This is a genomic window from Rhizobium sp. LC145, from assembly GCF_001005825.1.
Taxonomy (GTDB): domain Bacteria; phylum Pseudomonadota; class Alphaproteobacteria; order Rhizobiales; family Rhizobiaceae; genus Neorhizobium.
This window is the reverse complement of record NZ_LBHV01000008.1, coordinates 174338-229902: the sequence shown is the minus strand read 5'-3', so window position 1 is coordinate 229902 and position 55565 is coordinate 174338. Positions and strand designations below refer to the sequence as shown.

The 55565-nt window shown below is 60.9% G+C and carries 57 protein-coding genes (2 of these 57 running past the window's edge); 25 read left to right on the top strand and 32 right to left on the bottom strand.

Annotated elements, in window-relative coordinates; all coding sequences use genetic code 11:
* Positions 1-829: the 3' portion of a multidrug effflux MFS transporter gene (locus YH62_RS21210; protein ID WP_046796420.1), read on the top strand. The gene continues 344 nt to the left of window position 1, outside the view; only the last 829 of its 1173 coding nucleotides appear in the window; its start codon lies beyond the left edge, outside the window; its stop codon occupies positions 827-829.
* Between the two features lie 54 nt (positions 830-883).
* Here the strand turns inward: YH62_RS21210 and YH62_RS21205 are convergent, their stop codons facing one another.
* Positions 884-2107 carry an argininosuccinate synthase gene (locus YH62_RS21205; protein WP_046796267.1) on the bottom strand — a complete coding sequence of 408 codons (1224 nt, stop codon included), beginning with the start codon at positions 2105-2107 and terminating at the stop codon, positions 884-886.
* A gap of 193 nt (positions 2108-2300) precedes the next feature.
* On the opposite strand from YH62_RS21205, the gene YH62_RS21200 reads away from it, so the two are divergent.
* Together YH62_RS21200 and YH62_RS21195 are read left to right on the top strand one after the other, a co-directional pair.
* Positions 2301-3161, top strand: a complete 861-nt coding sequence (locus tag YH62_RS21200) for an SDR family NAD(P)-dependent oxidoreductase (RefSeq protein ID WP_046796266.1) — start codon at positions 2301-2303, stop codon at positions 3159-3161.
* Between the two features lie 62 nt (positions 3162-3223).
* On the top strand, positions 3224-3865 hold the full coding sequence (locus YH62_RS21195) for a LysE family translocator (protein ID WP_046796265.1): 642 nt from the start codon (positions 3224-3226) through the stop codon (positions 3863-3865).
* Between the two features lie 59 nt (positions 3866-3924).
* Here YH62_RS21195 and YH62_RS21190 read toward each other — a convergent pair whose 3' ends face one another.
* The 9 genes from YH62_RS21190 to YH62_RS21150 form a co-directional block, all read right to left on the bottom strand.
* Entirely contained in the window at positions 3925-4719 is a 795-nt protein-coding gene (locus tag YH62_RS21190) for an ABC transporter ATP-binding protein (protein WP_046796264.1), read from the bottom strand.
* On the bottom strand, positions 4716-5597 hold the full coding sequence (locus YH62_RS21185; RefSeq protein WP_046796263.1) for an ABC transporter permease: 882 nt from the start codon (positions 5595-5597) through the stop codon (positions 4716-4718). Before YH62_RS21185 ends, YH62_RS21190 begins: the two co-directional genes overlap by 4 nt.
* A gap of 129 nt (positions 5598-5726) precedes the next feature.
* A complete protein-coding gene (locus tag YH62_RS21180; RefSeq protein ID WP_046796262.1) occupies positions 5727-6680 on the bottom strand; it encodes an ABC transporter substrate-binding protein in 954 nt (317 codons plus the stop codon).
* Between the two features lie 99 nt (positions 6681-6779).
* Positions 6780-7955 (bottom strand): 23S rRNA (adenine(2503)-C(2))-methyltransferase RlmN, encoded by a 1176-nt coding sequence (gene rlmN / locus YH62_RS21175; RefSeq protein WP_137326862.1) that lies wholly within the window; start codon positions 7953-7955, stop codon positions 6780-6782.
* A gap of 315 nt (positions 7956-8270) precedes the next feature.
* On the bottom strand, positions 8271-8774 hold the full coding sequence (locus YH62_RS21170) for an invasion associated locus B family protein (RefSeq protein WP_046796260.1): 504 nt from the start codon (positions 8772-8774) through the stop codon (positions 8271-8273).
* 337 nt (positions 8775-9111) lie between these two features.
* The gene (locus YH62_RS21165) at positions 9112-9507 is read right to left on the bottom strand and encodes a YkvA family protein (protein ID WP_046796259.1); all 396 of its coding nucleotides are present in this window, start codon (positions 9505-9507) and stop codon (positions 9112-9114) included.
* 65 nt (positions 9508-9572) lie between these two features.
* Positions 9573-9875 (bottom strand): 4a-hydroxytetrahydrobiopterin dehydratase, encoded by a 303-nt coding sequence (locus tag YH62_RS21160; protein ID WP_046796258.1) that lies wholly within the window; start codon positions 9873-9875, stop codon positions 9573-9575.
* Positions 9876-9902: 27 nt separating this feature from the next.
* Positions 9903-10496 carry an RNA 2',3'-cyclic phosphodiesterase gene (gene thpR / locus YH62_RS21155; protein ID WP_046796257.1) on the bottom strand — a complete coding sequence of 198 codons (594 nt, stop codon included), beginning with the start codon at positions 10494-10496 and terminating at the stop codon, positions 9903-9905.
* Positions 10497-10561: 65 nt separating this feature from the next.
* On the bottom strand, positions 10562-11212 hold the full coding sequence (locus YH62_RS21150; protein ID WP_046796256.1) for an arylesterase: 651 nt from the start codon (positions 11210-11212) through the stop codon (positions 10562-10564).
* An 83-nt stretch (positions 11213-11295) separates the two neighbouring features.
* On the opposite strand from YH62_RS21150, the gene YH62_RS21145 reads away from it, so the two are divergent.
* From YH62_RS21145 to YH62_RS21135, 3 genes are all read left to right on the top strand, one after another.
* Positions 11296-12006, top strand: a complete 711-nt coding sequence (locus tag YH62_RS21145; protein ID WP_046796255.1) for an ABC transporter ATP-binding protein — start codon at positions 11296-11298, stop codon at positions 12004-12006.
* Positions 12003-14546, top strand: a complete 2544-nt coding sequence (locus tag YH62_RS21140; protein ID WP_046796254.1) for an ABC transporter permease — start codon at positions 12003-12005, stop codon at positions 14544-14546. Before YH62_RS21145 ends, YH62_RS21140 begins: the two co-directional genes overlap by 4 nt.
* A gap of 230 nt (positions 14547-14776) precedes the next feature.
* Positions 14777-15523, top strand: a complete 747-nt coding sequence (locus YH62_RS21135; RefSeq protein ID WP_046796253.1) for a Bax inhibitor-1/YccA family protein — start codon at positions 14777-14779, stop codon at positions 15521-15523.
* Between the two features lie 54 nt (positions 15524-15577).
* Here the strand turns inward: YH62_RS21135 and YH62_RS21130 are convergent, their stop codons facing one another.
* The 4 genes from YH62_RS21130 to acnA all read right to left on the bottom strand — a co-directional run bounded on the left by YH62_RS21130 (position 15578) and on the right by acnA (position 20722).
* The gene (locus YH62_RS21130; protein ID WP_046796252.1) at positions 15578-15967 is read right to left on the bottom strand and encodes a DUF2794 domain-containing protein; all 390 of its coding nucleotides are present in this window, start codon (positions 15965-15967) and stop codon (positions 15578-15580) included.
* 274 nt (positions 15968-16241) lie between these two features.
* Positions 16242-16991, bottom strand: coding sequence for a thioredoxin family protein (locus YH62_RS21125; protein WP_046796251.1), 750 nt, complete (start codon positions 16989-16991; stop codon positions 16242-16244).
* 196 nt (positions 16992-17187) lie between these two features.
* On the bottom strand, positions 17188-17925 hold the full coding sequence (locus YH62_RS21120) for a sulfite exporter TauE/SafE family protein (RefSeq protein ID WP_046796250.1): 738 nt from the start codon (positions 17923-17925) through the stop codon (positions 17188-17190).
* Between the two features lie 103 nt (positions 17926-18028).
* Positions 18029-20722: an aconitate hydratase AcnA gene (acnA, locus tag YH62_RS21115; RefSeq protein ID WP_046796249.1), complete on the bottom strand. Its 2694-nt coding sequence runs from the start codon at positions 20720-20722 to the stop codon at positions 18029-18031.
* A 261-nt stretch (positions 20723-20983) separates the two neighbouring features.
* Between acnA and ccmA the strand changes: the two genes are divergently transcribed.
* Genes ccmA through YH62_RS21090 form a run of 5 tightly spaced genes read left to right on the top strand, consistent with a single transcriptional unit; the run spans position 20984 to position 23862 of the window.
* Complete coding sequence (ccmA, locus tag YH62_RS21110; protein WP_046796248.1) at positions 20984-21628, top strand: heme ABC exporter ATP-binding protein CcmA; 645 nt, start codon at positions 20984-20986, stop codon at positions 21626-21628.
* Positions 21628-22287, top strand: coding sequence for a heme exporter protein CcmB (gene ccmB, locus YH62_RS21105; RefSeq protein ID WP_046796247.1), 660 nt, complete (start codon positions 21628-21630; stop codon positions 22285-22287). Before ccmA ends, ccmB begins: the two co-directional genes overlap by 1 nt.
* A 45-nt stretch (positions 22288-22332) precedes the next feature.
* Positions 22333-23091 (top strand): heme ABC transporter permease, encoded by a 759-nt coding sequence (locus YH62_RS21100; protein ID WP_046796419.1) that lies wholly within the window; start codon positions 22333-22335, stop codon positions 23089-23091.
* Positions 23092-23095: 4 nt separating this feature from the next.
* Complete coding sequence (gene ccmD, locus YH62_RS21095; protein WP_046796246.1) at positions 23096-23269, top strand: heme exporter protein CcmD; 174 nt, start codon at positions 23096-23098, stop codon at positions 23267-23269.
* On the top strand, positions 23266-23862 hold the full coding sequence (locus tag YH62_RS21090; RefSeq protein ID WP_046796245.1) for a DsbE family thiol:disulfide interchange protein: 597 nt from the start codon (positions 23266-23268) through the stop codon (positions 23860-23862). Before ccmD ends, YH62_RS21090 begins: the two co-directional genes overlap by 4 nt.
* On the opposite strand, the gene YH62_RS21085 is transcribed toward YH62_RS21090, so the two are convergent.
* From YH62_RS21085 to dapF, 5 genes are read right to left on the bottom strand one after another with little or no spacing between them, the layout of a single operon-like run.
* A complete protein-coding gene (locus YH62_RS21085) occupies positions 23863-24444 on the bottom strand; it encodes a DUF2585 domain-containing protein (protein ID WP_245282150.1) in 582 nt (193 codons plus the stop codon). It abuts the gene before it with no gap.
* Positions 24445-24446: 2 nt separating this feature from the next.
* Positions 24447-25097: a septation protein A gene (locus tag YH62_RS21080; protein ID WP_046796244.1), complete on the bottom strand. Its 651-nt coding sequence runs from the start codon at positions 25095-25097 to the stop codon at positions 24447-24449.
* 55 nt (positions 25098-25152) lie between these two features.
* A complete protein-coding gene (gene ftsY, locus YH62_RS21075; protein WP_046796243.1) occupies positions 25153-26724 on the bottom strand; it encodes a signal recognition particle-docking protein FtsY in 1572 nt (523 codons plus the stop codon).
* Between the two features lie 16 nt (positions 26725-26740).
* Positions 26741-28015: a tRNA (N(6)-L-threonylcarbamoyladenosine(37)-C(2))-methylthiotransferase MtaB gene (mtaB, locus tag YH62_RS21070; protein WP_046796242.1), complete on the bottom strand. Its 1275-nt coding sequence runs from the start codon at positions 28013-28015 to the stop codon at positions 26741-26743.
* A complete protein-coding gene (gene dapF, locus YH62_RS21065; RefSeq protein ID WP_046796241.1) occupies positions 28012-28929 on the bottom strand; it encodes a diaminopimelate epimerase in 918 nt (305 codons plus the stop codon). Before dapF ends, mtaB begins: the two co-directional genes overlap by 4 nt.
* Positions 28930-29132: 203 nt before the next feature.
* Here dapF and YH62_RS21060 point away from each other — a divergent pair, with 203 nt between their 5' ends.
* A complete protein-coding gene (locus YH62_RS21060) occupies positions 29133-31082 on the top strand; it encodes an elongation factor G (protein ID WP_046796240.1) in 1950 nt (649 codons plus the stop codon).
* On the opposite strand, the gene YH62_RS21055 is transcribed toward YH62_RS21060, so the two are convergent.
* On the bottom strand, positions 31074-32174 hold the full coding sequence (locus tag YH62_RS21055) for an MBL fold metallo-hydrolase (RefSeq protein WP_046796239.1): 1101 nt from the start codon (positions 32172-32174) through the stop codon (positions 31074-31076). The two genes, YH62_RS21060 and YH62_RS21055, sit on opposite strands and share 9 nt — an antisense overlap.
* Before the next feature lie 117 nt (positions 32175-32291).
* Between YH62_RS21055 and YH62_RS21050 the strand changes: the two genes are divergently transcribed.
* The 6 genes from YH62_RS21050 (at position 32292) to trmD (ending at position 36548) form a co-directional block, all read left to right on the top strand.
* Positions 32292-32621 carry a nuclear transport factor 2 family protein gene (locus YH62_RS21050; RefSeq protein ID WP_046796238.1) on the top strand — a complete coding sequence of 110 codons (330 nt, stop codon included), beginning with the start codon at positions 32292-32294 and terminating at the stop codon, positions 32619-32621.
* Positions 32622-32856: 235 nt separating this feature from the next.
* Positions 32857-34425, top strand: a complete 1569-nt coding sequence (ffh, locus tag YH62_RS21045) for a signal recognition particle protein (protein ID WP_046796237.1) — start codon at positions 32857-32859, stop codon at positions 34423-34425.
* Positions 34426-34437: 12 nt separating this feature from the next.
* A complete protein-coding gene (locus YH62_RS21040) occupies positions 34438-34758 on the top strand; it encodes a chorismate mutase (protein WP_046796236.1) in 321 nt (106 codons plus the stop codon).
* A gap of 35 nt (positions 34759-34793) precedes the next feature.
* Positions 34794-35168 (top strand): 30S ribosomal protein S16, encoded by a 375-nt coding sequence (gene rpsP, locus YH62_RS21035; protein WP_046796235.1) that lies wholly within the window; start codon positions 34794-34796, stop codon positions 35166-35168.
* Between the two features lie 112 nt (positions 35169-35280).
* Positions 35281-35847, top strand: a complete 567-nt coding sequence (gene rimM, locus YH62_RS21030) for a ribosome maturation factor RimM (protein ID WP_046796234.1) — start codon at positions 35281-35283, stop codon at positions 35845-35847.
* Between the two features lie 5 nt (positions 35848-35852).
* Positions 35853-36548, top strand: coding sequence for a tRNA (guanosine(37)-N1)-methyltransferase TrmD (gene trmD / locus YH62_RS21025; protein ID WP_046796233.1), 696 nt, complete (start codon positions 35853-35855; stop codon positions 36546-36548).
* Here trmD and YH62_RS21020 read toward each other — a convergent pair.
* Positions 36530-37276, bottom strand: a complete 747-nt coding sequence (locus YH62_RS21020) for a sulfite exporter TauE/SafE family protein (protein WP_046796232.1) — start codon at positions 37274-37276, stop codon at positions 36530-36532. The genes trmD and YH62_RS21020 overlap by 19 nt on opposite strands.
* Before the next feature lie 98 nt (positions 37277-37374).
* Entirely contained in the window at positions 37375-38823 is a 1449-nt protein-coding gene (locus tag YH62_RS21015; RefSeq protein WP_046796231.1) for an NCS1 family nucleobase:cation symporter-1, read from the bottom strand.
* 332 nt (positions 38824-39155) lie between these two features.
* On the opposite strand from YH62_RS21015, the gene rplS reads away from it, so the two are divergent.
* The 4 genes from rplS (at position 39156) to leuC (ending at position 43137) form a co-directional block, all read left to right on the top strand.
* Positions 39156-39701 (top strand): 50S ribosomal protein L19, encoded by a 546-nt coding sequence (rplS, locus tag YH62_RS21010; protein ID WP_046796230.1) that lies wholly within the window; start codon positions 39156-39158, stop codon positions 39699-39701.
* A 139-nt stretch (positions 39702-39840) separates the two neighbouring features.
* Positions 39841-40638: a basic amino acid ABC transporter substrate-binding protein gene (locus YH62_RS21005; RefSeq protein ID WP_046796229.1), complete on the top strand. Its 798-nt coding sequence runs from the start codon at positions 39841-39843 to the stop codon at positions 40636-40638.
* 5 nt (positions 40639-40643) lie between these two features.
* Positions 40644-41486: an amino acid ABC transporter permease gene (locus tag YH62_RS21000; protein ID WP_046796228.1), complete on the top strand. Its 843-nt coding sequence runs from the start codon at positions 40644-40646 to the stop codon at positions 41484-41486.
* 241 nt (positions 41487-41727) lie between these two features.
* The gene (gene leuC / locus YH62_RS20995; RefSeq protein WP_046796227.1) at positions 41728-43137 is read left to right on the top strand and encodes a 3-isopropylmalate dehydratase large subunit; all 1410 of its coding nucleotides are present in this window, start codon (positions 41728-41730) and stop codon (positions 43135-43137) included.
* A 48-nt stretch (positions 43138-43185) separates the two neighbouring features.
* Here leuC and YH62_RS20990 read toward each other — a convergent pair whose 3' ends face one another.
* Positions 43186-43734, bottom strand: a complete 549-nt coding sequence (locus YH62_RS20990) for a L,D-transpeptidase family protein (protein WP_046796226.1) — start codon at positions 43732-43734, stop codon at positions 43186-43188.
* A 143-nt stretch (positions 43735-43877) separates the two neighbouring features.
* On the opposite strand from YH62_RS20990, the gene YH62_RS20985 reads away from it, so the two are divergent.
* Positions 43878-44561, top strand: coding sequence for a response regulator transcription factor (locus YH62_RS20985; RefSeq protein ID WP_046796225.1), 684 nt, complete (start codon positions 43878-43880; stop codon positions 44559-44561).
* 11 nt (positions 44562-44572) lie between these two features.
* Positions 44573-45028 carry a cyclic nucleotide-binding domain-containing protein gene (locus YH62_RS20980; protein WP_046796224.1) on the top strand — a complete coding sequence of 152 codons (456 nt, stop codon included), beginning with the start codon at positions 44573-44575 and terminating at the stop codon, positions 45026-45028.
* A 9-nt stretch (positions 45029-45037) separates the two neighbouring features.
* Here the strand turns inward: YH62_RS20980 and YH62_RS20975 are convergent, their stop codons facing one another.
* The 6 genes from YH62_RS20975 to tesB form a co-directional block, all read right to left on the bottom strand.
* The gene (locus YH62_RS20975; protein ID WP_046796223.1) at positions 45038-45841 is read right to left on the bottom strand and encodes an exodeoxyribonuclease III; all 804 of its coding nucleotides are present in this window, start codon (positions 45839-45841) and stop codon (positions 45038-45040) included.
* 96 nt (positions 45842-45937) lie between these two features.
* Positions 45938-46597 (bottom strand): outer membrane lipoprotein carrier protein LolA, encoded by a 660-nt coding sequence (locus YH62_RS20970; protein ID WP_082118441.1) that lies wholly within the window; start codon positions 46595-46597, stop codon positions 45938-45940.
* Between the two features lie 74 nt (positions 46598-46671).
* Positions 46672-49362 (bottom strand): DNA translocase FtsK, encoded by a 2691-nt coding sequence (locus tag YH62_RS20965; RefSeq protein WP_046796222.1) that lies wholly within the window; start codon positions 49360-49362, stop codon positions 46672-46674.
* 235 nt (positions 49363-49597) lie between these two features.
* Positions 49598-50956: an ammonium transporter gene (locus tag YH62_RS20960; RefSeq protein ID WP_046796221.1), complete on the bottom strand. Its 1359-nt coding sequence runs from the start codon at positions 50954-50956 to the stop codon at positions 49598-49600.
* 27 nt (positions 50957-50983) lie between these two features.
* Positions 50984-51334: a P-II family nitrogen regulator gene (locus YH62_RS20955; protein ID WP_046796220.1), complete on the bottom strand. Its 351-nt coding sequence runs from the start codon at positions 51332-51334 to the stop codon at positions 50984-50986.
* A gap of 211 nt (positions 51335-51545) precedes the next feature.
* Complete coding sequence (tesB, locus tag YH62_RS20950) at positions 51546-52430, bottom strand: acyl-CoA thioesterase II (protein WP_046796219.1); 885 nt, start codon at positions 52428-52430, stop codon at positions 51546-51548.
* A 28-nt stretch (positions 52431-52458) separates the two neighbouring features.
* Between tesB and YH62_RS20945 the strand changes: the two genes are divergently transcribed.
* Positions 52459-53733: a ubiquinone biosynthesis hydroxylase gene (locus YH62_RS20945; RefSeq protein WP_280950072.1), complete on the top strand. Its 1275-nt coding sequence runs from the start codon at positions 52459-52461 to the stop codon at positions 53731-53733.
* Here the strand turns inward: YH62_RS20945 and YH62_RS20940 are convergent.
* From YH62_RS20940 to trxA, 3 genes are all read right to left on the bottom strand, one after another.
* Positions 53730-53918, bottom strand: coding sequence for a Trm112 family protein (locus tag YH62_RS20940; RefSeq protein WP_046796218.1), 189 nt, complete (start codon positions 53916-53918; stop codon positions 53730-53732). The two genes, YH62_RS20945 and YH62_RS20940, sit on opposite strands and share 4 nt — an antisense overlap.
* Before the next feature lie 8 nt (positions 53919-53926).
* A complete protein-coding gene (locus tag YH62_RS20935; protein WP_046796217.1) occupies positions 53927-54607 on the bottom strand; it encodes an LON peptidase substrate-binding domain-containing protein in 681 nt (226 codons plus the stop codon).
* Positions 54608-54702: 95 nt separating this feature from the next.
* Positions 54703-55565, bottom strand: the 3' portion of a protein-coding gene (gene trxA, locus YH62_RS20930; protein WP_046796216.1) for a thioredoxin. Its footprint extends 130 nt past the window's final position; only the last 863 of its 993 coding nucleotides appear in the window; its start codon lies beyond the right edge, outside the window — the gene reads right to left on this strand; the stop codon is at positions 54703-54705.

The following is a 55565-nucleotide window of genomic DNA, read 5'->3' as shown; positions in this document are numbered from 1 at the left end:
GGCGGTTGTACGCGACCTTTTCGTCGGCCCACAGGCAGCCCGCATCATGAACATGATCGGCATCATCCTGGCGATCGGCCCCGCTATCGGTCCGACGATCGGCGGATTGGCGGCCTCGAGCTTCGGCTGGCAATCGGTCTTCCTGCTGATGATCCTGTTCGGGCTCATCGCCCTGACGAGCTGCATGCTGTTCCTGCGCGAAACCGTGGTGCCGGACAGAGATCGGTTGAAGCCGCTGAAACTCTTCTCCGCCTATGCCGGGTTGATCGTCGACCTGCGCTTCCTCCTGCCCTCCCTCGTGTTGGGAGGGACGATCGGCGCGCTCTATGCACAGGGAACCATGCTGCCCTTCGTGCTGATCGATGCTGTCGGCCTCAGCCCCACGCAGTTCGGCCTCGGCATGCTGATGCAGACCGGCGCCTATCTGAGCGGCTCCGTCATCTTACGGCTGGTCTCCAAACATCTCGCCGGCCCACAGGCGGTGGTGATCGGGCTTTGCTTCAGCGGCGCGGGCGGCACGCTGATGCTTCTCTCGGTCTTTTTCCTGCCGCTCTCGTTTCTCTCGATCATGGGGCCGGTCGCCGTCGCTACCTTCGGCATGGCGTTCCTGACACCTCATATCATCACCATCGGCCTTGCGCCTTTCCCGCACATGGCGGGGTCTGCAGCCGCTTTGATGGGATTCATCCAGATGGGTGGGGGCTTCGCCGGCGGAGTGGCCGCCTCCGCGCTCGGCGAACCGCTGACCTCGCTCGGCATCATCATCCCCTGCATGCAATATCTCGCCGTCGGCAGCTACGTTTTCTACCGGCTGACCGGCCGCCAATAAAAAGCCCGCCTCCTCATTCAAGGAGACGGGCGCAGGATCGTTTTTTCGGTTCGCTTACTGGCCGAGATTGCGCTTGGCGAGCGTTCGCAGTCTGAGTGCGTTGAGCTTGATGAAGCCCGCCGCATCCTTCTGGTCATAGGCGCCCTGGTCGTCCTCGAAAGTGACCAGCTTGTCGAAGTAGAGCGATTTCTCGCTTTCCCGGCCGGTGACCATGACATTGCCCTTGTAGAGCTTCAGCGTCACTTCGCCTTCCACATGCTCCTGGCTCTTGTCGATCAGGGCCTGCAGCATTTCGCGTTCCGGCGAGAACCAGAAGCCGTAATAGATGAGCTCTGCATAGCGCGGCATCAGCTCGTCCTTCAGGTGCGCGGCACCCCGATCAAGCGTGATGGATTCGATCGCGCGATGTGCGGCGAGCAGGATGGTGCCGCCGGGCGTTTCATAGACGCCGCGGGACTTCATGCCGACGAAGCGGTTCTCGACAAGGTCGAGGCGGCCGATGCCGTTGTCGCGGCCATAGTTGTTGAGCGTCGCCAGCAGCGTTGCCGGAGACATGGCTACGCCATTGATGGAAACCGCGTCGCCTTTCTGGAAACCGATCTTGATGACGGTCGCCTTGTCGGGAGCGGCTTCCGGGGAAATCGTGCGCATATGCACATATTCCGGAGCTTCCTGAGCCGGGTCTTCCAGAACCTTGCCCTCGGACGAGGAGTGCAGCAGGTTCGCGTCGACCGAGAACGGCGCTTCGCCCTTCTTGTCCTTGGCGACCGGAATTTGGTGCTGTTCGGCAAAGTTCAGGAGATCCGTGCGGCTCTTGAAGGACCAGTCGCGCCAGGGGGCGATGATCTTGATGTCCGGGTTCAGCGCGTAAGCCGAAAGCTCGAAGCGAACCTGATCGTTGCCCTTGCCGGTCGCGCCGTGGGCGATCGCGTCGGCGCCGGTCTTTTTGGCGATCTCGATCAGGTGCTTGGAGATGAGTGGCCGGGCGATCGACGTACCCAGCAGGTAGACGCCTTCATAGACGGCGTTGGCGCGGAACATCGGGAAGACGAAATCGCGCACGAACTCCTCGCGCACGTCCTCGATGAAAATTTCCTTGATGCCCAGCATCTCGGCTTTCTTGCGGGCGGGTTCCAGTTCCTCGCCCTGGCCGAGATCGGCCGTGAAAGTCACCACTTCGGCGCCGAGTTCGGTTTGCAGCCATTTCAGGATGATCGAGGTGTCGAGGCCGCCGGAATAGGCGAGAACGACCTTCTTAACGTCTTTCGGGAGTGCCATTTGATTTCAAGTCCGTCTACGGTGAGGCGGCCCGGTCAAGCCGCGGTTTCCAGGGGATCGCGGCACTTTTAGCGAGTTTATCGGTAGGTGCAAGGGAAAGCGGCTCCTGTAACACCCCTGCCATGTTGACGGGCTCTATTCGGGAAACCATATCGCTAGTTACCGCACCGCAATATCAAACGGGAGATCGCAGATGGCAGTCACTCATCCTGCTCTGAAGAAAGACAATGTCGCGGTCGTTACCGGTGCTGCATCCGGTATCGGGCTTGCCGCCGCCAAGGAATTCGCTCGCCTCGGTCTCTCGGTAGTGCTTGCCGATCTGGAGGGCGATCGTCTTGCCGAAGCCTGCCGCGAGGTCGCCGCGCTTGCCGAGGACGGCGAGACGGATGTGGCCGCCATCGGCACGGACGTTTCGAAGCCGGGCGAGATCGAAGCGCTGGAAAGGGCGGTGCTGCAGCGTTTCGGACGCGTGCATGTGCTGATGAACAATGCCGGCATCCAGCCGGGCAGCAGCCTTTTCGGACCGCAGGCCAACTGGGACAATGTATTCGCGGTCAACCTCCTCGGCGTCATACAGGGTGCGCGCATCTTCGGGCCGGGCATGATCGCCCATGGCGAGCCATCGCTCATCATCAATACCGGCTCGAAGCAAGGCATTACCACACCGCCGGGCGACCCGGCCTATAATGTCGCCAAGGCCGGCGTGAAGGCTTTCACGGAAGCGCTTCAGCACGAATTGCGCAACACGCCCGATTGCAAGGTGACGGCGCATCTCCTCATCCCCGGCTTCGTCTATACCGGTTTGACGGCACATGGCCGCACCGAAAAGCCGGAGGGCGCCTGGACGCCGGAACAGACAGTGGAGTTCATGCTGACCAGCCTGGAGCGGGGAGACTTCTACATTCTCTGCCCCGACAACGACGTCGACCGCGCGACCGACGAGCGCCGCATGGCCTGGGCGATCGGCGACATCATCGAGAACCGCCCACCACTGTCCCGCTGGCATCCCGATTTTGCCGAAGCGGCGAGAGCGTTCATCGCAAGACGCGGATGATTGGCATTCGATGAAAAGCCGGATATTGAAGGTGCAGGCTTATCGGCTTTCGTGAGAGTGCCATGGATTTCTTGCCCAATTTGTCTACCCTCCTCGCCTTTACGGCGGCAAGCCTGCTGCTGGCGCTGACGCCCGGCCCCGACATGACGCTCTCGATCAGCCGGGCGCTGGGGCAAGGGCGGCGGGCAGCACTTTTCGTGGTGCTCGGTACCAGCCTCGGCGTGGTCTGCCACACGCTTCTGGTGGCCTTCGGCATTTCCGCGCTGATCACCGCCTCGCCGACGGCCTTCTTCATTCTCAAGACGGGTGGGGCCGCTTACCTGCTCTGGCTCGCCATCCAGGCGATCCGCTTCGGTTCCAGCTTTTCGGTCAAGAAGGTGGAGCAATCCAAGAGCAGCGCGCTCGCCAATATCTCCACCGGCTTCTGGGTCAATATCCTGAACCCGAAGGTCATCATCTTCTTCATGACCTTCCTGCCGCAATTCGTGACGGCACACGATCCGGCCGTCACGCAGAAGCTCATCTTCTTCGGCATCTTTTTCATCGTGCTCGGCATGCCCGTGAACGTGCTCGCAGCGCTCGCCGCCGACCGGCTGTCGAATTGGCTACAGGCAAATCCGAAGGTACTGCGCGGCATCGACTACACCTTTGCCGGTGTCTTTTCCGTCTTCGCCGCGAAGATCTTCCTCACCCAGGCAAGGTAAGCAATTCCAGCAAAAGTGTGCAGCGGTTTTGCGTCTGGAATTGCGTAAAACACAACTACTCAGCCGATCAGCAGCTCGTCGTCGTCGAGGGTCTGGCCGCGCATCTTGCGGAACATCTCGATCAGATCTTCGACCTGAAGGTTCTTGCGATTGTCTCCGGCGACGTCGAGCACGATCTCACCGCCGTGAAGCATGACCGTGCGATGGCCGTAGTCCAGCGCCTGGCGCATGGAATGGGTGACCATCAACGTCGTCAGCTTGCGCTCGGAGACGATCTTCCGGGTGAGGTTCATGATGAATTCCGCCATCCCTGGATCGAGCGCGGCGGTATGCTCGTCGAGAAGCAGCACTTCGGAACCCGCAAGCGTCGCCATCACGAGCGAGACCGCCTGGCGCTGGCCACCGGAAAGCAGATCCATCCGGTCGCTCATGCGGTTCTCGAGGCCGAGATTGAGGTCCGCGACCCGTTCGCGGAAAAGTTCGCGGCGCTTCGGACCGAGTGCCGCGACAAGACCGCGCTTTTCGCCACGCCGTGCGGCAAGGGCGAGATTTTCCTCGATCGAAAGTGACCCGCAGCTTCCCGCCAGCGGGTCTTGGAAGACCCGGGCGACGAGACCCGCGCGCGCCGCGGTCGCTTTTCGCGTGACGTCGGTTCCACCGATCACCACCTGTCCTTCGGTCGCGATGACATCGCCGGCGAGCACGCCGAGCAGCGTCGACTTTCCGGCCCCGTTGGAGCCGATCACGGTGACGAAGGAACCTTCCTCGATCGTCAGGCTGACGCCGTTCAGCGCCTGTTTCTGCAGCGGCGTGCCGCGCCCGAAGATAACCTTGATGTCCTTGAGCGAAATCACGATGCAGCCCCTCCGCGACGAAGGCGAGGCAGGACGAGCGCCACGGTGACGAGCAGGGCCGTTACGAAATTGAGATCGGAAGCCTGGAGGCCGAGCACATCAGTCGAGAGCGCCAGCTGGATGGCGATGCGATAGAGGATCGAACCCAGCACGCAGCCGATGAGCGCGATCAGTATGCCCCTGGTGCCGAGCAGCGTTTCTCCGATGATGACGGCTGCGAGACCGACGACGATCGTGCCCACGCCGGAAGTCACGTCCGCAAAGCCATTGGTCTGGGCGAAAAGCGCGCCTCCCAAGGCGACGAGCGCATTCGAGATCGCCATGCCGAGATAGATCTGCCGGCTCGTGTCGATGCCCTGAGCGCGGGCCATCCGGGGGTTCGCGCCCGTCGCGCGCATCGAAAGCCCCACGTCGCTTACAAGGAAGCGCCAGACGAACACGATGGCCACGATGACAAGTATGCCGACGAAAAGCGGCCGGACGTAGAACTCCCTCAGGCCCAGGCCGAAGAAGGGGCTCAACATCGTGTCGGCGTTGATCAGCGCGACGTTCGGTTTCCCCATCACGCGCAGGTTCACCGAGAACAGGGCGATCATCGTGAGGATCGACGCGAGCAGGTTGAGGATGCGGAAGCGGACGTTGAGAAGCGCCGTCACCATTCCCGCGAGAGCACCCGCGACCATGGCTACCGCAGCGGCCAGCCAGGGATTGACGCCTGCGATGATGAGAACCGCGGTTACAGCCGCGCCGAGGGGAAAAGACCCGTCGACGGTAAGGTCGGGAAAATCCAATACCCGGAAAGCGAGGAAAACGCCGATGGCAACGAAGGCATAAACCAGCCCCAGCTCGACAGCTCCCCAGAAAGCGATCTGACTCACCTTGTCAGCCCCTTGTCTCTTTTCTTTGCGCCCCCGCCACTTCTTTGGCGACGGCGAATGGTTTCAAATAACACGAAACCGCTCCCATCCAAGATGGGAGCGGCCGTGCCTGACTATTTCGGACGTTCTTTACTCGATCACGCGGCTTGCGCGGCTGAGAACGCCTTCTGGCAGCGTGACGCCCATTTTCGCGGCGGCGGCCTTGTTGACGACCAAATCGCTGCCAGCAGCGATCTTCACCGCGATATCGCCGGGATTTTCGCCCTTGAGAATGCGCACGACCACTTCGCCGGTCTGCTTGCCGACATCGTAATAGTTGAAACCGAGCGCCGCCAACGAACCGCGCGATACTGAATCCGTATCGGCGGTGAAGAGCGGAAGCTTGCCTTCCTCGGCAACCGCAACGGCGCCTTCCAGAGCGGAGATGATCGTGTTGTCGGTAGGAACGTAGATCGCATCTGCACGGCCGACGAGGGCGCGAGCGGCGCCCTGCACCTCAGCCGACTTGGTGGCGGCGGATTCGATGACCGTCAGACCTGCCTTCTCGGCTTCCGTCTTCAGCACGGCAAGAAGCGCGACCGAATTGGCCTCACCCGAATTGTAGAGATAGCCCACGGTTTTCACCTCCGGCAGGATCTCCTTGATCAGCGCCAGATGCTCGCCGACGGGGGACATGTCCGAGAGACCGGTGACATTGCCACCGGGCTTTTCCATGTCCTTGACGAGCTGCGCGGCCAGGGGATCGGAAACGGCGGTGAAGACCACCGGAATATCGCGCGTGGAGGAAACGACCGCCTGCGCGGAAGGCGTGGAGATCGGGACGATCACGTTCGGGCCTTCGCCGACGAACTGGCGGGCGATCTGAGCAGCAGTCGCCGGGTTCCCTTGCGCCGATTCATAGATGAACTTGAGGTTCTCTCCGTCCTTGTAACCGGCCGCAGCAAGCGCATCGCGAACGCCGTCGCGCGCCGCATCGAGAGCAGGATGCTCCACGATCGCCGTCACGGCGACCGTAACATTTTCCGCCGCAGCGGGCAGAGAGAGCGCCAGAGTGGCGGCAAAGGCGAGCAGAACCGAGCGCATGTTTTCCTCCGTTTATGATCTCGGCGTTTGTAGGGAAAGGACAAGCCAAAATCAATTGGTGGAAACCGGGGACAAAGATTAATCCTGCTTATTCTTGCCCTATTCTTCATCCTCGCCATGACCGGCGATCATCATGGCTTCGAAAGCCAGTCGCTCGGTCTTGCGCATGCGTTCCGATTCCGACTTGAGCTGACCGCAGGCGGCGAGGATATCGCGGCCGCGCGGAGTGCGGATCGGCGAGGCATAGCCGGCTTGGTTGATGAAGTCCGCGAACTTCGCGATCTGCGCCCATTCCGAACACTGATAGTTCGTGCCGGGCCAGGGATTGAACGGAATGAGGTTGATCTTGGCCGGAATACCCTTGAGGAGCTGCACCAGCGCCTTGGCGTCTTCGAGACTGTCGTTGATATCCTTCAGCATCACGTATTCGAAGGTGATGCGTCGCGCATTCGAAAGCCCCGGATAGTTGCGGCAGGCCTCGATCAGTTCCTTCAGCGGATATTTCTTGTTGATCGGCACCAGCATATCGCGAAGCTCGTCGCGCACCGCATGCAGCGAGATCGCCAGCATGACGCCGATCTCCTCGCCGGTGCGGTAGATTTCCGGCACCACGCCTGAGGTCGACAGGGTGACGCGGCGCTTCGAGAGCGAAAGCCCGTCGCCGTCCGTCGCAATCAGCAACGCCGTCTTGACGCTTTCGAAATTGTAGAGCGGCTCGCCCATGCCCATCATGACGATATTAGTGATCTTGCGCTCACCGGTCGGCACGAAGGCGCCCGGCGGCGTGTCGGTGCCGGGGAAATCACCGAGCCGATCGCGAGCGAGCAAGAGCTGGGCAAGGATTTCCTCGGCGGTCAGATTGCGCACCAGCCGCTGCGTTCCCGTGTGACAGAACGAACAGGTGAGCGAACAGCCGACCTGACTTGAGATACAGAGCGTGCCGCGTCCTTCTTCTGGAATATAGACGGTCTCAACCTCGACCGGACGACCGGCGCCGCGCGGCGGAAAACGCAAGAGCCATTTGCGGGTGCCGTCATTGGAAACCTGTTCCTCCACGATCTCGGGACGCGCGATGGTGAAATGCGCTTTCAGCATTTCACGCATGTCCTTGGCGACATTGGTCATCGCGTCGAAGTCGGACACACCGCGGATATAGAGCCAATGCCAGAGCTGGCTGACGCGCATGCGCACCTGCTTTTCCGGTACGCCCTTTTCCTTCAATGCTTGCGCCATGTCCTCGCGCGTCAGGCCGATCAGCGACGGTTTGCCGGACATCAGATCAGGCCGCGGTACGAGCGGCTTCTTGAGGGGACTGGCAATAGCAGCCTCGGTTGCGGACATCTGTCTCTGTTCCTGCTCGAATGCACATGACCTTTCCCGCACCAGCGAACGGGGGAACAAGGGCATGTCTGTGCGTGAAACCTGCTTCAGTCGATCGCACGTGGGCGCCGGACTGTCGTTGCGAGGCGCTTTACCATCAATTCGCCCGCGCGTCACTACTTGCGTATCATCGGACGTAACGGCCCTCCAAAACGCGTAAGGGCCAGTCGAAGGACCGGCCCTTTGCAATCCGCCGTTAGCGAACGGAATTTATCTGCAGCTTTCGATCTGCTTAAGCGCAGCCGAGATGCCCGACAGAGAATAGGAATAGGAGGTCTTGGTGCCGCGGGCCGACGTGGCGTTCACTGTCATCGAGCTGCCGGACCTCATGGCGGCGACCAGCGCAGGCTCCTCGGCGGCATTCTCCACCCAGGCTGCCTTATCCTTGGTGAACATCACGAAGCTCTTGCCGTCGACCGTCACGTTGACCTTGGAATTGGCCTGCAGCGTATAGCCCATCATCGCCTGCGGCTCGTAGGAGATATTCTGTCCCGGACGCTGCGAAACGATGAAGAAGATATCACCGTGGTCCACGGCGGCTGGCTCCTTGGCGGTCGGAACCGAAAGAACATAGCAGACCGTGTTGTTGCCGGATTTGTAGGAATATGCGCCCCAAGCCTTGAACTGCTGGATGCGTGTCGGCGATTGAGCCGATGCAATGCCGGCGCTCGCCAGCGTGAGGGCCAATACGGTTGCAATAATTCTTACAGACATGATCTCCTGCCGGTTTTCTTATCGTTTCCAAGGGCCCGACCGGGCAAGCTTGTCAGGCATGGTCGTAATACGGTTTAATTTGACTTAATTCTGGTTACCAAACCGTCAACGCTGCCTTGAAAATTGGATTTTTGTCTTATTCCCAGCCAGTCTGCACGCAATCGTTACCAGTCACGAGGCATCGAAAAACGTAAGGCCCACCCGGGAGTTCCACCCATCGGCGAACCACTGACATAAGGATTGGGGCAAGAGTTTGTCTTTATCCCCGCGCCTCCGATGACATTAGATTGTTCAACTATTGATTGGAATAGGCCATGCCGGCCCATGGTGTAATCAACTATTTTGAGGAATCGGCCTGAAGCTCCGGGTCGTCTGCAAGCGCCTGATCCGCGGCATCGTAGTGCCGGTCGGCGATGTGGCCCTGGATCATCCTGAAGGCGGCTGCGAGCACCGCAACGTCATCGGTGAAGCCCGCAAGCACGAAGAAGTCGGGAATGAAATCCAAAGGCAGGACGAAATAGGCGAGAGCGGCGAGCAGCACGCCGCGCACACGAGCCGGCGTCCTGGGGTCGATCGCACAATAATAAGCCGCCACGAGATCGCGACTGAATGGAACATAACGGACGGCGCGCTTCAGCGTGGGCCAGAACTTGGCCTTTACCTGCTTCTCACGGCGTTCCCGCGTATCCTCGTCGCCGGGCAGGAGGATTTCGCCAATCTTCACGTCATCCATGTCGATCTCCGGAAAACACGGCAGCAAGCCGCGCCAGCCCCTATATGGGTGACAGGAGAGCGAGTTCAATCGCGGCGGGCAGCGAGCTTGTCCATGAGCCGGGCAAGCTTGAAATCCAGTTCCGTCAGCCCTTTGGCATCATGGGTGCTGAGCGTGACGTCCACGCGGGAATAGACATTGAACCATTCCGGATGGTGATTGAGCTTTTCTGCCGCAAGCGCGCATTCGGCCATGAAGCCGAATGCCTCGGAAAAATTGCGGAACTTGAAGCTCCTGGAGATCGCATCGCCCTCGGAACGCAATTCCCATCCATCGAGGGTCTCGAGTTCGCCTGCGATTGCTTCGATATCGAGCTTTTCACGTGCCATTCGCATGGCCTCCAGATCGACGTCTACTTAATAAAACCCCTTGGCGGGAACCAGCTCCGCGATCGAGCTGGAGGAACCGAAGCCGACTTCCCGCAGCGGGAACACCTCTTCCGTGAGGTATGGTCCGCCTCCCACCGACTCCTTCGAGGACATCAGTACGAAACGCGGAACGGTAAAGGGCGCGGTCTGGAAATTGCCGCGCCCTGAAAGATAGTGAACCACATCGTCGAGGCGGCAGTTTTTCAAACGTGCCAGCGTCACATGCGGGGTGAACTTGCGTGGATCGGGCGGCAGGCCGATTCTTTGGCACATTCGTTCGATTTCCGCTTGCAAGGCATGGATTTCCACCGATGGAGCGACACCCGCCCAGACGGAATGCGGCTTCTTGGAACCGAACGAACCTATACCGGTAAGCGTCAACGGGAATTCGGGTCGATCGATCCGGTCCAGCCGGTCGACGATCTCGTCGGCGGTGCGCCCGTCGACGTCTCCGATGAAGCGAAGTGTTATGTGATAGTTCTCCACGTCGATCCACCGGGCTCCAGGTAGACCACCGCGCAATAGGGAGAGGCTGAGGGCCAGATTGCGCGGAATTTCGAGGGCGGTGAAAAGTCTCGGCATGGGGACCTCCTCGAATCTCTTGCAGATATCAACAGCGAATCACGCAACGGAGTTCCACGCAAGCGCTAATTTCCCCCACCCCTGATGTCCCCCAGGAAGCTTTCGACGGCGGGCAGCGACTTTTCAACCATTGCCGCCACGCCCTTTGCGTTCGGATGCATGCCGTCCTCTAGCTGCATGCCCTCGACCGTGGTCACGCCATCAAGGAAGAACGGATAGAGCGGAACGCCATGTTTTTCCGCGAGCCGCTGGTAGATGGGATTGAACCTTTCAGCATAATCGCCGCCCATGTTCGGCGGCGCCAGCATGCCGGCAAGCAGCACCGCAATGCCGCGCTCCTTGAGCCTCGTCAGGATCGCATCCAAGTTCTTTTCTGTCTCCTCTGGCGAGATGCCGCGCAGGGCATCATTGGCGCCGAGTTCGAGGATGACCCCATCCGTTCCATCCGGCACCGACCAATCGACGCGGGAGAGCCCACCCGCAGTCGTATCGCCGGAAACACCTGCATTGGTGACGACCACGTCATGGCCTTTCCCCTTCAGCGCCGCTTCGAGCTGCGCCGTATAGGATTCACCGGGGGCGAGCTGATAGCCCGCCATCAGGCTGTCCCCCAGGCCGACGAGCTGGGTCGGACGGTCCTGCGCCGCGGCCGACAGCGGGATGAGCATAAGAACGGACATGACGATGAAGTGAAGGAGGCTTGCTTTAAAACTCATGGTCCGTTCCTTAAATTGGGCGCTACCGCGCTGCGGCATTCGATTTCACGATCCTGGTTTGAGCTCAATATAGGAAGCCGACTTTGACAAAAACCATCATCGAGCTGAAGAAAGCCGATCTGAAGCTCGGCAGCGCGGCTGCATCCGTGCATGTCCTGAAGGGGATCGATCTTTCCATCCGCTCCGGAGAGGCCGTCGGTATCGTCGGGCCGTCCGGCTCTGGAAAATCCACCCTATTGATGGTGCTTGCCGGATTGGAACGGCTCGATAGCGGAGAGATCTTCATCAAGGACACGGCGCTCCACAGCCTGTCGGAGGACGCGCTCGCCGATTTCCGCGGCCGCAACATCGGCATCGTCTTCCAATCCTTCCACCTGATCGCCAACATGACGGCGCTCGAGAATGTCGCCGTCCCGCTCGAACTCGCCAATGTGAAAGACCCCTTCGATATAGCTCGCCGCGAATTGACCGCCGTGGGCCTCGGAGAAAGGCTCGGCCACTACCCCGGCCAGCTTTCCGGCGGCGAGCAGCAGCGCGTCGCGATCGCCCGCGCGCTCGCACCCTCGCCCGCCGTCCTGATCGCCGATGAACCGACCGGCAATCTCGATACGGAAACGGGCCGGCAGATCGCCGATCTACTGTTTGCCAAGCAGGCCGAACGCGGCATGACCATGCTGCTCGTCACCCACGACAATTCGCTTGCCGCCCGCTGCTCGCGGCAGATCCGCGTCCGTTCCGGCCAGATCGTCGGAGATACGGCCGAGGTCGCGCCTGTACAGGCGGTTTCGGCATGAGATCGGCCTTTCCCCGTCTCGCGATCGCCTTCCGGCTTGCATGGCGCGAGATGCGTGGCGGCCTCGCCGGCTTCTATATCTTCCTCGCCTGCATCGCGCTCGGTACCGGCGCGATCGCCGCGGTGAATTCCGTTTCCCGCGCCATCACCGGCGCGATCGCCTCCCAGGGGCAGGAAATCCTTGCCGGCGACATCCGCTTCGAACTCAACAATCGCGAGGCGACAACGGAAGAACGCGCTTTCCTCGACGGCCTCGGCACCGTTTCGCTCTCCACCAGTCTCCGTTCAATGGCCCGCAAGCCGGACGGTTCGGAACAGGCCCTGGTCGAAGTGAAGGCGGTGGACGACGCCTATCCGCTCTACGGCACCTTCACCGCAAGCCCGGAAGCCCCGCTGTCAACCTTGCTGGCTGAGAATGGCGGAGACTTCAGCGCGCTTGCCGCACCGCTGCTCCTCGAGCGGCTAGGGCTTTCGGTGGGCGACGAATTGCTGCTCGGCAACGCCCGCCTGCGGATAGCCGGGACAATCGTGGCCGAGCCGGACGCGCTTTCCGACGGCTTCGGATTCGCGCCACGCCTGCTCGTCAGCCGCGGCGCGCTGATCGCCTCCGGCCTGATCCAGACCGGAAGCCTTGTCGAGCACGCCTACAAGGTGCGGCTCGACGATCCCGCGATCCGTGGCACCATCCCGGCCCGTGCCAACCAGGAATTTCCAAGCGCTGGCTGGTCGATCCGGCTCAGTGATCGCGCCGCACCGTCGCTTGCGGAGAACGTCGACCGGTTTTCGCAATTCCTGACGCTGGTTGGTCTCACCGCGCTCATCGTCGGCGGCGTCGGCGTGGCGAATGCCGTACGCGCCTTCCTCGATGCCAAACGCACCACGATCGCCACCTTCAAATGTCTTGGCGCTCCGGCCTTCGTCGTGACGCTGATCTATCTCACCCAAATCCTGCTGCTGGCATTGATAGGGATCGTCATCGGGCTGGCGATCGGCGCGGCCTCCCCCTTCATTGCACTGCGCTTCCTGGAAGGCGTGCTGCCGGTGCCGCGGGAAATGGCGTTCTATCCCTCCGCGCTCGGGCTTGCGGCTCTCTTCGGTCTGCTCATCACGTTCGCCTTCACCATCCTGCCGCTCGGCCACGCGCGCGAAGTGTCGGCGACGGCGCTTTTCAGGGAACAGAGCTTCGATGCCGCCCGATGGCCCTCATGGCCCTACGTGCTGGCGGCCGGTGCGGCGCTGGCGCTGCTCGCTGGGCTTGCGATAGCCGCGGCGGAGGAACGCTTCGTCGCCGCGGTCTTCCTCGCCGCGGTCGCCGGAGCCTTCGTTCTGCTGCGCCTGGTAGCGGCGGGGATAGGAGCGCTCGCCCGCCGCAGTCCAAGAGTCAACTCACCGGCACTCAGGCTCGCGATCGGCAATATCCACCGCCCCGGCGCCCTGACGCCTTCGGTGGTGCTGTCGCTTGGCCTCGGCCTTGCTCTCCTGGTGACGCTGGCGCTGATCGACGGCAATCTGCGCCGCGAACTCACCGGCAACATGACGGAGCGCGCGCCGAATTTCTTCTTCGTCGACATCCAGAACGCGGAGCGAGAGGGTTTCCTGAGCATCCTGAAACAGCAATCTCCCGAGGGCGAAGTGACCCAGGTGCCGATGCTGCGCGGACGCATCCTCGCCTTCAACGGTGAGGACGTGACGACCATGAATGTGCCGGCGGCCGGTCGCTGGGTGCTTCGCGGCGACCGCGGCATCACATATGAGGAAAAACTGCCCGCCAACTCGAGCCTTACGCAGGGTGAATGGTGGCCGGCGGACTATTCCGGCGAGCCGCTCGTTTCCTTCTCGGCGGAAGAGGCCACCGAACTCGGCCTCAAGCTCGGCGATACGGTCACCGTCAACGTGCTCGGCCGCAACATCACCGCGCGGATCGCCAACTTCCGGCAAGTCGAGTGGGAATCGCTGTCGATCAATTTCGTGATGGTCTTCTCTCCCAACACGTTCCGCGGCGCGCCGCATGCCTGGCTCGCGACATTGAGCGACCCGTCGGCCACCTCCCAGCAGGAAGCTGCGATCCTGCGCGCCGTTACCAATGCCTATCCGACCATCACCAGCGTCCGCGTCAAGGATGCCATCGATATCGTCGATCAGCTCGTCGGCCAGCTCGCTACCGCCATTCGCGCCGCGGCGGCGGTGGCGCTCATAGCTTCGGTGCTGGTTCTTGCGGGCGCGCTCGCCGCCGGCAACCGCGCCCGCACCCACGATGCCGTGGTACTGAAGACGCTCGGCGGAACCCGGAGCATGCTGATGCGCGCCTTCAGCTACGAATACATGATACTTGGGACTGCGACGGCGGTCTTCGGACTGTTCGCCGGCAGCGTTTCGGCCTGGTTCGTGGTGAACCGCATCATGAACCTGCCATCGGCCTTCCTGCCGGATGTGGCGGTGCTGACGCTCGCCGTTTCGCTGGTGCTGACCGTCGGCATCGGCCTCATCGGAACCTGGCGAATCCTCGGCCAGAAGGCCGCTCCGGTCCTGCGGGAGCTTTAATTCTCCGAATAGTTGCAAATTGCGTTAACTCTCGGATCAAAATCCCGTCAGAATGCCTCATAGGTTGCTTAATTCACGCTATGGCCTGCGGTTTCGCGGCCTACACCCCTTGTATGAAACGCGGTCTCGCATCATATTTGACGACAGGCTTGCTGGAGCTCCGCAGCGGCGCCTGGGTCAACGAAGGGGGCCCGACACCGTGAACAATTCCGGAGCTTGAAGAGGAAACAATGGCTGACTTCAATAACTATCAAAACCGAATGGCGCGAACTGGCGTCCAGACGGGTGCGATGATCGACGAGGGCCTCCGCGCCTATATGCTGAAGGTTTACAACCTGATGGCGGCGGGGCTGGCGATCACCGGCGTGGCGGCCTTTCTGACATGGCAGATGGCGGTTGCCGACGGCCAGCTTACGGCTTTCGGCCAGCTCCTCTATACCAGCCCGCTGAAATGGGTTGTCATGCTGGCTCCGCTGGCGATGGTCTTCTTCCTCAGCTTCCGCATCAACTCGATGAGCGTCGCGGCCGCGCAAACGACCTTCTGGGTCTATGCCGCGCTGATGGGCCTCTCGCTGTCGTCGATCTTCCTGGTCTTCACCGGCCAAAGCATCGTGCAGACCTTCTTCGTCACGGCCGCCTCGTTCGGCGCCCTGTCGCTCTATGGTTACACGACGAAGAAAGACTTGTCCGGCATGGGCTCGTTCCTGATCATGGGCCTGTTCGGCCTGATCATCGCTTCGCTGGTGAATATCTTCCTGCAGTCTTCGGCGATGGGCTTTGCCATCTCCGCAATCGGCGTGCTGATCTTTGCCGGTCTCACAGCCTATGACACGCAGAAGATCAAGGAAATGTACTACGACGCCGACGACGTCGCGGTAATGGGCCGCAAGGCTATCATGGGCGCGCTGACGCTCTATCTCGACTTCGTCAACCTGTTCACGTTCCTGCTGCAGTTCCTCGGCAATCGCGAAGAATAACGGCATAAGACATGAATACGAAGAAGGCGGCTTTCGAGCCGCCTTTTTTGTTGTTCAATCGATGAGTTTCAGAGCCTTGTCGAAGACCTTCAGAACTTGCGGCAGCTCATGGCCTCGCTTGAGGACCATTCCATGGGTGTTGAGGACACTAAAGGCGCCCTGCCTGTTGGCAAATTTCGGATTCTTCTCGATCCGATAGAGCGGCATTTCACCCGATCGATTGAAGATCGAGAAGACCGCGCGGTCCTTCAGATGGTCGATGGCGTAGTCTTTCCATTCGCCCTCGCCGACCATGCGTCCGTAGATTTTCAGGATTGCGTCCAGCTCCCGCCGGTGGAAGGTGACCGGGGCGGGGTCGCGGCTCTGCCGATATTCGCTGAGATCGACGACGACGGCTGTGTCACGGGGACTCTGGCTCCCCGGCAAATCCGGCTGATCTGTCATCAAGGCTCCCAAGTCAATCAGATGTCAGAGAGATGACAGTGTGCCCGAGAGGATTGAAAATGCAACCCTGCTCCCCGGAACCTTTGCATGTGCCGCTTTGGTTCAGAGATGGTGTTTTTATTCTTGCCCCATTTCGGACAAAACAGCGCCCGATTCAAAAGCGAGATTGACTGCGTCGATTGGCGTGGATTCTGCGCCAATTTGGTCCGGTCCGGTACATTGACCCTTACCCCCAGCCCCCCAGTGTCCCGGACCGGGCCGCCGACAAAAATCCTCAATACTTCTTGCGCCCGACCATCAGAATGGTGGCGCCGAGGATGGCCGCCGGCTCTCCGCCGGGGCCCGAGGCTTGCAGCAATACGGCGCAGCCGTCCTTCTTGGATTTGCCCATCAGCTTGCCCGGCAATGTGATTTTCATGCTTTTGCCGTTCCACATGCCGACCGACTGGACATCGTAGACGCTGTGCCAGTAATCCATGCGCTTGCCGCTGTTTTCGCCCTTGAGGACTTCCACCTGCTCGTGCCTGGTGAAATAGGCGACGACCACCTCCGCCTCGCCCTTGCCCTCACCGATCTCGATCTCGATCTCCTTGCCACGCAATGAGGCCGCGACCGGTACGCTCAGACCCTTGCCGCTGGCTTTCAGGAGATCGATCTTGCCGTTGATGGCGGCAAGGTCCGTTCCCTTCACATGGTCCCGACCATTGATCACCGCCTGGGGCGTGTATACGCCGCTTCGCCCGAGCGTCCTGGCATAGCCGTATTGCCGCTCGGTGTTTTCACGCGAGCTCAGCGTATCGGTCCAACCAAGATAGTTCCAATAATCGACATGGTAGGAAAGCGCCACGACATCGCCCTGGAAGGCCAGGTCGCGCAGGGCCGTATCTGCCGGCGGGCAGGACGAACAGCCCTGAGAGGTAAACAATTCGACGACTCCCTTCGGCGGTTTCGTATCCTCCGCGACCGCGGTACCCGAAAACAGCAGGGCCGCGAGGAAGATCGCTTTGCGGAACTGGGACGTCATGAAGTGCAGACCTCTTCGAAGGACTTTGTATTGGCGACGATGTGATATCGTAACCAAGAACCTAACAAGCTGGATGATGCAAGGTAACCGTCCCGATACATAAAGAGGAAGTCACGATGGGGTGAGGCAAAGATATTCCCTGAGACCAACGGACATTCAGGTTCCACGCCCATCGATGAATACATGCAAGCGATAGTCAGAGCAGTTTTACGACGCCCTGGGCGAAATAAACGGCGCCGATTCCAGTCACCACCCAGCGGGTCCAGGAGCGGAAGTTAGCATCGGTGATCCTCTGCAGGATTCCGTTACCCGCCAGCGCCCCGATAATGGCGATCGGCGCAGCGACCAGCACCGAGATCAGGTCGACTGCCGGCAACCTGGATGCCGCGTCCCAGTAGAACGCGATCTTCGCCATATGGGAGAGCGTCTGGATCGAGGCCTTGGTGGCGATGATCTTGCGGCGATCCATCTCGGTGCGAATGAAGAAAATATCGACGGTCGGACCGGCCACGCCGACACTGATGGTCAATGCACCGGACATGAGACCGGCGACAAAGGCATGGGAAGGACGGGAGGCATCGAGCTGCAGCCGCTTGAACGGCAGCCAGACCAGGATCGGCATCAGCCCGACCCCGAGCAGAACGACAGTCAGGTCGGGCGTATAATCGATCAGAAACAGAATTGAACCGGACACGAACACGCCGACGCACAATATGCCGAGGATCTTCCAGTCGATATAGGCGCGGGAAAACCAGGCCCGCGATCCGTTGGAGGTCATCTGGATGACGCCATGGATCGCGATGGACGTGCCGACCGGATAAAGGAAGAGCAGGGTCCAGAGCAGGATGAGGCCGCCTGCCATGCCGAAAATGCCTGACAGAAGTGACGTCAGGAAAACCGTGACGGCCATTCCGATAAAAATGACGAGGGACAAGCTCAGGCCTCATCGAGGCGGGACGCCGCTATGAGCGGACGCCGGAAAACGGAGGGAAAAGCATCCGCCGGAGGTACGCTCCGGCGGATGCGGATCATGAAGCTTACGCAGCCAGATCGCGAAGAACGGTCTGCAGAATGCCGCCATTGTTCATGTAGATGACTTCATCGAGCGTATCGATGCGGCAAAGGATGTTGATTTCCTTCACCTTGCCGTCGCCATAGGTGATCTTGGCCGTCTTCCACTCACGCGGCTTGATGTCGCCTTCCAGGCCTTCGATGGTGACCACTTCATCGCCCTTGAGATCAAGCGAAGCCCAGGTCGTGCCCTCTTCGAAGACGAAAGGCACGACACCCATGCCAACCAGGTTCGAACGATGGATGCGCTCAAAGGACTGGGCGATGACGGCCTTGACGCCGAGCAGATTGGTGCCCTTGGCAGCCCAGTCGCGCGAGGAACCGTTGCCGTATTCGACACCGGCGAAGATGACGAGCGGAACGCCCTCTTCCTTGTATTTCATCGCGGCATCGTAAATCGACATCTCTTCCTTCGACGGATAGTGGATGGTGTAGCCACCTTCCTTGCCGTTCGGGCCGAGCATGAAGTTGCGGATGCGGATATTGGCAAAGGTACCGCGCATCATCACTTCATGGTTGCCGCGCCGCGTGCCGTACTGGTTGAAATCGGCAACCCCGACGCCGTTTTCCGTGAGATAGGCGCCGGCCGGAGAAGCAGCCTTGATCGAACCGGCCGGAGAAATGTGGTCGGTAGTGATCTTGTCGCCGAAGAGGCCGAGAACGCGTGCGCCCTTGATATCCTTCAGGCCCGAGCCCTTCTTGCCCATGCCGACGAAGTAGGGCGGATTCTGCACGTAGGTCGACGTGTCGTCCCAGGCATAGGTCTGTCCCGTCGGAGCATTGACCGCCTGCCAGTGCTGGTCACCCTTGAAGACGTCCGCATACTTGCTCTCGTAGAGCTCGCGGGTGACGTATTTCTGGATGAATTCCTGCACTTCGTGCGAAGTCGGCCAGATATCCTTGAGGTAGACCGGATTGCCGTTCTGGTCCTCACCGATCGGCTCCTTGGTCAGGTCCTTCTGGACCGAGCCGGCGAGCGCATAGGCGACGACGAGCGGCGGCGAGGCGAGATAGTTGGCCTGGACGTCCGGCGAGATGCGACCTTCGAAGTTGCGGTTGCCCGAGAGCACGCCGGCAACGATCAGGCCCTTGTCGTTGATCGTCTTCGAGATCGGCGCCGGCAGCGGGCCGGAATTGCCGATGCAGGTCGTGCAGCCGAAGCCGACGAGGTTGAAGCCGAGCTTGTCCAAGTCGGCCTGAAGACCCGACTTGGCAAGATATTCGCCGACGACCTGAGATCCCGGCGCCAGAGAGGTCTTCACCCACGGCTTGGTCTTCAAGCCCTTGGCAACGGCGTTGCGTGCAAGCAGCCCGGCGGCAATCAGAACCGATGGGTTGGACGTATTGGTGCAGGAGGTGATGGCGGCGATCGCAACATCGCCATGGCCGAGATCGAAGCCCTCGCCTTCGACGGCATAGCGGTTATCGAGCTGGCCGGGCTTCTTGTAATCGCTCTCCATCGAGCCGGCGAAACCGGACGCGATGTTTTCCAGCGCGATGCGTCCTTCCGGGCGCTTCGGGCCGGCCATCGACGGCACGACGTCTCCGAGGTCGAGTTCCAGCGTGTCGGTGAAGACGAGATCAGAACCGTCGCCTTCGCGCCACATGCCCTGTGCCTTGGAATAGGCTTCGACAAGCGCGATGCGCTCCTTGGTGCGGCCGGACATGTTGAGGTAGTTGATAGTTTCGCCGTCAACCGGGAAGAAGCCGCAGGTCGCGCCGTATTCAGGACCCATGTTGCCGATCGTCGCGCGGTCGGCGAGTGGCATGTTATCCATGCCCGGGCCGAAGAATTCGACGAACTTGGATACGACGCCCTTCTTGCGCAGCATCTGCACGACGGTCAGCACGAGGTCGGTCGCGGTGACGCCTTCCTTCAGCTTGCCGGTGAGCTTGAAGCCGACGACTTCCGGCAGGAGCATGGAAACGGGCTGGCCGAGCATGGAGGCTTCCGCTTCGATGCCGCCGACACCCCAGCCCAGAACACCGAGGCCGTTGATCATCGTGGTGTGCGAATCGGTGCCGACGCAGGTGTCGGGATAGGCGACGGTTTCGCCGTCTTCCTCATTCGTCCAGACCGTCTGGCCGAGATATTCGAGATTGACCTGGTGACAGATGCCCGTGCCGGGAGGAACGACGCGGAAGTTCTTGAAGGCCTGCTGACCCCATTTCAGGAAGCGGTAGCGCTCGCCGTTGCGCTGGTATTCCAGCTCGACATTGCGGGCAAAAGCCTGCGGCGTACCGAATTCGTCGACGATGACCGAGTGGTCGATAACGAGATCGACCGGAACCAGCGGATTGATCTTTTCCGGATCGCCGCCGAGCGCCTTGATGCCGTCGCGCATCGCCGCAAGGTCCACCACGGCCGGAACGCCGGTGAAGTCCTGCATCAGCACGCGGGCCGGGCGATAGGCGATTTCGCTTTCGACCTTGCCCTTGTTGTTCAGCCATTCCGCCACGGCAAGAATCTGGTCCTTGGTGACGGAACGACCATCTTCGAAGCGAAGGAGGTTTTCGAGCAGTACCTTCATGGAGAAGGGAAGCTTGGAAACGCCCTTGAGCCCATTCGCCTCGGCCTTGGGCAGGCTGTAATAGACATAGTCTTTACCGCCGACGGTAAGGACGGAGCGACAATTGAAGCTGTCGAGAGATTTGGCCACGGAAAATAACCCCGCTGATACTAAGAGCCAACACGCGCGTGCGGACGCCTATGCACTTCATGCACATCAGGATGCGGGTGCGACCATTTCCGCTGTCCGCACGAGAAGATTTTTGATGTCTTCAGGTTCGGCGCAAGATGAAAATCACGCCGGCCGCTGGCGTGGTTGCAGTGCTTATAGATAATTTCTAAGAAGGGTTCCAGACACCATTTTGAAGATTTTTCACATCCGGCGATCAAATTTCGAACGAAGGCGAGAAGCATGCGGCTGACAGCCGAAAATATCGCGGCAAAACGCGGCGAAGACCTGCTTTTCGCCGATATCTCCTTCGTCCTGGCGTCCGGTGAAGCACTCGTCCTGACCGGCCGCAACGGCACGGGAAAATCCACGCTGCTGCGCGTTCTGGCGGGCTTGCTTCGGCCGGAGAAGGGAAACGTCTCCTGGTTTTCGCAAGACGCCGAGGCAGGAGCACGCGCCTGCGAGGCCTGCCACTATCTCGGCCATCGCAACGCCATGAAGGCCGAGCTCACGGTCGCCGAAAACCTCTCCTTCTGGAAGAGCTTTTTCAGCGATTTCCTAGGTGGAACCGGAAGTTCGGTTTCGGACGCGGCTGAAGCGGTGGGCCTTCAGGAAATCATCCATCTGCCTTTCGGATACCTTTCCGCCGGACAGCAACGGCGTATGGCCTTCGCAAAGCTGTTGGTGGCTTATCGCCCCGTCTGGCTGCTCGATGAACCCACCGCAGCGCTTGATTCGGGCGCGGAGGTGATCATCACCGGACTGATCGGAAATCACCTCGCGCACGGAGGCATCGTCATCGCCGCGACTCATCAACCTCTCGGGCTGACGAATGCGCGGGAACTCCGGATGACGGGATTTGCCGGTGTCGGCGAGGGTGTGTGGTGATGATCAACCTCCTCCTCCGCGACCTTAAACTTTCGGTACGTGCCGGCGGCGGCGCGCTGATCGGCGTATTGTTCTTTCTGACCGTCGTGGCTGTCATTCCATTCGGCGTCGGCCCGGATCTCAACCTGCTTTCCCGCATCGGCCCGGCAATCCTCTGGATCGGCGCATTGCTTTCGGCCCTTCTCGGGCTGGACCGGCTGTTCCAGACTGACCGCGAGGATGGCTCGCTCGACCTGATGCTCATGCAGGAGCATCCGCTGGCGCTGACGGTACTCGTTAAATGCCTGGCGCACTGGATCGCGACCGGTCTACCTCTCGTCATAGCCTCACCTCTGCTCGGCCTCTTCATGAACATGAACGAAGTGGCGATCGGCGCGGTGATGCTGACCCTGCTCGCCGGTACGCCTGCGATCACCTTCATCGGCGCAGTCGGCGCCGCCGTTGCGGTGGCGCTGCCGCGCGGCGGGCTGCTCGTCTCGATCCTCGTCCTGCCGCTCGCCATCCCCGTGCTGATCTTCGGCGTCAGCGCGTCCTATGCGGCGGTGGAGGAGCCCGCCCCGTTTATGCCGCCTTTCCTGATATTGGTGGCGCTCACGATGTTTTTTGCGGTACTGGGGCCGGTTGGCGCAGCACTGGCGTTGAAGAATGCCGGTGATTGACTAGGATCAATGCGCCCGGCGCTCATCGTGTTTCAGAAAGACCCTATGACCGAAAGCTTTGCGATCACGAAATTCAGCGATCTCGCCAACCCGACGCGGTTCCTCGCGCTGACGGCGCGCATCTTGCCCTGGATGGCAGGCATCACTGCATTGCTCTTCGTAATCGGTCTTTACCTGAGCTTCACGACAGAAGGCGACTATCAGCAGGGCGACACGGTCCGGATCATGTATGTTCACGTGCCTGCCGCCTGGCTATCGATGATGTGCTACACCGTCATGGCGATCTCGGCGATCGGAACGCTGGTATGGCGCCATCCCCTGGCGGATGTGAGCCACAAGGCGGCAGCGCCGCTCGGGGCAGCCTTCACGCTGATCGCGCTGGTCACGGGTTCTCTCTGGGGCAAGCCGATGTGGGGCACCTGGTGGGTCTGGGATGCCCGCCTCACGTCCGTCTTCGTTCTCTTCCTGATGTATCTCGGACTGATCGCGCTCAATCGCGCGCTGGATGATCCCTCGCGCGCCGCCCGTGTCAGCGCCGTGCTCATCCTGGTCGGTTTCGTCAACATTCCGATCATCAAGTTCTCGGTCGACTGGTGGAACACGCTGCACCAGCCGGCGAGCGTTGTCCGATTGGACGGCCCGACGATCGATGCGGAGTTTCTGTGGCCCCTCCTGGTCATGGCGGTGGCATTCACCTTGCTCTTCTTCACCTTGCATGTAGCGGCGATGCGCAATGAAATCTGGCGCCGCCGTGTGACCGCGCAGCGCCGCATGGCCGCGCGCATGGCGGGAAAGGAGGAGTGACCCGATGAGCCATACTTTTTATATCGCGATGTCCTATGGTCTCACCGCGCTCGTCATCCTCTCTCTGATCGGCTGGGTGATGCTCGACGGCCGCGCACGCAGACGGGAACTCGCGGAACTGGAGACATCCGGCATCCGCAGGCGCTCCGCTACCCATTCCGCGGGAGAGACAAGATGAGTATCGAGACCGGCGCGCCTGCCCGCAAGAGCTACGCCCGCTATGCGCTGGCGATCATTCCGCTCGCGGTCTTTGCGGGTTTCGTCGCCGTCGCTGGAAAGATGTTATACGATCAGGATGTCAACGGTCGCGATGTCTCCGCCATCCCTTCGGCGCTGATCGGCAAGATCGCGCCGCCGCTTGCCCTGCCTCCTCTGGAAGGCTCGGGAACCGCGGCGCTCACCGATGCCGCGATCAAGGGCAAACTAACGCTCGTCAACGTCTTCGCCTCATGGTGCGTGCCCTGCAGGCAGGAGCACCCGATCCTCAAGGAACTCGCAAAGGACGATCGGTTGACGGTCGTCGGCATCAACTACAAGGACCGCAACGACAACGCCTTGCGCTTTCTCGGCGAACTGGGAAATCCGTATGCCGCGATCGGCGTCGACCCGAACGGCAAGGCGGCCATCGATTGGGGCGTCTACGGTATTCCGGAGAGCTATCTCGTCGGTCCGGACGGAACCATTCTCTACAAGAAAGTAGGTCCCTTCGACGAACGCAGTCTCACCCAGGAGCTGCTGCCGGCGATCCAGAAGGCCGCTGCCGGAAGCTGATTACAGAGCGCCCTGCCACGCCCGGATGGCATCGACCGGCCAGATCAGCATCAGAACGTTGAGGGTGAGATTGTCCCGGATGATCCATCCGGTCATGAGCTCGAAACCGACCGCGATCAGAACCGTCACCCACACCGGCAGACGCGCAGCCGCAAGAAAGCCGAGAATCATGAAGATCGTATCCATGGCGGAGTTCAGGATGCTGTCGCCGGCATAGCCCAGCGCCATGGTGGCGGTACGGTAGCGGTCGATCACCATGGGCGTGTTCTCAGCGATCTCCCAGGCCGCCTCGATCAATACTGCCAGCGATAACCGGGCCGTGAGCGGCGCGCTCCGAAGCAAGAGAAAGCCGAGGCCGTAGAACAGAAAGCCATGAATGATGTGCGAGGGCGTATACCAGTCGGAGAGATGCTGGGAATTGCCGATGGAATTCACCTCGCCTTCCCAGAGCTTCACATAGCCGCACTCGCAGATCGGAAGACGCCCCATCGCGTAGAGAACGACGACCTGAAGGACAAGCAGAACGAGCACCGCGATGAGCCAACGCCGAGATGAAGAACCGCTCTCGGCCAAGCCGTCGATCGTCACTTTTCGGCCTCCGCGGCCGGATCGCTCACTGTGTGGCGCATGATGAGCGGCATCTGCGCCAGCGTGAAAGCGACGGTGATCGGCATGGTTCCCCAAACCTTGAAGCTGACCCAGAAGTCATCGGAGAAATTCCGCCAGATCACTTCGTTGAGCACGGCAAGGAACAGGAAGAAGAGGCCCCAGCGGAAGGTAAGCTTTTTCCAGCCCTCCTCATCGAGCTGAAAAGCGGCGTTGAACACATAGCCGAGCAGCGACTTTCCGAAGAAGAGGCCGCCGAGCAGCACCACGCCGAACAACGAATTGACGATGGTAGGCTTCATCTTGATGAAGGTTTCGTCCTGCAGCCAGATCGACAGCGAACCGAAAACCATCACGACGACGCCGGAAACGAAGGGCATCACCGGCAGGTGCCGGAAGACGACCTTCGAGATGACGAGAGAAATGATCGTCGCCACCATGAAGAGCGCCGTTGCGATGAGCAGCGGCCCGCCGATCGCCGAAAGTGCCGGAACTTTCTCCAACAACCATTCGCCGCGCAGGTTTGCGAAGAAGAAGACGAGCAGAGGCCCGAGTTCCAGGGCCATCTTCAGGCCCGGATGCTGCTTTTCTTCCCTGGTCGGCGTGACGTCGCTTTCCATCGTCTGCATGGTTCCCAAATTCTCCGGCTTCATGTGAGCAAAGCCCAACAGCCATTCTGTGGCATCAATGCGTCAAACCCGCAATCGCCTTGGCAAAATCGTCGGCCTCGAACGGCTCCAGATCGTCGACGCCTTCGCCGACCCCGATGAAATAGACCGGCAGCTTGTGCTTGGCCGCAATCGCCACGAGGATGCCACCGCGAGCGGTGCCATCGAGCTTGGTCATGATGAGACCGCTGACGCCGGCGACGTTGCGGAATATCTCGACCTGGCTCAGCGCGTTCTGACCGGTCGTGGCATCGAGGGTCTGCAGCACCGTATGCGGCGCCTCGGGATCGAGTTTGCCGAGCACGCGGACGATCTTCTCGAGTTCCGCCATCAACTCTGTGCGGTTCTGGAGACGACCGGCGGTATCGATGATCAGCACATCCGATTTCTTCGCCTTGGCCTGCTCGTAAGCATCATAGGCAAGCCCCGCGGCATCCGCGCCGAGCTTTGTGCCGATGAAATCGGAGCCGGTGCGTTCCGCCCAGATCTTGAGCTGCTCGATTGCCGCAGCGCGGAACGTATCGCCGGCGGCGAGCGTGATCTTGAGGCCGGCGCCCGACAGTTTCGCGGCGAGCTTGCCGATCGTCGTCGTCTTGCCGGTTCCGTTCACCCCGACCACCAGGATGACATGAGGCTTGTGCGAAAGATCGAGTTGCAGCGGCTTGGCGACCGGCGAAAGCACCTTCGAGATTTCCGCCGCCATGATGCGCGAGACGTCCTCGCCCGTCACGTCCTTGCCATAACGCTCCGAGGAGAGCGCACCGGTAACGCGCATTGCCGTCTCGACCCCGAGATCGGCCTGAATAAGCAGATCTTCCAGCTCTTCCAGCGTGTCCTCGTCCAGCTTGCGCTTGGTGAAGAGCGCGGTGATCTGGCCTGTGAGCTGCGAGGACGTACGCGCAAGTCCGGCGCGCAACCGCTGGAACCAGGAAAGTTTCGGCGCGGGTGTGGCGGGAGCCTGCGCGGGCTCCGAGCGAGACGTAGAGAAGCCTTTGGGAAGGACGGGTGTCTCCCTAGCCTCACCTTCTGAAGAAACACCCCCCTCTGTCCTGCCGGACATCTCCCCCTCAAGGGGGGAGACTGGCTGAACAGGGTCGTCCCGCTTTGTATCAAAAGCTGGGCTGTTTAAGTCACGAGAATGAGGCTCTTCCGAATACGGCTCCTCATCCTCCAGGCGATCTTCCCTCTTGAGGGGGAGATGTCCCGAAGGGACAGAGGGGGGTGTTTCCGCAGATGCAATGCCTTCCTCCTCAGCTTCGGCTTCCGCCTCCAGCAGAGAAAGCGGCACCATGCCGATCTCAGGTGCATTCTCGATCCCCGGAAGGATCGCAGACGGCTCGTCTTCAGCATCATCGGCGAGGCCGGCATCCTCCAAACTCGCATCGTCCGTAGGTCCGCCCGCGGTTTCCATCTCGGCCGGAGAAACGGGGGCGATCGGTGATACCGGTAACTCTTCCGGGCGCAGCTGCTGCTCGAGTTCCGCCTCGACAGTGCTCGGCTTCTCTGGCTTTACGCCTTCCTGTGCCTGTTCCTCGATCGGCTTTTCCTTGCCGAACGTGAAAACCCTCTTGATGAAGCTCAATGCCATAAAAAACCTGTTCCGGTTACGCTGCGAGCGCAGGCGCGACCTGCATTTCCAGATGCTTGCCGTTATAGCCGGTAATCACCACGCGCCTCAAATCGCGTGGTGGAAGGCCAGGTGCCGCCACCAGCGAAAAATTCTCGGTATGGGCAAGACCATTATTCTCTACCAGGATCATCTGGTGTGTTCCGACCATGCTGTCGAGATGGGCCCGATGCAGAGCCTCGCCCCGCGCCCTGAGCCGCGCCGCGCGCTGCTTCACCAGCACCCGGTCGACCTGCGGCATCCGCGCCGCCGGCGTTCCGGGCCGCGGGCTATAGGGGAAGACGTGCAGGAAGGAGATGCCGGCCTCTTCCGCAAGCGTGGCGGCATTCTCGAACATCTCTTCCGTCTCGGTTGGAAAACCGGCGATCATGTCCGCGCCGAAGACGATATCCGGGCGCAACCGCCGCGCCTGTTCGGTGAAGGCAAGCGCATCTGCGCGGGAATGGCGGCGCTTCATTCGTTTCAGGATCAAGTCGTCGCCATGCTGCAGCGACAGATGAAGATGCGGCATGAAGCGCGGCTCATCGGCAATTAGATCCCATAAATGCCTGTCCGCCTCGATACTGTCGATCGATGACAGCCTTAATCTGAGAATATCAGGCACCTGCTTCAGGAGCGTCTTGGCGAGCTGCCCCAATGATGACTGCCCTGGCAGATCGGCGCCATAGCTGGTGGCATCGACGCCCGTCAGCACGATCTCGCGATAACCGCCTTCAACGAGCCTGCGTGCCTGTTCCACCACCGCGCCCATCGGTACCGAGCGGGAATTTCCACGGCCATAGGGAATGATGCAGAAAGTGCAGCGATGGTCGCAGCCATTCTGCACCTGGATGAAGGCCCGCACATGCCCGTCGATATGCTTCACCATTTGCGGCGCGGTGGCCTTGATGCTCATGATGTCGTTGACACGGAGCTTCTCTTCCGCCGAGACGCCGAAATCCGGAAGCCCACGATAGGAGGTGCTCTTCAGCTTCTCCTCGTTTCCGAGAACGACATCCACTTCCGCCATGTCGGCGAACGTCTGCTTTTCCGTCTGCGCCGCGCAGCCCGAGACGATGATGCGCGCATGCGGGTTCTGCCGGCGGGCGCGTCGGATCGCCTGACGTGCCTGACGGACGGCCTCGCTGGTGACGGCGCAGGTATTGACCAGGATGGCGTTGTTGAGCCCAGCCTTTTCCGCCTCGGCCCGCATCACTTCGGATTCATAGGTATTGAGGCGACAGCCGAAGGTGATGACCTCGACGCCACTCAATTGACCCGAGCCCCCTGCTCATTGTTTTGGGGTTCTTCATCGCGCGTGAAAGTGCCCGTCGCAGGATCGAGCTTGCCGGACCACTCCCATTCGGCCGGACCGGTCATGACGACGTGATCGTCTTCCCGCCATTCGATGACGAGGGGCTGGTGAACGGGGCTCGACGCGACGTCGATCGTGACCCGCCGGCCGGTGCGGCCCGTGCGTGCGGCGGAAACCGCAGCAGCACATGCGGCCGAACCGCAGGCAAGCGTCAACCCAGCGCCACGTTCCCAGGTACGGGTGCGAAGCGTGTCTTCCGAGGTGAGCTGGGCGAGCGTGATATTCGCCTTTTCCGGGAACATCGGATGGTTTTCGAGAAGCGGGCCGAAGCGTTCGAGATCGAAGCCCATGGGATCGCTCGTCACCCAGAAGATCGCATGCGGATTGCCCATCGACATGGCGGAGGGCGAATGGAGGACCGGATCGTCGATCGGGCCGATCTGCAACTCGATGCGGCTGGTATCGAAGAATTCTTCGGCGAGCGGAATACGGTTCCATTCGAAGACGGGCCGGCCCATGTCAACCGAAATCATACCATCCTCGTGCTCGACCGCGTTCAGGATGCCGGCGACCGTCTGGAAGGTGAAAGTCTTGCGTCCGGTCTCGGCGGCGAGCGCCTGGACCACGCAGCGCGTTCCGTTGCCGCAAGCCTGGGCCTTCGTGCCGTCGGAATTCAGGATGTCGATCCAGGCATCCGTGCCAGCAACCTTCGGATCATGGATCGCCATGATCTGGTCGAACCGGGTGGCCGCATCGGCATTCAGCGCGATCGCCGCCTCTGGCATGACCAGATCGGCGCGGCCGCGCATGTCTATGACCAGGATCTCGTTGCCAAGCCCGTTCATCTTCGCAAATTCGACCGTTGCGCTCATGGGGTCAGTTCCGTCTGTAGTTTCGGCCCTATATGGCGGAAATGCGTTGGAAATACCAGTGGGAGCGAGGGAAAGCGGGCAACGACTGGACCTCGCGATCGCTTGCCTCATATTTAAGAATGATTGCAACTATCTGGCACTTTACGCCGGTTAGGAGCATTCTTGTCGTTCGGACGCGTCTTTTGGCAAGGGGAGGATCGCCGATGCGCTGCTTCACGGTACTGGGACCGTCACAGACGGGCAAATCGACACTTGTCGCGAAACTGGCCTCGCTGGAAGGCACTCCCAAAAAATCAAGCTCTCCCTACAATCTGAACCTCCTCGAATTCCAATTCATCGGCGAGACATGGTGCGCGCTCGATACGCCTGGCGCGAATGAAGCGCTTGCCGTCGCGCAGGATGCGCTGCTGGCGAGCGATGCGTGCGTTCTCTGCGTCTCGCCCTCGCCTGACGATGCCGTTCTGGCGGCGCCCTATCTGCGCGCCATCGAAGCTTCCGGCACTCCGTGCATCCTCTTCGTCAACAGAATGGATGAACCCCGCGGGCGCCTGCGTGACGTGATCGCCGCGTTGCAGGCCTATTCGAATCATCCCCTTGTTCTCCGGCAGGTGCCTATCCGCGAAGGTGACAAGATTGTCGGGAGTTGCGACCTGATCTCGGAACGGGCCTGGCGTTACCGGGAGGGCCAGCCCTCCGCGCTGATCGAACTGCCCCTGAACGCCATCGAACGCGAACATGAAGCGCGCACGGAGATGCTGGAGCAACTCTCAGAATTCGACGACTGGCTTCTGGAAGAGCTGATCGAGGATCGCGAACCCGCGAGCGATGCGCTGTTTACCCTGGCCTCCCGCATAGTGAAGGAAAATCGGATCATCCCCGTCATGTTCGGCGCAGCCTCCCATGCGAATGGCGCCATGCGCCTGATGAAGGCGCTCCGCCACGAAGCGCCGCCGGCCGCCGCCTTGCAAGCCCGCCTTGCCGCCGGAGCGGCGCTGACGGGGGAAAAGCTTTCCGCCGTGAGTTTTCATGCGTTTCATCGAGCGAATGTCGGAAAAACGGTTCTTATCCGCTCGCTTGTCGAGGGGCTGAAACAGGGGGCCGCACTCGGCGGCGCCGGGCTGGGGCCGATCCAGGAAAACGGCAATGGCAGGGCTGCCGGCCAAACCGGCTCCGTCTTCGCAGCGGTCAAATCCGACCATATTCCCGTTCCCTCGCTCCTGACGCCCGGCCAGGCAATCGCACCACCCGATTGGGCGACCCCGCCGACCCCGATGTTGGAACGAATACTGGTTCCAAGCAGCGAGCGTGATGAGGCCAAGCTGTCTGCGACGCTGGCGAAACTCACGGAAACCGATCGCGGCCTCAAGGTCATGCAGGAAGAAGGCACCGGCGCGATGCTGATCTGCGCGCAAGGTCCGGTGCATCTGCGCGAGCTTCGCAAGATGCTTTCGGAGGTTTTCCGGGTCGAGGTGAGCGAGCGAGCGCCCAATCCCGTCTATCGGGAAACCATTTCAAAGCCGTCCAACGTGCACTACCGCCATCGCAAGCAGACCGGCGGCGCGGGTCAGTTCGCCGATGTTCATCTGAGCGTCAGGCCGAACGACCGCGGCCAGGGCTTCGCGTTCAAGGAGACCGTCAAGGGCGGCACGGTGCCGCGAAACTACATACCGGCCGTGGAGGCCGGCGCCCGCGAGGCGATGGAAAAGGGGCCTCTGGGCTTTCAGGTCATCGATATCGACGTGACCTTGACCGATGGACAATATCACTCCGTCGACAGTTCCGACTTCGCCTTCCGCGCTGCCGCGAAGATGGGCGTGCGCCAGGCCTTGTCCGAGGCCTCGGCTGTGCTGATGCAGCCAGTGATCCGGGTCGAGATCCATATCCCTTCGATCTTCTCGGGCGGCATGGTGACCCTCGTCTCATCGCTCAAAGGACAGGTACTCGGCTTCGATCGAGACGAAAACGCAAAAGGATGGGATATCTTCCGGGCGCTTGTTCCCGGCGGAGCACTTGAGGAACTGGCGCGATCGTTGCGTTCCGCCACACAAGGCATTGGCTACTATTCAAAGGCCTTCGACCATTTCGAGGAGCTCTACGGCAAGGAGGCGGACGCCATCATCAATGCCCACGGCTCCGGGCTGCGTTCAGCCTGAAGGAGGGGCTGCGGGAACTGCCGCTGGCACTTCGAAGACCTCGCCCGGCCGCATGGGGCGGAACCGTTCGCGAGAGATATTACGCGCATCGAGCGCCGCATGAAGTGCAGCCACCGGCTCCTCGATACCCTCGTCGGTGAGCTTGAACGTGCCCCAGTGATGGCCCGCGACGAAAGTTGCCTCGCAGGCGAGCATACCTTCCACAGCCTCTTCCGGGTTCTGGTGCTGCGCGCGCATGAACCAGCGCGGCTCATAAGCGCCGAAGGGAAGATTGGCGAGCCGGAAAGGCCCATGCTTTTCCCGCGCGGCCCGATAGTTGATGCCCTGGTGAAAGCCCGTGTCGCCGATATGATAGATCTTGCCCGCCGACGTTTCGACGACGAAAGCGGCCCAGAGCGCCATGCGCCGGTCGCCCAGACCCCGCGCCGACCAGTGATGGCAGGGCTCGCAATGGAGTTTCACTCCGGGCGCCATCTCGATGGCATCACCCCAATCCACAACCGTAATCTTCGCATCGGCCACTCGGCTGCGAATGATCGCGTCGTTTCCGAACGGGGTGACGAAGTGCGGCTTGTCGCGGCCCTGCAGTACCCAGAGAGTTTCCAGATCCAGATGGTCGTAATGATTATGCGTGACGATCACCACGTCGATCGGCGGCAGGTCGCCCATGCGGACGCCAGGTGGATTGATGCGCTTTGGGCCGGCGAAGCGGAAGGGACTTGCCCGCTCGTCCCAGACCGGATCGGTGAGGATGTTGAGGCCCGCGACCTGGATCAGCATCGAAGCATGACCAATCATGGTGACCACGATACGGCTGCCCTCCACTCGCGTTTCCGGGACAGCTTGAGGAAACGGGCTCGGAAAGCTCTCCGGCCAGGCAATGTTGCCGCCGCCGAGCTTCCAGCGCAGCAGGTTGAAAAAGCCGCTCGGCTCCTCCCCATTGGGATTGAAGAAGAGCTTTCCGTCGAAATGATCGGAGATGGGACCGGAATAATACTTGTTGGCTGCCATGGCGCCTCTCGCGGTAAAGCCACCCGCGATCGCCACGAGCGCACCGATGCCTGTCCATTTTAAGAATGAGCGACGCTTCATACCGAATGTTTATGAGTTGCGGTGAAACCGTTCAATAGCGCATCCATCACATAGATGTGTCGCCACATCCTCGCCCAATACCGATTGCATAATGCAATCAGATAAAGGAGGGATGACATGAGCAACGCAATAACCGCCAGGAAACTTTATGAGCATTACATCGCCAACCGGAAGGATCTCGCGGATCGTTTGCTGACCGAAACCTTCACCTTCTCGAGCCCGCGCGATGACCGTATAGACAAACTCAGCTATTTCGACCGCTGCTGGCCGCAGTCTCCTGTATTTCGGGAAATCGCCATAGAGCGGATATTCGAGAGCGGAGATGAAGTGGTCGTCGGCTACCGGGCGGAGAAAATCGATGGCGGCGCATTTCGCAATCTGGAGCTCTTCCGTTTCGAGGACGACAGGATAAGCTCGGTCGAGGTCTATTTCGGACGGGACGCTTGAACTCCGGTTCGGCAAGCCTTGACTTTGGCTGCCTTTTCCTGTTTAAGCCCGGCGATCTGCTGACAAGTCGAGAACTTGAAGCCGCCGACCGGGACCCGCAAAGGTATAAAGAGATCCCGGAGGTCAACACCCGACAGCGCGTCGCGCCCTCGGGTGCTTTTTGGCTTTGCGTCTTGTTTTTGTCGCGGAAGCACCCGACGTTTCCGATAACCCGGAAGCGAAGAAGGAAGAAACGATGTTCGAAAACCTCCAGGACCGTCTTGGTTCCATCCTCAGTGGACTGACCGGCCGTGGCGCGCTCTCGGAAGCCGATGTTTCCGCAGCCCTGCGCGAGGTTCGCCGTGCGCTGCTCGAGGCCGACGTGGCGCTGGAAGTCGTCCGCTCCTTCACCGACAAGGTGCGCGAAAAGGCCGTCGGTGCGGAAGTCCTCAAGTCGATCAAGCCCGGCCAGATGGTCGTCAAGATCGTCCATGACGAACTGATCGAGATGCTGGGTACCGAAGGCGTCGGCATCGACCTGCATGCGGCAGCCCCCGTCGTCATCATGATGGTCGGTTTGCAAGGCTCAGGTAAGACGACCACGACCGGTAAGATCGCCAAGCGGCTGACCGAGCGTGAGAAGAAGAAGGTGCTGATGGCGTCGCTCGATACGCGTCGCCCGGCAGCCCAGGAACAGCTCCGCCAGCTTGGCGTTCAGACCGGTGTCGACACGCTGCCGATCATCGCCGGCCAGTCACCGACCGATATCGCCGCCCGCGCCGTACAGGCTGCAAAGCTCGGCGGCCACGACGTCGTCATTCTCGATACCGCCGGCCGCACGCATATCGACGAGCCGTTGATGGCGGAGATGGCGGAGATCAAGCGGAAGTCCAATCCGCATGAAATCCTGCTCGTTGCCGATAGCCTGACCGGTCAGGACGCCGTCAATCTGGCCCGCAATTTCGACGAGCGCGTCGGCATTACCGGCCTCGTGCTGACCCGCATGGACGGCGATGGCCGCGGCGGCGCAGCCCTTTCGATGCGCGCCGTCACCGGCAAGCCGATCAAGCTGATCGGCACCGGCGAGAAGATGACGGAGATGGAGGAATTCCATCCCCGCCGCATCGCCGACCGCATTCTCGGCATGGGCGACATTGTTTCGTTGGTCGAGAGGGCCGCCGAGAACATCGACGCGGAAAAGGCCGCGGCGATGGCCAAGAAGATGCAGTCGGGCAAGTTCGACCTGAACGACCTCGCCGATCAATTACGCCAGATGAAGTCGCTGGGTGGCATGGGCGGAATCATGGGCATGATGCCGGGCATGGCCGGCATGAAGGACAAGCTTGCTGCCTCCGGCATGAACGACAAGATGTTCGATCGCCAGATCGCCATCATTTCCTCGATGACAAAGGCCGAGCGCGCCAATCCGGACATGCTGAAACATTCCCGCAAGAAGCGCATCGCCGCCGGTTCGGGCACGGATGCGGCGGAGATCAACAAGCTTCTGAAAATGCACCGCCAGATGGCCGACATGATGAAAATGATGGGCGGCAAGGGCAAGGGTGGCATGATGAAGCAGATGATGGGCGGCCTTGCCTCGAAGATGGGTCTTGGTGGCATGGGCGGGATGGGCGGCATGCCGGACCTTTCCAAGCTGGACCCCAAGCAGCTCGAAGCCTTGCAGAAGCAGGCGGAAGCGGCGGGCATCAAGCCCGGCTCCATGCCCGGCCTGCCGGGCGGCGGCCTTCCGGGTCTCGGCGGCGGCACGCTGCCTGGTCTCGGCGGTGGCTTTCCAGGTCTTCCAGGCCTGCCGAAGAAGAAGTGAGGAGGGATTTGGATGGTTGACCCCGAGGTGAAGGCCCGGCTTTCGAGCTATCGCCAGTCGATCGACAACATCGATGCGGCGCTCGTGCACATGCTGGCCGAGCGTTTCCGCTGCACCAAGGAAGTTGGTCTCTTGAAGGCCAAGTACGATTTGCCGCCGGCCGACCCGGCGCGCGAGGAATACCAGATCGAACGCCTCCGCCAATTGGCGAAGGAAGCTCATCTGGACCCGGACTTTGCTGAGAAGTTCCTGAACTTCATCATCAGGGAAGTGATCCGGCATCATGAAGCGATCGCCGCCGAGCATGGCGGCAACACGAAACAGACCGCCTGATGGCGGCCCAGAGAAAACCCAAGGAGTAAATTGAAATGGCCCTTAAAATTCGTCTCGCCCGCGGCGGCTCCAAGAAGCGTCCGTACTACCACGTCGTCGTTGCCGACGCCCGCAGCCCGCGCGACGGCCGCTTCCTCGAAAAGCTCGGTTCCTGGAACCCGATGCTGGCCAAGGAAGATGCAAAGCGCGTTGAACTGGACGCCGATCGCATCAAGCATTGGCTCGACAACGGCGCGCAGCCGACCGACCGCGTTCTGCGCTTCCTCGCGGAAGCCGGCATCGCTCAGCGCGACGTCCGCAGCAACCCGGAAAAGGCAAAGCCGGGCAAGAAGGCCCAAGAGCGCGCCGCCGAGCGTGCTCAGCGCGAGGAAGACGCCAAGGCCGCAGCAGCCGAAGCCGCAGCGGAATAATTTCAGCGTTCCGGCATTTTCGACGGGTGGCATGGCAACATGCCGCCCGTTTTGCTGTTTGCTTTTGATCGCGCGGAGCTTAAATGAAGCGACGCAACGAGATGAAGACCGCATGACGAAGCTTGAGAACCCCATTCTGATGGCGACGATCGGAGCACCCCAGGGCCTGAGGGGAGAAGTGCGCGTGCGGTCCTATGCAGCCGATCCCATGGCGCTTGGCGACTACGGCAATCTCCACAGCGAGGACGGCCGGGTTTTCGAAATCCTTGAGATCCGCGAAGGCAAGAATGTCGTGATCATCCGCTTCCGCGGCATCAATGACAGGAATGCGGCCGAAGCCTTGAACGGGCTCGAACTCTTCATAGAACGCGACAACCTGCCCGACGAGGAGTTGGACGAGGACGAGTTCTACTACGCCGATCTCGAAGGACTGGAAGTGGTCGATCGCGACGGCAAGAGTTACGGAACCGTCAGCGCCATCTTTGACTTCGGTGCCGGCGACCTCCTGGAGCTGAAAGGCGCCGGCCGGCGTCCGGCCCTCATCCCCTTCTCGGAAGCCGCGGTGCTGGAAATCGACCTTGAGGGAGGAAAGATCCTGATCGATCCGCAGGCCGCCGGCTTGACCGAAGAGCCTGATGAGGGCGGTCCGGGAAAGAGCTTCCGCCGCAAGGGCAGTTAAGGCCCATGGTTTTCCGCGCGACGATACTGACGCTTTATCCCGAAATGTTTCCCGGTCATCTTGGCCATTCTCTGGCCGGAAAAGCGCTGGAGCGCGGCCAGTGGTCGCTCGAAACGGTGCAGATCAGGGACTTCGCCGAGGACAAGCATCGAACGGTGGATGATACACCGGCCGGCGGTGGTGCCGGGATGGTGCTGAAACCGGATGTCCTTGCTAGAGCCATCGATCATGCTTCGAAGGACGACAACCGCCCGCGTCTGCTGATGAGCCCACGCGGAAAGCCTCTGACGCAGGCAAGGGTGCGAGAATTGGCGGCGGCCGGCGGCGCAGTTATCGTCTGCGGTCGGTTCGAGGGGGTCGACCAGCGGGTGATCGACGCTCGCGGTCTCGAAGAAGTTTCGATCGGTGACTACGTCCTTTCGGGCGGAGAGCCCGCCGCGCTGACCCTGCTCGACGCCGTTGTGCGCATTCTGCCCGGCGTCATGGGCAACGCGCTTTCCGGCACCCATGAGAGCTTCGAGAACGGGCTTCTCGAGCACCCGCACTATACCCGTCCGCAAGTCTTCGAGGGCCGGGAAATACCGGCCGTGCTGATCTCCGGAAACCATGCGGCGATCGAAAAATGGCGGCATGAGCAGGCGAAACGGCTGACGGAGGAGCGCCGTCCCGACCTTCTCGCCGATCAGCCCGTCACGAAATAGTAGGCGGTGAGCGCCGTGCCGACGGCAACCACGCACCAGCGCAACACAGCCTGCGGAACCCGCCTCGCCATCCAGACGCCCGCATAGCCTCCAAGAGCGCCAGCGGGAATCATCACGATCGCCTCAGGCCAGGCGATCACCCCGCCGCCGACGAAGATGACGATCGCCACCGCCGCGATCAGCATCGAGAGGAGATTCTTGAGCGCGTTGAGATGGTGATAGCTGCCACCCGTGGTGAGGCCGAGCACCGCCAGCATCATGATGCCCATGCCGGCGCCGAAAAAGCCGCCATAGATAGCGGTCGGAAGCTGCGCTGCCACGCTCGGCAGCGAATTGGCGGGGCGCTCGGCGGATGCTTTCGGTTTCAGCCACGGACCGGCAGCGAACACCGCCGTGGCGGCGGCCAGAAGCCACGGCACGATGGCGCGGAAAGACGGATTGTCGAGCGACAGGAGCAGCAGCGATCCGCCGATGGCTCCGATCACCGAAACGACCGCCAGGGCAAGCGCGCTGCGCCAGCGGCTGGATATCTCGTCCCAATAGGCGAGTGTCGATGTGACGTAGCCTGGAAATTGCACGATGGAAGAGGTGGCATTGGCCGAAATCGGCGGTATGCCGCCGAGTGTCATGGCGCCGAAAGTGAGGAACGTGCCGCCGCCGGCAATGGCATTGACTGCGCCGGAAAGGAAGCCGGCGAGGAACAGGAATACGATAGAGGCAAGGGTCATCAGCGGATTCGAAACTGGGAGCTTTTACGGGAAAAACGAGAACGGGCGGGCAAAGGAGGATGCTCGCTTGAGTCGACGGGCATCCTCCTGATCGAGAATCAGGCGAAGGCGGGTTTGCGGCGCGCGCCCGCCCTCAACATGAAATACACGGCGCCACCGATAGCCACGCCGAAGAACCATCCATAGGTCCCCCACCAGGCCGGCAATATGGTGGTGAAGGTCGGCAGGATGGAGGAAAAAAGCGCGCCGACTGCAAAGGCGATGAAGGCATTGCCGTGCCAGCCATTCTGGAAGCGGAACTCGCCATCTTCGTGGTAAAGCGCCTCTACGTTGAGCTGGCTCTTTCGGATGAGATAGTAGTCGACCATCATGATCCCGAAGATCGGCCCCATCGTGGAACCGATGAAGTTGACGAAATGCGCCGCACCCGTTTCCCATGGCGCGAACGGATAGAGCGCGAGCGCGATCAGCGCGGCGATGTATCCGCCCCGCTTGAAGGAGATCTGGCGCGGGAAGACATTCGCGAAGTCGAATGCCGGCGAAACGAAGTTCGCCACGACGTTGATGCCGAGCGTCGCCACCGCGAAAGTGAGCGCGGCGAGCAGGGCCAGGAACCAGCTATCGAATTTCGCCGAAATCTGATCCGGATGCAGCAGGACTTCACCATAGACAGCATAGGCGGCCGTGGTGGTGACACCGGCAACCAGGCAAAAAGCCAGAAGATTGATCGGCAGTCCCCAAAGGTTGCCCCTCCGCAAAGTCTTCTCATCCTTCGCATAGCGCGAAAAATCGCAGAAATTCAGATAGAGCGCCGCAAAATAGGTAATCCAGGTCGCCGCGACGGCTGCAAGCGCAGCGAATGACCCCGGCTCGCCGGGTACGCCCGCGTCCTTGGTCTTTTCGATAAGAACATCCCGCGGAATTTCGGAGCCGAATGAGAAGGTGCCGGATTTCACAAGCAGGTAGACTGCGAGGATCAGCATCATGATCCAGACAGCCGGGCCCGCCCAATCCTGGAATTTGCGGACGGTTTCCATGCCGCGCTGGATAATCAGCAACTGCAGCGCCCATACGATCACATAGCAGATCACTTCGAGCGTCGAATGGCCGAGCATGTGACTGCTCTGGTGGAATGCGAGCAGGCTTTCGTTCCGGATGAGCAGCGCGACGATGGCGCCCGAGGCGGCCGCGGTTTGCGCACCGTACCAGAAGCAGGCGACGACCGCGCGAACGAGTGCCGGTGCGTTGGCCCCGAACGTGCCGAAGGAAGCGCGCGCGAGCACCGGGAACGGCACGCCGGTGCGCACGCCGGCATTACCCACCAGGCTCATGAGGACGAAGATCACCAGCGAACCGATGCCGATCGCGATGACGAAATTCACGAAACTGCCGCAGAGCAGGAAAAGGCTCGCCGCAAGATAATAACCCCAAAGGCTATGGACGTCGGACGTCCAGACGTTGAAAATGCTGAAAGCGCCCCATCTCCGCTCTTCGGCGGGCGCAAGATCCTCGTTGTACAACGAGGGCGACGGATTGCTGACCGACATGATATCCCCTCCCATGCCTTCCTTGGAGCCATTGGCTCCGCAGCAAGTCTGCTGCTTATCTCGGCATTTGACAAATTGTTAATCACGCCATGCACAGCCTTCGTCCTTTGCTACCCTGCCCGCAGGAATCGAAGCCTTCGGGAATTTTTCCATTAAGGGATGACAATCGGGACTCTTTCGTGTATTGGCGCACCCGGAAATGGGAAATAATCCCGTCGACCAGCAAGCAAAGAATGGCGAATCCGCTCTGCCTGACGGCAAATCCCGAGGCTTGATCCAAGGGACATCATCGAGCGCTCTGGCTGTTTCAGAAGAACTTAGAGGTTTGACCGATGAACATCATCCAGGAATTGGAAGCCGAACAGGCCGCCAAGATCGCCGCTCAGCGCACCCTTCCGGAATTCTCTCCGGGCGACACCGTCCGCGTCAACGTTCGCGTTCGCGAAGGTAACCGTACCCGCGTACAGGCTTATGAAGGCGTCTGCATCGCCCGCTCCGGCGGCGGTGTCAACGAAAGCTTCACCGTCCGCAAGATCTCCTACGGCGAAGGCGTCGAGCGCGTTTTCCCGGTCTACTCGCCGCTCGTCGAAAGCGTCGATGTCGTCCGCCGCGGTAAGGTCCGCCGCGCCAAGCTTTACTACCTGCGCGATCGTCGCGGCAAGTCGGCTCGTATCGTCGAGAACACCGGCACCCGCGCCCGCAAGCTGAACGAAGCCGAGCGCCAGGCTCTTGCCGAAGAGAAGGCACGCATCGAGGCCGAGAAGGTGGCAGCCGCCCAGGCTCTCGCCGCCGAGAAGGCTGCAGCGGAAGCCGCAGAAGCAAAGGCAGCGGCAGAAGCTGCCGAAGCAGCGAAGGCTGCGGAAGCTTCCGCCGAATAAGCGTCGAACAATCATTTTCGGAAAAGGCGGCTCTCGGGCCGCCTTTTTTGTTTCCTCTCTGCACCGCGCAAATACCGGCCTTGCCATTCGCTTTTGAAGTGTGAGACCTTTCCGCCGTCCACTTCATGAGGGATTTCCAATGCTCTCCCGACGCCCATTCCTCGCCGGTCTTGCTGCACTCCTTTTTGCGCCGCTCAGCGGCCAGGCGGCGGAGCTGCCCGATCTCGGGGGACGCACCGTGGTCGTGGTGACGGAAAACGCCTATCCTCCGCTGCAATTCGTCGATCCCAAAAGCGGTGCTGCGATCGGCTGGGAATATGATGCGATGAACGAGATCGCCAAACGCCTCAATTTCAAACTGGAGTACCAGAACACCAGTTGGGATGCGATGATCCAGGCCGTGGCGGATGGGCAGTATGACATCGGCATGACCGGCATAACGATCAAGGACGACCGCAAGGAGAAGGTGGATTTCTCTGAACCTTACATGCGCTCGCAGCAGCTCATGCTGGTGCGCAGCGACGAGACCCGTTTTTCCGACGCCAAGAGCTTTGCCGGGTTAGAAGACGCTCTCATCGGCGCTCAGCCGGGGACAAGCCCGTTCTACACGGCGGTCTACGAAATCCTTGACGGTAATGAGCAGAACCCGCGCATCAAGCTCTTCGAGACCTTCGGAGCGACGGTGCAGGCGTTGAAAGCGGGCGATGTCGATCTGGTGCTGACGGACAGCACCGCCGGTGAAGGCTATGTGAAGGCCTCTGGCGGCACATTGAAGATCGTCGGCGAGCCGCTAGGTACGGAGGACTTCGGTTTCATCTTCAGGAAAGGGTCCGACCTCGTTGCACCGATCAACGCCGCAATCGCCGCGCTGAAGGCCAACGGCACGCTGGATAACCTGAACAGGAAGTGGTTCCTCGACTACAAGATGGGCCAGTGAGCCTCATGACGGCTTCCGGTCGGAAAGTCGCCGAACCGCAGGACTTTCCCTGGTGGCTCGCCGCCTTCGGGATGCTTTGCCTCGTGCTCGCCGGCGTGATCGCCTTCAACGAGCTTTATGCACAGGTCTTCGGCGTCATCGTCAAGGGGATCGGGATCACCATCGGCGTGACGCTTGCCGCCTTTTCGCTGGCGACCGTGCTTGGCCTGGGCATCGCGCTTGCCGGCCTTTCCGGCAATATCCTGCTCCGGCAGGCGGCGCGCTTCTATGTCGAGATGATCCGCGGCATACCGATCCTTGTTCTGCTTTTCTACATTGCGTTCGTCGGCGCACCGGTCTTCGTGACGCTCTACAATTGGGCATTGGCGCCACTGATCGACGGCGGCCTGGCGGAAAGCCTGCTAGTTCGGGATGTTTCTCTGCTTTGGCGAGCCGTGATCGCGCTGACGATCGGTTATGCCGCCTTCATCGCCGAGATATTCCGCGCGGGGTTCCAGTCGGTCGACGAGGGACAGGTCGAGGCTGCCAAGGCACTTGGCCTCACCCGTTTCCAGCGCTTCCGGCTGATCGTTTTCCCCCAGGCCATGCGGGTGATCTTTCCCCCGCTCTCCAATGATTTCGTATCGATGGTGAAGGATAGTTCGCTGGTCTCCGTGCTCGGCGTCGCCGACATCACGCAGATGGCCAAGGTCTATGCAGCCGGCTCGTTCCGCTTCTTCGAGACCTATTCGATCGTCACCTATATCTACCTTCTGTTGACGATCGGGCTTTCGCTTGCCCTGCGAGGTATCGAGAGGCGCTTGCGTACCAACGGCACACCCATCGCACGCGCCAAGCTCGAGAGATGATGCAGCAGCTTCAAGATTGCCGCGCCCCGGAAAAACTGCTAGAAGCTCACGCCATGGGATCGAAATTCGGATGCCTCGCGAAACAGTTCATCGTGCTACAGGATCATAAGCGCCTGCCGGCACGATTTTACGCGCGCGTATCCGGGGCGCTTTGCGACCGACTTAGCTGACTTCATTCAGCATGAGGCAGCCAGCCGCTGCCAACCTCAATCCCTTTCAGTCAGCATTACGGATAGCAGCCATGAGCGCACCCCGCACCCTCTATGACAAGATCTGGGACGACCATGTCGTCAGCCAGGACGAGAACGGCACCTGTCTTCTCTACATCGACCGTCACCTCGTTCACGAAGTGACGAGCCCCCAAGCTTTCGAAGGCCTGCGCTTGGCCGGCCGCAAGGTCCGCGCGCCTGAGAAGACGCTCGCCGTCGTCGACCACAACGTTCCCACCTCGCCCGACCGGCACCTCGGCATCAAGAACGAGGAAAGCCGCATCCAGGTCGAGGCGCTCGCCCAAAACGCCAAGGATTTCGGCGTCGAATATTATTCCGAAAAGGACATCCGCCAGGGCATCGTCCATATCGTCGGGCCTGAACAAGGCTTCACCTTGCCCGGCATGACGATCGTCTGCGGTGACAGCCACACCTCCACCCACGGCGCGTTCGGCGCCCTCGCCCACGGCATCGGCACGTCGGAGGTCGAGCACGTTCTCGCGACCCAGACTCTGGTGCAGAAAAAAGCGAAGAACATGCTGGTGCGCGTCGACGGCAAGCTGCCGGAAGGCGTCACCGCCAAGGACATCATCCTCGCTATCATCGGCGCGATCGGCACCGCCGGCGGTACCGGCCACGTGATCGAATTCGCCGGCGAGGCGATTCGTTCGCTCTCCATGGAAGGCCGCATGACCGTCTGCAACATGACGATCGAAGGTGGCGCCCGCGCCGGCCTCATCGCACCGGACGAAACCACCTTCGAGTACATCAAGGACAAGCCGCGCGCTCCCAAAGGCAAGGCTTGGGACATGGCGCTCGACTACTGGAAGACGCTGCATACGGAAGAAGGCGCGCATTTCGACAAGGTCGTCGTGCTCGATGCCGCCAACCTGCCGCCAATCGTCTCCTGGGGCTCTTCGCCGGAAGACGTTATTTCAGTTCAAGGCGCCGTGCCGAACCCGGACGACATCCAGGAGGAGACGAAGCGAACCTCCAAGTGGCGCGCCCTCGAATATATGGGTCTCCAGCCCGGCACTAAAATAACCGACATCGCCATCGATCGCGTCTTCATCGGCTCCTGCACCAATGGCCGTATCGAGGATCTTCGTGCCGCGGCCAAGGTCGTCGAAGGCAGGAAGGTTGCTTCCACTGTCAACGCGATGATCGTGCCGGGCTCCGGCATCGTGAAGGAGCAGGCGGAAGCCGAAGGTCTCGACAAGATCTTCAAGGAAGCCGGCTTCGAATGGCGCGAGCCGGGCTGCTCCATGTGCCTGGCGATGAACGACGACCGCCTTAAGCCAGGTGAGCGCTGCGCCTCCACCTCGAACCGCAATTTCGAGGGCCGCCAAGGCTACAAGGGCCGGACCCATCTCGTCTCGCCGGCCATGGCCGCCGCGGCCGCGATTGCCGGCCATTTCGTCGATATCCGCGACTGGAAATAGGCGGTTCACTCCAAGAAATCGGAAAGGCCGGGTACTTCCCGGCCTTTTTCATAGAACCCGCACCACGGTTCCCTTGCGCATGAAGCGGATCAACCGTCTCATATCGGCGAGGCTTACGGCAACGCAGCCCGCCGTCGGTTGGTATCCAGGCTTGATCAGATGGAAAAAGATGGCCGACCCGCGATAGCGCCGGCGCGAGGTGATGTTCCAATCGAGCACGAGGCAGATGTCATAGAGGCCGTCCTGGCGCATCATCTCCTCATGGCTTCGTTGGAACGGCGCCTTGACCAGGCGATTGTAGGAAGCGTGTTCGGGCTGGTCGCACCACAGCATGTCCTTGCGGATACGCCTTACCGGCAAGGGCGTGGCAAGCGATCGCATCCGGTCGCCGCGTGTGAACCCGTAAAGCAGCGGCATGGCTGCAATCGGCGTTGCACCATCCCCTTCCCGCTTGAGAATGCTGCGTCCGGAACGGCCGATCGCTGCTGGAACCGTAATTCCCCCAAAGCTGACGATCGCGCGCGTGGAGCAGCGCGGAGCGGCCCGCACCGTCACGACACCGGGCGAACCCGTTGCCTTCTTTCGAAAATGCGCCATTTTTCTCACAAGTTTTTGCTTTGAAAATGATTTCGTTTGAATTCATAGCACGATGGGACTTAGATCAAGCGCCCGAACCAATTGTGCCGCTGAAAACTATCGGCTGGCGCTGAGCGAACACGCGAGACGAGAGGCAAGGACGTATGGCAGCGCGGACGATTCTGCTGGTGGACGACGACAACGATCTGCGCGAGACGCTCGTGGAGCAGTTATCGCTCTATGACGAATTCAACCTCTTGCAGGAAGCCACGGCCACCAAGGCTATGGGTGCCGCAAAAGCCAGCCAGGTCGATCTCCTCATCATGGACGTCGGCCTGCCGGACATGGACGGCCGCGAAGCGGTGAAGCTGCTGCGCAAGAACGGCTTCAAGGCGCCGATCATCATGCTGACCGGGCACGACACCGATTCCGACACCATTCTCGGTCTTGAGGCGGGCGCCAACGACTACATCACCAAGCCCTTCCGGTTCGCCGTGCTTCTCGCACGCATCCGGGCCCAGCTCCGGCAGTACGAACAGAGTGAGGATGCAACCTTTACGGTTGGCCCCTATCTCTTCAAGCCGAGCCAGAAACTGCTCACCACCGATGACGGAAAAAAGATCCGGCTGACGGAAAAGGAGGCGGCTATCATCCGCTATCTCTATCGCGCCGGCCAAAAGGTGGTGACCCGCGATGTGCTCCTCGAAGAAGTCTGGGGCTATAATTCCGGCGTGACCACCCATACGCTCGAAACGCATGTCTACCGTCTGCGCCAGAAGATCGAGCGTGATCCTTCCAATGCCGAGATCTTGGTTACCGAAAACGGCGGCTACAAGATCGTCCCTTAAGAAGAACATCAATGGCGCTTGCCGACGATATACGCCTGATTTCCCAGGTTCCGCTCTTCCGGGGGTTGGATAGCGATCAATTGCGGCTGATCGCTTTCGGCGCTGAACGGCGGGGCGTGGCTGCGGGCCAGGAGCTTTTCCGCGAAAGATCGCCGGCGGAAAGCGCCTTTGTCGTGGCAAGCGGCCGATTCGAGCTATTGGCCGCCGGGCGCGACGGCAATCTCGTTGCCGAGAAAGTCGCCGGGCCAGGCACGCTGCTTTCGGAGCTGGCGCTCGTCACCATGGTGGAGCGCAAGTTCACCGCGATCGCCCTGGAAGATTCCGAAGCGCTGCGCATCACCCGCTCGCTTTTCCACCGTCTGCTGGAGGAATATCCCCAAGTGGGCCACGCAGTCGAAATGCGCATACGCGAAAATATCACCGGCCTCGCCAAAGCGGCTGCCGCCATGCAGCACCGCTTTCGCTGACATTCCGCTTCAGATCTTGAAGACCGCCGTGACCGGCACATGGTCGGACGGCTGGTTCCAGCCGCGCGCTTCCTTCAGCACGTCGATCCGCTCCAGGAAAGGGCCGAGATCGGGCGACGACCAGATGTGGTCGAGCCGGCGGCCTTTGTTCGCCGCTTCCCAGTCCTTGGCGCGGTAGCTCCACCACGTATAGATCTTCTCCGGCTCCGGCGTGTACTGGCGCATCAGGTCCAGCCAGCCGCCCTTGGCGATGACTTCCTTCATGCCATCGGTCTCGACAGGCGTGTGGCTGACGATCTTCAGGAGCTGCTTGTGCGACCAGACATCGTGTTGGAGGGGCGCGATGTTGAGATCACCGACGAGGATGGAGGATATACCCGGCATGGCATCGGCCTTCAGCGACTTCATCTCCTCGATGAAATCCAGCTTATGGCCGAACTTTGGATTGATCGTGCGATCCGGCTCGTCGCCGCCGGCGGGAACGTAGAAGTTATGAAGCCTTATACGCCGCGAACCACGTTCGAAGATCGCCGAAATGTGGCGCGCATCGCCGACCCCGCAATAATTCTGCCGATGGTCTTCGTGAAGCGGTACTTTCGAAGCGATGGCAACGCCGTGATAGCCCTTTTGGCCGTGAATGATGATGTGCCCGTATCCCAGGTCCTTCAGCGGCTGGAGCGGAAACTCCGGCTCCATGCACTTGATCTCCTGCAGGCAGAGAATGTCCGGCTTGTGGCGGACGAGGAACTGCTCGACGATCGGCATGCGCAGCCGCACCGAGTTGATGTTCCAGGTCGTGATAGAAAACGTCATGCACTGTCCCTCGCTTGGCCAGCGAGGTTTAGGAGATTCCACGGGCGCTGAGAAGCAAAAAGGCGGCCGCTGCGGCCGCCTTCGGGGCATGCTCCGTCAGTTGCGGCTGCGGGGGCGATGCACTTCCGCATAGGGAATGTTGAATATCTTGTCGTCAAGACCCACACCGGTCTTGACGTTGTATATCATCACCGACGTGTCCTTGTTCTGAGCATCGGTGATCGTCCACTGGCGCAGGTCGTAAGTCTTGGAATCGAACATCATCGTGATGGTCGAGTCTCCGAATATTGTCTTGTTGCCGAGAACGATCGTCGTCAGATCATCCTCCACCCGCGCGCCGCGCACCATCTGGTTCGACAGGTCGATCTTACTTGCCAGCAGCAGGCTCAGCGGCGTCTTGGAGAGCGGATAAAGGTCCCACGTCTTCAGCTTCATATTACCGATGACGACGTTCTTGCCATCGGCGATCACGCGGATCGGCGATGGATCGTCGAAATTGAAGCGCAGCCGGCCGGGACGTTCTATGAAGAATTTACCGCCCGTCTGTTCGCCGCGGGGGCCGAATTGCACGAATTCGCCCATCATCGTCTTGACCGAGGAAAAATGGTCCGCAATGCGCTGCGCCGCTGCCGAGCCACCGGCGCCCTGGGCAAAACCGGATGCCGGCATCAGTGCCGCGGCTGCCAGACCTGCAAGACCGAGGGAAAACTGCCTGCGGCCGAGCGCGCCCGAAAGGATGGTTTTTTGGTTCTTCATTTGTATCTCCTTCCGCTGCTTCCTGCGCGTGAAAGGCGGCGGCTTGATGGCCCGGCACCCTCTTCAACAACCTGTTACCGATCCAGAATATCCGCCTCGGTCGGAACCAGAATCTCACGCTTGCCGGCGTGGTTCGCCGGTCCGATCAGCCCCTCTTTCTCCATTCGCTCGATGAGCGAGGCGGCACGGTTGTAGCCGATGCCCAGCCTGCGCTGGACGTAGGAGGTGGAAGCCTTGCCGTCGCGCAGCACGATTGCCACCGCCTGGTCATAGGGGTCGTCCGAATCCGAAAGGTTGGAAGTACCGGCAGGTCCGCCGCCGTCGCCATCCTCGTCGTCATCGGCCGTGATCGCCTCGAGATATTGGGGTGCGCCTTGAGTTTTCAAGTAGGCGACGATCTCCTCGACCTCGATGTCCGAGACGAACGGCCCATGAACGCGCTGGATGCGGCCACCGCCGGCCATATAGAGCATGTCGCCCATGCCGAGGAGCTGTTCCGCTCCCTGCTCGCCGAGGATAGTCCGGCTGTCGATCTTGGAGGTCACCTGGAAGGAGATGCGCGTCGGGAAGTTTGCCTTGATCGTGCCTGTGATCACGTCCACAGACGGGCGCTGGGTGGCCATAATGACGTGGATGCCGGCCGCACGGGCCATCTGCGCCAGACGCTGCACCGCGCCTTCGATATCCTTGCCGGCGACCATCATCAAGTCCGCCATCTCATCGATGATGACGACGATATAGGGCATCGGCTGGAGATCGAACTCCTCCGTCTCGTAGATTGCCTCGCCGGTCTGGCGGTCGAAGCCGGTCTGCACCGTACGGGTCAGCACCTCGCCCTTTGCGAGCGCCTGCTCCACCCGTGTGTTGAAGCCGTCGATGTTTCGCACGCCGATCTTCGACATCTTCTTGTAGCGCTCTTCCATCTCGCGGACGGTCCACTTGAGCGCAACCACTGCCTTTTTCGGATCGGTAACGACGGGAGAGAGAAGATGCGGAATGCCGTCATAGACGGAAAGTTCGAGCATCTTCGGATCGATCATGATCAGGCGGCACTTCTCCGGCGTGTAGCGGTAGAGCAGCGACAGGATCATGGTGTTGATGGCGACCGATTTACCGGAGCCCGTCGTACCTGCGACAAGCAGATGGGGCATCTTGGCAAGATCGGCGACCACCGGCTCGCCGCCGATCGTCTTGCCGAGCGCCATGGCGAGCTTGGCCTTGCTCGCCTCGAAATCCTTGCTGCCGATCATCTCGCGCAAGTAGACCGTCTCGCGCGTGCGGTTCGGCAGTTCGATACCGATCGCGTTTCGCCCGGGCACCACCGCCACGCGGGCAGCGATCGCGCTCATCGAGCGGGCGATATCGTCGGCCAGGCCGATGACACGGGAAGACTTGATGCCGGGCGCGGGCTCCAGCTCGTAGAGCGTGACCACCGGACCGGGACGGACATGGATGATCTCGCCCTTGACGCCGAAATCCTCCAGCACGCCTTCCAGCATACGGGCGTTCTGCTCCAGCGCATCGGCCGAAAGAGAAGCGTCGCGGGCAACCGCCCTCGGCTCGGCGAGCAGATGGATGGAGGGGAGCTGGAAACCGTCGGAATCAATGAAGGAAGCTTGGGCCTCGCGCACCACGCGGGCGCTCGGCTTCGGCGGTGCCGCTGCAGGAGTGACGCGCGATGCCATCCGTGAGCCGGCCCCGACCGGCTGCGGCGCCCGCGAGGCGACGAAGGGCGCATCGTCGTCATCCGGCAGGATACCTGCGGGACGGCGGGACATATCCATGTCGAAGGGCGGATCGTCATCCTCCTCATCGTCGTCCATGGACGTCGCAGGGGCGGCGACCACGCGACGGGAAGCACCCGCTGCTGACGAGGAGCCGTCGAGCGACGGCTCAAGCCGGCGTCCGGCGGAACCCGATGCTGCCTTGGCGCGCATCGGCTCGTTCAGCGTTCCGAATTCGTCCTCGTTAAAATCATAAGGCTGGTCGAAACCGACCCGCGCACGCGGCTTGATCCCCGCCAGACGGCGCAGCCGGGCCTGAGCAATGTACCAATAATGGGCGACTGCTCCGAAGGCCAGGAAACCGGCAAAGCCGCCTTCATCATCCTCGTCCTCCTCGGCCTCCTCCCGTTTTGAACGGGTCTTGGCGGCCGCGACTGGAGCCTCGTCATCCTCGCTGTCTTCGAAGGCCTCGCCGACCAGGCCGGAGGCAAAGAGCAGCAACCAGGCGGAAGGCAGCGCGAAAATAACGCCGAGGACTGTGGCAACGATACCCGTCGGATAGGTGCCGACGAAGAGAGCCGGAAAGCGCAGGATCATGTCACCGATGACACCGCCGATACCGTTCGGGATCGGCCAGGTGGGCGGCGCCGGAAAACAGCCGAGCGTGGCAGCCGAAAGCAAGGTTCCACCTCCCCAGGCCGCTAGCCGCGCGGGGATACGGTCATATCTGCGGCCGGAGATCAGGGCGAGCGAGAAGGCAAGTACCGGCAGAAGCGCAAGCAAGCTGGCAAGCCCGAGGAACTGCATCATAAGGTCGGCGAAGGCCGCTCCCGCGAAACCGAGCAAGTTGGTCGGCGGATTGTCGGTGGCGTAGGAGAAGCTCGGATCGGCGACATTCCAGGTGGCAAGTGCCGCGACGGCAAGCGCCAAGGCAATGAATAAGCCGAAGCCGGTGAGCGCCATGAGCTGGCGGATGACGAAGGCGGTCAGCACCAAGCGGGTGGACCTGGTTTCCATTGCCGCCGAACTGCTTCTGCCCATCGTGTTTGCCCGTCTGTCCCTGCCAAGCGCCATCCATGCGAATCGATCGCTGGATGGCCGATTGTGCTATTTCAGCCAAGACTAAGGTGCGGGTGGTTAATGTCCCTTTAACCACGATCCTGCGCGGCAATGCAAAAAGCCCGGACCGATGGTCCGGGCTCAAAGCGGCTTTTCGAACGAAAGCCGCGGCTGGCTCTCCTGCGGCGACGCGGATGCGCCGCCGCAAACCCCTTGATTACTGATGGTATGCCGCTTCTCCGTGGGAGGCGAGGTCGAGGCCTTCGCGTTCCGCTTCCACCGTGACCCGCAGGCCGACGATCACATCCACGATCTTGTAGAGGATCGCGGAGACGACGCCGCACCATACGATGGTGATGACGACGGCGGTGAGCTGGGTCATGAACTGGCTGCCCATCGTCACGCCCTCGGCGTAACCAATACCGCCGAGCGACGAAGAAGCGAAGATGCCGGTCGCCAGTGCGCCGAAGAGACCGCCGACGCCATGGACGCCGAAGACATCCGCCGTGTCGTCATAACCGAACTTGTTCTTCACCACAGCGATGAAGAAATAGCAGATCGGCGAAACGATGAGACCCATGACGATCGCGCCCATCGGGCCGACGATGCCGGCCGCCGGAGTGATCGCGACGAGACCAGCGATCATGCCGGACGCAGCGCCCAGCATGGAAGCCTTGCCACGGGCGAAGGTTTCCACGATCGACCAGGATACGATCGCAGCGGCGGTGGCGAGGAAGGTGTTGACGGTCGCCAGCATCGCGCCGCCCGAAGCCTCGAGGTTCGAACCGGCATTGAAGCCGAACCAGCCGACCCACAGCATTGCTGCGCCGACGAGGGTGAGCGTCATGGAATGAGGAGCCATCATGTCCTTGCCGTAGCCGACGCGCTTGCCGACCATGATCGCGCCGACGAGACCCGCGACACCGGCATTGATGTGGACGACAGTACCACCGGCAAAGTCGAGCGCGCCCATGCCGAACAGCAGGCCGTTGGCATCCCAAACCATGTGAGCGATCGGGAAATACACGAAGGTAGCCCACAGGATGCAGAAGAGCACCACGGCCGAGAACTTGATGCGTTCCGCGAAGGCGCCCACGATCAGCGACGGGGTAAGTGCCGCGAAGGTCATCTGGAACAGCATGAAGATGAATTCCGGAATGACGACGCCGTCAGAAAAAGTCGCGGCGGTGGAATCCATCGTCACGCCGGAAAGGAACATCTTGGCCGTGCCGCCGAAATAGGCGCTGGTGGAACCGCCGAAGGCGAAGGAATAGCCATAGATGACCCAGACGAGCATCATGGCCGCACCGACGACCGTGCACTGCATCAGTACCGACAGCATGTTCTTGGCGCGCACGAGACCGCCGTAGAAGAGGGCAAGACCCGGCATCAGCATGAAGAACACGAGAAGCGTGCAGATGAACATGAATGCGGTATCGCCCTTCTCCGGAACGGCAGCGGCTGCTTCAGCCGCCGGCGCTGCCGCTTCCTGCGCAAAGGCGGCGACCGGCGCGAGGAAGGCTGCGGAGGCAGCGCCCAGGCGTCCGAGAGAGGTTGAAATCTTGGAAAATTGCATTGGTAGTAACTCCCCTGGTCGGCCGCGTTAAAGCGCTTCGGTATTGGTTTCGCCGGTACGGATGCGCACGGCCTGCTCGATCGAATAGACGAAGATCTTGCCGTCGCCGATCTGGCCGGTTTTGGCGGCCGAGGCGATCGCTTCCACGGCTTTCTCGACGAGGTCGGAGGGGACTGCGATTTCGATCTTCAGCTTCGGCAGAAAACTCACGGCATATTCGGTACCGCGATAGATTTCGGTATGTCCCTTTTGGCGTCCGTAACCTTTGACTTCGGTGACGGTCAGGCCCTGGATACCGACAGCCGTGAGGGCTTCGCGCACCTCATCGAGCTTGAACGGCTTGATAATGGCCATCACGATTTTCATCTGGCTTCCCATCCTTTGTTTGTCCTCGGCACGGAGCCGACTCTCCTCATCGCTGGCGGATCATGACAGCGACTGACGATCTACATTCAAAGGGCGTGCCAGATTCATCGGCACAATTAACTTATTGAAATTTAATAGGTAATAGATAGTCGGGATAAAAAGGGATATTTGGGCGGCGTTTAGGCGGCGAAATTATGTGCAAAAATGAGAAATTGCACACAAATTAATCATTTGCCCTTTTCCGAATCAATCCCTCCTGCGCCACGGAGGCAATCAGGCTACCGCTGCGGGTATAGAGACTGCCGCGCGTCATACCACGTGCGCCGGAAGAGCTTGGACTGTCCTGAGTGTAGAGCAGCCAGTCGTCGAAAGCGTGAGGACGATGGAACCACATTGCATGATCGAGGCTTGCGACCTGCAGGTCGGGATCGAAAATCGACGTGCCATGCGCATAGAGGGACGTGTCGAGAAGCGTCATGTCGGAGAGATAGGCAAGTACCGCCGCCTGATAATGACGATCGGCGGGAACCTCTCCCACGGTGCGCACCCAGATATCCTGCCTCGGCTCCAATTTGTCCTTGGTGAGGTAGTGGACCAGGGAAACGGGTCGGATTTCGATCGGCCGTTCGTGGCTCCAGTATTTGCGTACCACAGCGGGCGCCTGCGCCAGGAAGAGTTCCTTGAACTCCTTCTCCCCCATCAGCTTTTCCGGCAGCGTAACCGGCGGCATGGATATCTGATGGTCGTAGCCCGGTTCCTCGATCTGGAAGGAAGCGGACATGGAGAAGATCGCCTTGCCGTGCTGCACGGCGACCACGCGCCGGGTGGCAAAGCTTGACCCGTCCCGGATTCGCTCCACCTGAAAGACGATCGGCACCGCGGGATCACCCGGCCGCATGAAATAGGCATGCAGCGAATGAACGAAGCGATCCGCAGGCACAGTACGTTGCGCCGCCATCAGTGCCTGGGCGATGACCTGCCCGCCGAAGACACGCTGCCAGCCGATCTGCGGACTATTGCCACGGAAGAGGTTCTCCTCGAGCTTCTCGAGGTCTAGCGTGACGATGAGCTGGCCCATGGCGGACGGGGATTCGGAAGGGCGCGACATTATGGCGAACTCCGGTGATAGGAAGCGGATGCCGGATGATCTATATGCATTGGAGAAACATTCTCAAGTCTCGCGGGAGCCGATGAAAATGCTGGACATGCTGGTTGTTGGAGGCGGTTACGTCGGTCTCGCCGCCGCGGTTGCGGTCAAGCAGGCGGCGCCACATCTGAAAATCGAGGTGGTTGAGGCAGCCCCCGAAACCGTCTGGCAGAAGGACGAACGGGCTTCCGCGATCATTGCCGCCGCCAGCCGCATGCTGGAAGTGCTCGGCGTCTGGAATGAAATCCAGTTCGAGGCGCAGCCGATCAGCAGCATGATCGTCACCGATTCCCGCACCTCCGATCCTATGCGTCCGGTATTCCTGACTTTCGACGGCACGATTGAGGAGGGTCGCCCATTCGCGCACATGGTGCCGAACGTCGCCATGGTCCGGGCCCTTCGTGGTGCCTGCGAACGACTCGGCATCACTATCCGGCATGGGCTTTCGGCAACGGGGTTTGAGACCGGCAGCTCGAAAACGGTGGTCACCTTCTCAGATGCCTCGACAACGGAGACCCGTCTGCTGGTGGCCTGCGACGGAGTGCGCTCCAAGCTTCGCGACATGGCCGGTATCCGTACCGTCTCCTGGGACTACGGCCAATCCGGCATCGTCGTAACGGTTGCGCATGAGCGGCCGCATGAGGGGGTGGCAGAAGAACATTTTCTGCCTTCCGGCCCCTTTGCGATCCTGCCGCTTACGAATAACCGTTCATCGCTCGTCTGGACCGAGCGCTCGGACGAAGCAGAAAGGCTCGTCGCATCCGACGATCTGGTGTTCGAGGAGGAACTGCAGCGTCGCTTCGGCCATAAGCTCGGTGAATTGACCGTCGTCGGCGAGCGCCGCGCCTTTCCGCTGGGATTGACCCTTGCCCGCGCCTTCGTCGCTCCCCGCTTCGCTCTTGCCGGAGATGCGGCCCACGGCATCCACCCGATCTCCGGCCAAGGCCTAAATCTCGGCTTTAAGGACGTGGCAGCACTTGCTGAAACTGTGGTCGAAGCCGATCGGCTCGGACTCGATATCGGCGCGCTCAACGTGCTGGAACGCTACCAGTCCTGGCGGCGCTTCGATACGTTCCGAATGGGTGTGACGACCGACGTGCTGAACCGGTTGTTTTCCAATGATGTCACGCCGATCCGCATCGCCCGCGATTTCGGACTCGGCGTGGTCGAACGGCTGCCGGCGCTCAAGAACTATTTCATCGGCCAGGCGGCGGGCAAAACCGGCCAAGACGGGCCGAAGCTCCTGGCCGGGCAGGTGATTTAGTCCTCTAATCGCCTCGCCTCGGAAACCAGCATGATCGGAATGCCGTCACGAATCGGATAGGCAAGCTGGGCGCTCCGCGAAATCAACTCATTGGTCTCCCTGTTGAAAGAAAGCCGGCCCTTCGTCAGCGGGCAGACGAGGAGATCGAGGAGCTTCGGATCGACCTTGCTGAGCTTTTCGTCCATGATCTTACCTATTGCAGGATCGTGTCGGAATCGCCGAAATCCCGGGCAAGCAGGATCTGCGTGATGGCAATCAGCGTTTCGGCACGGCTTTTCAGGTCGGGCGCCTCCAGGAGCGCCTGTTTCTCCGCAGGACCAAAGGGCGACATCATCGAAAGCGAGTTGACGAGCGTGCGATTTCCGGCACGCTCGACGCTTTCCCAATCCGCCTCCAGCTTGTTGGCGTCGAGATAAGCCCTGAAGACGCGCAGCAATTCGGCACGATCGACCGCGCTTTCCTCATCCTCCTCGAAAGAAAGATCGGCCACCATCGGCGCAATGCGGAAGGTCCGGTAGGGGTGCCCCGCGCCTACTTCGTCCAGGAGCCGGAAACGACATATGCCGCTGATCGACGTGATATAGCGGCCGTCTCCGGTCTCGGCAAAGGACGTGATGCGCCCGATGCAGCCGACCGTGCTGAGCGGAGGACGGGAGTTTTCAAGCGGCTCGGCGGCTTCCTGAAGCGAGGGTTGAACGATGCCGATCAACCGTCTTCCGGCAAGGGCCGCATCGAACATGGCCAGGTAGCGCGGCTCGAAAATATTGAGCGGCAACTGCCCGCCCGGCAACAGCAAGGCGCCTGTGAGCGGAAATACCGGAATTGCATCGGGCAAATCCTCCCGCTTCACATACCTTGCATTCCCCACGATCATGGGACCATCACCTCCGAACGCTCGCCTATGGCGTAAACTCCACCGACCAGAATGTGGGGCGGCGACGGCTGAACGCAAGTGCGCGCGCCACCGCCTTACGAGAAGAGGAGCGAAGAAAGCCGGCGTCTGGCCGAAATGGTGGCCGGGTCCTTTGGCCCCCACACGTCGAAGAACTCCAGAAGCTGGCGGCGCGCACCGTCATCATCGAATGTCCGGTCCTTGCGCATGATCGTTAGCAGATGTTCGGCGGCTTCCTCGCGCATGCCCTGCACGTTCAATATCTTCGCAAGCTTCATCCGGGCTTCGTGATTGTCGGGATGAAGCACCAGGTCGTGTTCGAGTGCCGCCGGATCGCCGAGCTGGCGGGCTTCCTCGATCTGTTCGAGCTTCCGCGCGACAGCCTGGATTGCAGGTTCCTTGGCGAGATCTTCCGGAATGGAAGCCAGCATCTGGCTGGCACGTGCCATCTCGCCCATGGCGATCATGCACTGCATCATCCCGGCCGCGGCTTTGACATTTTCCGGATCGGCCTGCAGGACCGCGCCGTAGAGCTGAGCCGCGCCCTGGATATCATCCTCACCGAGCAGCTTGTCGGCCTCATCGAGCACACCCTGGATTTCCGCGGCCTGGTCGGCGCCAGCCGGACCGGCGAGCTTGTCGATGAACTGACGGACCTGACTTTCGGGGACTGCGCCCATAAAGCCATCCACAGGCCGCCCATCGACGAAGGCGATAACGGCCGGAATCGATTGGATGCCGAGCTGGCCCGGGATCGACGGATGATCGTCGATATTCATCTTGACGAGCTTCACCCGTCCCTGGGCCTCGTTGACGACCTTTTCGAGCACGGGAGTGAGCTGTTTGCACGGCCCGCACCAAGGCGCCCAGAAATCGACGAGGACCGGCTGGTGGCGGGATTCCTCAAGCACATCCTTGGAAAAACCGGCGGTGGTCGTGT

Excerpts from the sequence above, each read along its gene's own strand:
- YH62_RS21195 (WP_046796265.1), top strand. The coding sequence starts at position 3,224 with ATGGATTTCTTGCCCAATTTGTCTACCCTCCTCGCCTTTACGGCGGCA.
- YH62_RS20970 (WP_082118441.1), bottom strand. The coding sequence starts at position 46,597 with ATGAAGAACCAAAAAACCATCCTTTCGGGCGCGCTCGGCCGCAGGCAG.
- YH62_RS20935 (WP_046796217.1), bottom strand. The coding sequence starts at position 54,607 with ATGATCGTGGGGAATGCAAGGTATGTGAAGCGGGAGGATTTGCCCGAT.
- YH62_RS20985 (WP_046796225.1), top strand. The coding sequence starts at position 43,878 with ATGGCAGCGCGGACGATTCTGCTGGTGGACGACGACAACGATCTGCGC.
- ccmB (WP_046796247.1), top strand. The coding sequence starts at position 21,628 with ATGATCAACCTCCTCCTCCGCGACCTTAAACTTTCGGTACGTGCCGGC.
- YH62_RS21040 (WP_046796236.1), top strand. The coding sequence starts at position 34,438 with ATGGTTGACCCCGAGGTGAAGGCCCGGCTTTCGAGCTATCGCCAGTCG.
- YH62_RS21050 (WP_046796238.1), top strand. The coding sequence starts at position 32,292 with ATGAGCAACGCAATAACCGCCAGGAAACTTTATGAGCATTACATCGCC.
- ffh (WP_046796237.1), top strand. The coding sequence starts at position 32,857 with ATGTTCGAAAACCTCCAGGACCGTCTTGGTTCCATCCTCAGTGGACTG.
- thpR (WP_046796257.1), bottom strand. The coding sequence starts at position 10,496 with ATGCCGAGACTTTTCACCGCCCTCGAAATTCCGCGCAATCTGGCCCTC.
- YH62_RS20975 (WP_046796223.1), bottom strand. The coding sequence starts at position 45,841 with ATGACGTTTTCTATCACGACCTGGAACATCAACTCGGTGCGGCTGCGC.
- YH62_RS21170 (WP_046796260.1), bottom strand. The coding sequence starts at position 8,774 with ATGTCTGTAAGAATTATTGCAACCGTATTGGCCCTCACGCTGGCGAGC.
- YH62_RS21180 (WP_046796262.1), bottom strand. The coding sequence starts at position 6,680 with ATGCGCTCGGTTCTGCTCGCCTTTGCCGCCACTCTGGCGCTCTCTCTG.
- YH62_RS21205 (WP_046796267.1), bottom strand. The coding sequence starts at position 2,107 with ATGGCACTCCCGAAAGACGTTAAGAAGGTCGTTCTCGCCTATTCCGGC.
- leuC (WP_046796227.1), top strand. The coding sequence starts at position 41,728 with ATGAGCGCACCCCGCACCCTCTATGACAAGATCTGGGACGACCATGTC.
- YH62_RS21005 (WP_046796229.1), top strand. The coding sequence starts at position 39,841 with ATGCTCTCCCGACGCCCATTCCTCGCCGGTCTTGCTGCACTCCTTTTT.
- YH62_RS21055 (WP_046796239.1), bottom strand. The coding sequence starts at position 32,174 with ATGAAGCGTCGCTCATTCTTAAAATGGACAGGCATCGGTGCGCTCGTG.
- YH62_RS21060 (WP_046796240.1), top strand. The coding sequence starts at position 29,133 with ATGCGCTGCTTCACGGTACTGGGACCGTCACAGACGGGCAAATCGACA.
- YH62_RS21100 (WP_046796419.1), top strand. The coding sequence starts at position 22,333 with ATGACCGAAAGCTTTGCGATCACGAAATTCAGCGATCTCGCCAACCCG.
- YH62_RS20940 (WP_046796218.1), bottom strand. The coding sequence starts at position 53,918 with ATGGACGAAAAGCTCAGCAAGGTCGATCCGAAGCTCCTCGATCTCCTC.
- trmD (WP_046796233.1), top strand. The coding sequence starts at position 35,853 with ATGGTTTTCCGCGCGACGATACTGACGCTTTATCCCGAAATGTTTCCC.
- YH62_RS21090 (WP_046796245.1), top strand. The coding sequence starts at position 23,266 with ATGAGTATCGAGACCGGCGCGCCTGCCCGCAAGAGCTACGCCCGCTAT.
- rplS (WP_046796230.1), top strand. The coding sequence starts at position 39,156 with ATGAACATCATCCAGGAATTGGAAGCCGAACAGGCCGCCAAGATCGCC.
- ccmD (WP_046796246.1), top strand. The coding sequence starts at position 23,096 with ATGAGCCATACTTTTTATATCGCGATGTCCTATGGTCTCACCGCGCTC.
- YH62_RS20960 (WP_046796221.1), bottom strand. The coding sequence starts at position 50,956 with ATGCAATTTTCCAAGATTTCAACCTCTCTCGGACGCCTGGGCGCTGCC.
- YH62_RS21165 (WP_046796259.1), bottom strand. The coding sequence starts at position 9,507 with ATGGATGACGTGAAGATTGGCGAAATCCTCCTGCCCGGCGACGAGGAT.
- YH62_RS20990 (WP_046796226.1), bottom strand. The coding sequence starts at position 43,734 with ATGGCGCATTTTCGAAAGAAGGCAACGGGTTCGCCCGGTGTCGTGACG.
- rlmN (WP_137326862.1), bottom strand. The coding sequence starts at position 7,955 with ATGTCCGGCAAACCGTCGCTGATCGGCCTGACGCGCGAGGACATGGCG.
- YH62_RS21200 (WP_046796266.1), top strand. The coding sequence starts at position 2,301 with ATGGCAGTCACTCATCCTGCTCTGAAGAAAGACAATGTCGCGGTCGTT.
- YH62_RS21000 (WP_046796228.1), top strand. The coding sequence starts at position 40,644 with ATGACGGCTTCCGGTCGGAAAGTCGCCGAACCGCAGGACTTTCCCTGG.
- tesB (WP_046796219.1), bottom strand. The coding sequence starts at position 52,430 with ATGTCGCGCCCTTCCGAATCCCCGTCCGCCATGGGCCAGCTCATCGTC.
- YH62_RS20965 (WP_046796222.1), bottom strand. The coding sequence starts at position 49,362 with ATGGGCAGAAGCAGTTCGGCGGCAATGGAAACCAGGTCCACCCGCTTG.
- YH62_RS20955 (WP_046796220.1), bottom strand. The coding sequence starts at position 51,334 with ATGGGAAGCCAGATGAAAATCGTGATGGCCATTATCAAGCCGTTCAAG.
- YH62_RS21125 (WP_046796251.1), bottom strand. The coding sequence starts at position 16,991 with ATGACGTCCCAGTTCCGCAAAGCGATCTTCCTCGCGGCCCTGCTGTTT.
- ccmA (WP_046796248.1), top strand. The coding sequence starts at position 20,984 with ATGCGGCTGACAGCCGAAAATATCGCGGCAAAACGCGGCGAAGACCTG.
- dapF (WP_046796241.1), bottom strand. The coding sequence starts at position 28,929 with ATGAGCGCAACGGTCGAATTTGCGAAGATGAACGGGCTTGGCAACGAG.
- YH62_RS21080 (WP_046796244.1), bottom strand. The coding sequence starts at position 25,097 with ATGCAGACGATGGAAAGCGACGTCACGCCGACCAGGGAAGAAAAGCAG.
- YH62_RS21140 (WP_046796254.1), top strand. The coding sequence starts at position 12,003 with ATGAGATCGGCCTTTCCCCGTCTCGCGATCGCCTTCCGGCTTGCATGG.
- YH62_RS20945 (WP_280950072.1), top strand. The coding sequence starts at position 52,459 with ATGCCGGATGATCTATATGCATTGGAGAAACATTCTCAAGTCTCGCGG.
- YH62_RS21160 (WP_046796258.1), bottom strand. The coding sequence starts at position 9,875 with ATGGCACGTGAAAAGCTCGATATCGAAGCAATCGCAGGCGAACTCGAG.
- YH62_RS21135 (WP_046796253.1), top strand. The coding sequence starts at position 14,777 with ATGGCTGACTTCAATAACTATCAAAACCGAATGGCGCGAACTGGCGTC.
- YH62_RS21015 (WP_046796231.1), bottom strand. The coding sequence starts at position 38,823 with ATGTCGGTCAGCAATCCGTCGCCCTCGTTGTACAACGAGGATCTTGCG.
- YH62_RS21020 (WP_046796232.1), bottom strand. The coding sequence starts at position 37,276 with ATGACCCTTGCCTCTATCGTATTCCTGTTCCTCGCCGGCTTCCTTTCC.
- rpsP (WP_046796235.1), top strand. The coding sequence starts at position 34,794 with ATGGCCCTTAAAATTCGTCTCGCCCGCGGCGGCTCCAAGAAGCGTCCG.
- rimM (WP_046796234.1), top strand. The coding sequence starts at position 35,281 with ATGACGAAGCTTGAGAACCCCATTCTGATGGCGACGATCGGAGCACCC.
- YH62_RS20980 (WP_046796224.1), top strand. The coding sequence starts at position 44,573 with ATGGCGCTTGCCGACGATATACGCCTGATTTCCCAGGTTCCGCTCTTC.
- YH62_RS21130 (WP_046796252.1), bottom strand. The coding sequence starts at position 15,967 with ATGACAGATCAGCCGGATTTGCCGGGGAGCCAGAGTCCCCGTGACACA.
- YH62_RS21150 (WP_046796256.1), bottom strand. The coding sequence starts at position 11,212 with ATGAGTTTTAAAGCAAGCCTCCTTCACTTCATCGTCATGTCCGTTCTT.
- ftsY (WP_046796243.1), bottom strand. The coding sequence starts at position 26,724 with ATGGCATTGAGCTTCATCAAGAGGGTTTTCACGTTCGGCAAGGAAAAG.